Annotated in this window: 51 protein-coding genes (2 of these 51 running past the window's edge); 33 read left to right on the forward strand and 18 right to left on the reverse strand. The window is 53.8% G+C overall.

The annotated features are described in order from the left end of the window. Positions 1-1,600, forward strand: the 3' portion of a protein-coding gene (locus MHH78_RS16510; RefSeq protein ID WP_341168032.1) for an ABC transporter ATP-binding protein. Its footprint begins 140 nt before the window's first position; the window shows 1,600 of its 1,740 coding nt (coding positions 141-1,740); its start codon lies beyond the left edge, outside the window; the stop codon is at positions 1,598-1,600. A gap of 178 nt (positions 1,601-1,778) precedes the next feature. Here MHH78_RS16510 and MHH78_RS16515 read toward each other — a convergent pair whose 3' ends face one another. Then, entirely contained in the window at positions 1,779-2,651 is an 873-nt protein-coding gene (locus tag MHH78_RS16515; RefSeq protein WP_341168033.1) for an AraC family transcriptional regulator, read from the reverse strand. A 190-nt stretch (positions 2,652-2,841) separates the two neighbouring features. On the opposite strand from MHH78_RS16515, the gene MHH78_RS16520 reads away from it, so the two are divergent. Beyond that, complete coding sequence (locus MHH78_RS16520) at positions 2,842-4,920, forward strand: beta-galactosidase (RefSeq protein ID WP_076078717.1); 2,079 nt, start codon at positions 2,842-2,844, stop codon at positions 4,918-4,920. A 106-nt stretch (positions 4,921-5,026) separates the two neighbouring features. Here the strand turns inward: MHH78_RS16520 and MHH78_RS16525 are convergent, their stop codons facing one another. From MHH78_RS16525 to MHH78_RS16535, 3 genes are read right to left on the reverse strand one after another with little or no spacing between them, the layout of a single operon-like run. Further along, positions 5,027-5,662: an NUDIX hydrolase gene (locus tag MHH78_RS16525; RefSeq protein WP_341168034.1), complete on the reverse strand. Its 636-nt coding sequence runs from the start codon at positions 5,660-5,662 to the stop codon at positions 5,027-5,029. A 27-nt stretch (positions 5,663-5,689) separates the two neighbouring features. Next, a complete protein-coding gene (locus tag MHH78_RS16530) occupies positions 5,690-6,142 on the reverse strand; it encodes a hypothetical protein (protein ID WP_341168035.1) in 453 nt (150 codons plus the stop codon). Continuing rightward, entirely contained in the window at positions 6,129-6,350 is a 222-nt protein-coding gene (locus MHH78_RS16535) for a helix-turn-helix transcriptional regulator (protein ID WP_076078722.1), read from the reverse strand. Before MHH78_RS16535 ends, MHH78_RS16530 begins: the two co-directional genes overlap by 14 nt. Before the next feature lie 166 nt (positions 6,351-6,516). Between MHH78_RS16535 and MHH78_RS16540 the strand changes: the two genes are divergently transcribed. Further along, the gene (locus MHH78_RS16540) at positions 6,517-7,266 is read left to right on the forward strand and encodes an ABC transporter ATP-binding protein (protein ID WP_341168036.1); all 750 of its coding nucleotides are present in this window, start codon (positions 6,517-6,519) and stop codon (positions 7,264-7,266) included. Between the two features lie 767 nt (positions 7,267-8,033). Beyond that, the gene (locus MHH78_RS16545; protein ID WP_341168037.1) at positions 8,034-8,687 is read left to right on the forward strand and encodes a hypothetical protein; all 654 of its coding nucleotides are present in this window, start codon (positions 8,034-8,036) and stop codon (positions 8,685-8,687) included. 64 nt (positions 8,688-8,751) lie between these two features. Here the strand turns inward: MHH78_RS16545 and kduD are convergent, their stop codons facing one another. Genes kduD through kduI form a run of 3 tightly spaced genes read right to left on the reverse strand, consistent with a single transcriptional unit; the run spans position 8,752 to position 11,169 of the window. Then, positions 8,752-9,507 carry a 2-dehydro-3-deoxy-D-gluconate 5-dehydrogenase KduD gene (gene kduD, locus MHH78_RS16550; protein WP_036724808.1) on the reverse strand — a complete coding sequence of 252 codons (756 nt, stop codon included), beginning with the start codon at positions 9,505-9,507 and terminating at the stop codon, positions 8,752-8,754. 38 nt (positions 9,508-9,545) lie between these two features. After that, positions 9,546-10,301 (reverse strand): DeoR/GlpR family DNA-binding transcription regulator, encoded by a 756-nt coding sequence (locus MHH78_RS16555; RefSeq protein ID WP_341168038.1) that lies wholly within the window; start codon positions 10,299-10,301, stop codon positions 9,546-9,548. A gap of 34 nt (positions 10,302-10,335) precedes the next feature. Then, the gene (kduI, locus tag MHH78_RS16560; RefSeq protein ID WP_341168039.1) at positions 10,336-11,169 is read right to left on the reverse strand and encodes a 5-dehydro-4-deoxy-D-glucuronate isomerase; all 834 of its coding nucleotides are present in this window, start codon (positions 11,167-11,169) and stop codon (positions 10,336-10,338) included. 225 nt (positions 11,170-11,394) lie between these two features. Between kduI and MHH78_RS16565 the strand changes: the two genes are divergently transcribed. The 4 genes from MHH78_RS16565 to ybaK all read left to right on the forward strand — a co-directional run bounded on the left by MHH78_RS16565 (position 11,395) and on the right by ybaK (position 15,573). After that, the gene (locus MHH78_RS16565; protein ID WP_341168040.1) at positions 11,395-13,068 is read left to right on the forward strand and encodes a hypothetical protein; all 1,674 of its coding nucleotides are present in this window, start codon (positions 11,395-11,397) and stop codon (positions 13,066-13,068) included. A gap of 239 nt (positions 13,069-13,307) precedes the next feature. Continuing rightward, entirely contained in the window at positions 13,308-14,732 is a 1,425-nt protein-coding gene (gene aspA, locus MHH78_RS16570; RefSeq protein ID WP_076078731.1) for an aspartate ammonia-lyase, read from the forward strand. An 85-nt stretch (positions 14,733-14,817) separates the two neighbouring features. Next, positions 14,818-15,090, forward strand: a complete 273-nt coding sequence (locus MHH78_RS16575; RefSeq protein ID WP_268748447.1) for a YolD-like family protein — start codon at positions 14,818-14,820, stop codon at positions 15,088-15,090. 12 nt (positions 15,091-15,102) lie between these two features. Next, complete coding sequence (gene ybaK / locus MHH78_RS16580; protein ID WP_341168041.1) at positions 15,103-15,573, forward strand: Cys-tRNA(Pro) deacylase; 471 nt, start codon at positions 15,103-15,105, stop codon at positions 15,571-15,573. Positions 15,574-15,625: 52 nt separating this feature from the next. Here the strand turns inward: ybaK and MHH78_RS16585 are convergent, their stop codons facing one another. The 4 genes from MHH78_RS16585 to MHH78_RS16600 all read right to left on the reverse strand — a co-directional run bounded on the left by MHH78_RS16585 (position 15,626) and on the right by MHH78_RS16600 (position 18,962). After that, positions 15,626-16,441 (reverse strand): aminoglycoside phosphotransferase family protein, encoded by an 816-nt coding sequence (locus tag MHH78_RS16585; protein ID WP_341168042.1) that lies wholly within the window; start codon positions 16,439-16,441, stop codon positions 15,626-15,628. Positions 16,442-16,502: 61 nt separating this feature from the next. Then, on the reverse strand, positions 16,503-17,255 hold the full coding sequence (locus tag MHH78_RS16590; protein WP_076078736.1) for a YdcF family protein: 753 nt from the start codon (positions 17,253-17,255) through the stop codon (positions 16,503-16,505). Positions 17,256-17,649: 394 nt separating this feature from the next. Next, positions 17,650-18,000 (reverse strand): cupin, encoded by a 351-nt coding sequence (locus MHH78_RS16595; protein WP_341168043.1) that lies wholly within the window; start codon positions 17,998-18,000, stop codon positions 17,650-17,652. After that, positions 17,997-18,962 carry a helix-turn-helix domain-containing protein gene (locus MHH78_RS16600; RefSeq protein ID WP_341168044.1) on the reverse strand — a complete coding sequence of 322 codons (966 nt, stop codon included), beginning with the start codon at positions 18,960-18,962 and terminating at the stop codon, positions 17,997-17,999. Before MHH78_RS16600 ends, MHH78_RS16595 begins: the two co-directional genes overlap by 4 nt. 391 nt (positions 18,963-19,353) lie before the next feature. On the opposite strand from MHH78_RS16600, the gene MHH78_RS16605 reads away from it, so the two are divergent. Then, the gene (locus MHH78_RS16605) at positions 19,354-21,471 is read left to right on the forward strand and encodes a glycoside hydrolase family 52 protein (protein WP_341168045.1); all 2,118 of its coding nucleotides are present in this window, start codon (positions 19,354-19,356) and stop codon (positions 21,469-21,471) included. Between the two features lie 191 nt (positions 21,472-21,662). Here MHH78_RS16605 and MHH78_RS16610 read toward each other — a convergent pair whose 3' ends face one another. From MHH78_RS16610 to MHH78_RS16620, 3 genes are all read right to left on the reverse strand, one after another. Then, complete coding sequence (locus MHH78_RS16610; RefSeq protein WP_341168046.1) at positions 21,663-22,769, reverse strand: glycoside hydrolase family 88 protein; 1,107 nt, start codon at positions 22,767-22,769, stop codon at positions 21,663-21,665. Between the two features lie 119 nt (positions 22,770-22,888). Beyond that, positions 22,889-23,746: an AraC family transcriptional regulator gene (locus MHH78_RS16615; RefSeq protein WP_076078744.1), complete on the reverse strand. Its 858-nt coding sequence runs from the start codon at positions 23,744-23,746 to the stop codon at positions 22,889-22,891. Positions 23,747-23,858: 112 nt separating this feature from the next. Then, positions 23,859-24,959, reverse strand: coding sequence for a GerAB/ArcD/ProY family transporter (locus MHH78_RS16620; RefSeq protein ID WP_341168047.1), 1,101 nt, complete (start codon positions 24,957-24,959; stop codon positions 23,859-23,861). Positions 24,960-25,136: 177 nt separating this feature from the next. Between MHH78_RS16620 and MHH78_RS16625 the strand changes: the two genes are divergently transcribed. The 7 genes from MHH78_RS16625 to MHH78_RS16655 all read left to right on the forward strand — a co-directional run bounded on the left by MHH78_RS16625 (position 25,137) and on the right by MHH78_RS16655 (position 32,601). After that, positions 25,137-26,645 (forward strand): spore germination protein, encoded by a 1,509-nt coding sequence (locus tag MHH78_RS16625; protein WP_341168048.1) that lies wholly within the window; start codon positions 25,137-25,139, stop codon positions 26,643-26,645. Between the two features lies 1 nt (position 26,646). Further along, positions 26,647-27,870: a Ger(x)C family spore germination protein gene (locus tag MHH78_RS16630; protein WP_341168049.1), complete on the forward strand. Its 1,224-nt coding sequence runs from the start codon at positions 26,647-26,649 to the stop codon at positions 27,868-27,870. 6 nt (positions 27,871-27,876) lie between these two features. Then, on the forward strand, positions 27,877-28,107 hold the full coding sequence (locus tag MHH78_RS16635) for a hypothetical protein (protein ID WP_340827250.1): 231 nt from the start codon (positions 27,877-27,879) through the stop codon (positions 28,105-28,107). Positions 28,108-28,296: 189 nt separating this feature from the next. Beyond that, a complete protein-coding gene (gene zwf / locus MHH78_RS16640) occupies positions 28,297-29,835 on the forward strand; it encodes a glucose-6-phosphate dehydrogenase (protein WP_341168050.1) in 1,539 nt (512 codons plus the stop codon). 68 nt (positions 29,836-29,903) lie between these two features. Continuing rightward, positions 29,904-30,797 carry a phosphogluconate dehydrogenase (NAD(+)-dependent, decarboxylating) gene (gene gnd / locus MHH78_RS16645; RefSeq protein ID WP_341168051.1) on the forward strand — a complete coding sequence of 298 codons (894 nt, stop codon included), beginning with the start codon at positions 29,904-29,906 and terminating at the stop codon, positions 30,795-30,797. A 216-nt stretch (positions 30,798-31,013) separates the two neighbouring features. After that, a complete protein-coding gene (locus tag MHH78_RS16650; RefSeq protein WP_076078765.1) occupies positions 31,014-31,208 on the forward strand; it encodes a hypothetical protein in 195 nt (64 codons plus the stop codon). A 100-nt stretch (positions 31,209-31,308) separates the two neighbouring features. Next, positions 31,309-32,601, forward strand: coding sequence for an L-cysteine desulfidase family protein (locus tag MHH78_RS16655; RefSeq protein ID WP_341168052.1), 1,293 nt, complete (start codon positions 31,309-31,311; stop codon positions 32,599-32,601). A gap of 31 nt (positions 32,602-32,632) precedes the next feature. Here the strand turns inward: MHH78_RS16655 and MHH78_RS16660 are convergent, their stop codons facing one another. Both MHH78_RS16660 and MHH78_RS16665 read right to left on the reverse strand, forming a co-directional pair. Further along, positions 32,633-33,688: an ankyrin repeat domain-containing protein gene (locus tag MHH78_RS16660; protein WP_341168053.1), complete on the reverse strand. Its 1,056-nt coding sequence runs from the start codon at positions 33,686-33,688 to the stop codon at positions 32,633-32,635. A gap of 38 nt (positions 33,689-33,726) precedes the next feature. Then, on the reverse strand, positions 33,727-34,482 hold the full coding sequence (locus tag MHH78_RS16665; protein ID WP_076078806.1) for a DeoR/GlpR family DNA-binding transcription regulator: 756 nt from the start codon (positions 34,480-34,482) through the stop codon (positions 33,727-33,729). Between the two features lie 264 nt (positions 34,483-34,746). Here MHH78_RS16665 and MHH78_RS16670 point away from each other — a divergent pair, with 264 nt between their 5' ends. From MHH78_RS16670 to MHH78_RS16750, 17 genes are all read left to right on the forward strand, one after another. Beyond that, positions 34,747-35,898: an iron-containing alcohol dehydrogenase gene (locus tag MHH78_RS16670; protein ID WP_341168054.1), complete on the forward strand. Its 1,152-nt coding sequence runs from the start codon at positions 34,747-34,749 to the stop codon at positions 35,896-35,898. Positions 35,899-35,927: 29 nt separating this feature from the next. Next, positions 35,928-37,403: a rhamnulokinase gene (rhaB, locus tag MHH78_RS16675; protein WP_341168055.1), complete on the forward strand. Its 1,476-nt coding sequence runs from the start codon at positions 35,928-35,930 to the stop codon at positions 37,401-37,403. Between the two features lie 11 nt (positions 37,404-37,414). Continuing rightward, the gene (gene rhaA / locus MHH78_RS16680) at positions 37,415-38,671 is read left to right on the forward strand and encodes an L-rhamnose isomerase (RefSeq protein WP_341168056.1); all 1,257 of its coding nucleotides are present in this window, start codon (positions 37,415-37,417) and stop codon (positions 38,669-38,671) included. Positions 38,672-38,758: 87 nt separating this feature from the next. Next, positions 38,759-39,604, forward strand: a complete 846-nt coding sequence (gene rhaD / locus MHH78_RS16685; RefSeq protein WP_341168057.1) for a rhamnulose-1-phosphate aldolase — start codon at positions 38,759-38,761, stop codon at positions 39,602-39,604. A 121-nt stretch (positions 39,605-39,725) separates the two neighbouring features. Further along, positions 39,726-40,820 (forward strand): NADH:flavin oxidoreductase, encoded by a 1,095-nt coding sequence (locus tag MHH78_RS16690; RefSeq protein WP_341168058.1) that lies wholly within the window; start codon positions 39,726-39,728, stop codon positions 40,818-40,820. A gap of 225 nt (positions 40,821-41,045) precedes the next feature. Next, on the forward strand, positions 41,046-42,368 hold the full coding sequence (locus MHH78_RS16695; protein ID WP_341168059.1) for a BclA C-terminal domain-containing protein: 1,323 nt from the start codon (positions 41,046-41,048) through the stop codon (positions 42,366-42,368). Between the two features lie 549 nt (positions 42,369-42,917). Then, positions 42,918-44,468: a tRNA (N6-isopentenyl adenosine(37)-C2)-methylthiotransferase MiaB gene (gene miaB / locus MHH78_RS16700; RefSeq protein WP_341168060.1), complete on the forward strand. Its 1,551-nt coding sequence runs from the start codon at positions 42,918-42,920 to the stop codon at positions 44,466-44,468. Positions 44,469-44,492: 24 nt separating this feature from the next. Then, entirely contained in the window at positions 44,493-44,945 is a 453-nt protein-coding gene (locus MHH78_RS16705) for a RicAFT regulatory complex protein RicA family protein (RefSeq protein WP_076086829.1), read from the forward strand. A 142-nt stretch (positions 44,946-45,087) separates the two neighbouring features. After that, the gene (locus MHH78_RS16710) at positions 45,088-45,858 is read left to right on the forward strand and encodes an NUDIX domain-containing protein (protein WP_036699096.1); all 771 of its coding nucleotides are present in this window, start codon (positions 45,088-45,090) and stop codon (positions 45,856-45,858) included. Positions 45,859-45,906: 48 nt separating this feature from the next. Next, the gene (locus MHH78_RS16715; RefSeq protein WP_076086826.1) at positions 45,907-46,458 is read left to right on the forward strand and encodes a cysteine hydrolase family protein; all 552 of its coding nucleotides are present in this window, start codon (positions 45,907-45,909) and stop codon (positions 46,456-46,458) included. Positions 46,459-46,514: 56 nt separating this feature from the next. Then, positions 46,515-47,966: a nicotinate phosphoribosyltransferase gene (locus tag MHH78_RS16720; RefSeq protein ID WP_341168061.1), complete on the forward strand. Its 1,452-nt coding sequence runs from the start codon at positions 46,515-46,517 to the stop codon at positions 47,964-47,966. Between the two features lie 383 nt (positions 47,967-48,349). Then, positions 48,350-49,582 (forward strand): glycosyl hydrolase family 8, encoded by a 1,233-nt coding sequence (locus MHH78_RS16725; protein ID WP_235191857.1) that lies wholly within the window; start codon positions 48,350-48,352, stop codon positions 49,580-49,582. Positions 49,583-50,183: 601 nt separating this feature from the next. Then, positions 50,184-51,476, forward strand: coding sequence for a group II intron reverse transcriptase/maturase (ltrA, locus tag MHH78_RS16730; protein ID WP_340825768.1), 1,293 nt, complete (start codon positions 50,184-50,186; stop codon positions 51,474-51,476). 178 nt (positions 51,477-51,654) lie between these two features. Continuing rightward, positions 51,655-52,029, forward strand: a complete 375-nt coding sequence (locus tag MHH78_RS16735) for a hypothetical protein (RefSeq protein ID WP_341168062.1) — start codon at positions 51,655-51,657, stop codon at positions 52,027-52,029. 583 nt (positions 52,030-52,612) lie between these two features. Further along, positions 52,613-53,623 (forward strand): 2-oxoacid:acceptor oxidoreductase family protein, encoded by a 1,011-nt coding sequence (locus tag MHH78_RS16740; RefSeq protein WP_341168063.1) that lies wholly within the window; start codon positions 52,613-52,615, stop codon positions 53,621-53,623. 26 nt (positions 53,624-53,649) lie between these two features. Continuing rightward, entirely contained in the window at positions 53,650-55,956 is a 2,307-nt protein-coding gene (locus tag MHH78_RS16745; protein ID WP_341168064.1) for a thiamine pyrophosphate-dependent enzyme, read from the forward strand. Positions 55,957-56,291: 335 nt separating this feature from the next. Next, positions 56,292-56,891 (forward strand): DUF1349 domain-containing protein, encoded by a 600-nt coding sequence (locus MHH78_RS16750; RefSeq protein ID WP_076085173.1) that lies wholly within the window; start codon positions 56,292-56,294, stop codon positions 56,889-56,891. A 105-nt stretch (positions 56,892-56,996) separates the two neighbouring features. On the opposite strand, the gene MHH78_RS16755 is transcribed toward MHH78_RS16750, so the two are convergent. Together MHH78_RS16755 and MHH78_RS16760 are read right to left on the reverse strand one after the other, a co-directional pair. Beyond that, positions 56,997-57,212 (reverse strand): hypothetical protein, encoded by a 216-nt coding sequence (locus tag MHH78_RS16755; protein ID WP_081751113.1) that lies wholly within the window; start codon positions 57,210-57,212, stop codon positions 56,997-56,999. 109 nt (positions 57,213-57,321) lie between these two features. Beyond that, a protein-coding gene (locus tag MHH78_RS16760; protein WP_143803890.1) for a molybdopterin-binding protein crosses the window boundary here: on the reverse strand, positions 57,322-57,671 show its 3' portion. Its footprint extends 166 nt past the window's final position; only the last 350 of its 516 coding nucleotides appear in the window; its start codon lies off the right edge, out of view — the gene reads right to left on this strand; it ends in the stop codon at positions 57,322-57,324.

Raw genomic sequence — 57,671 nt, forward strand, 5'->3', positions numbered from 1 at the left:
CCATATGATCGGACCGGATCGGGTGGAGTTCCCGGAAATTCTGCGCCTGCTGCTGATTCTGGGCAGTGTGTATCTGGTCGGCAGCTTTTTCGGCTGGCTGCTCACTTATTATACGAATAAGCTGGCGTTCCGCACGGTCTATGACCTGCGCCGCGAGCTGTTTGACAAGCTGGACGCGCTGCCGCTGAAGTTCCATGATAACCATCCCCAGGGCGACAGCATCAGCCGGTTCGTGAACGACATGGATGCCGTCTCTGACGGGCTGCTGCAGGGCTTCTCCACGCTCCTGACCGGGCTTGTCACCATCGCCGGAGCCATCGGACTGATGCTCTATATCAGCCCTGTAATGACGCTGGTGGTGCTGCTGTCTGCTCCGGCAACCTTCTTCGTTGCCCGGTTCATTACGATGCGCTCCCAACAACTGTTCCGTGAGCAGGCCAAGATTCTCGGGGGGCTGAACGGCTATGTTGAGGAAATCGTCGGCGGGCAGAAGGTGGTGCAGGCTTATCATTACGAGGACCGCTCCTTTGCAGGCTTTGCGGAGCGGAATAATGAGCTGTACAAGACAGGGACAAAATCGCAGTTCTATGGCTCGCTCTCGAACCCGACTACGCGGCTGGTTAATAATATCACCTTCTCGCTGATTGCGATGATCGGAAGTGTGCTTGTTATCGGAGACCTGTTCTCCGTAGGGGACCTGTCCAGCTTCCTGATCTATTCCAGTCTGTTCGCGAAGCCGTTCAATGAGATAACCGGCGTGATCACACAGCTGCAGTCCGCCACAGCTTCGGCACAGCGGATCTTCTCAATACTGGATCTCCCGCAGGAGGCCCCGGACCAGCCGGATGCGTATGTGATGGAGAACAGCCGGGGAACGATCACCTTCGACAAGGTAAGCTTCGCTTATACACCGGAGCGCCCGCTGATTAAGGACTTCAGCCTGGAGGTGAAGCCGGGCACACGCGTGGCGATTGTCGGCCAGACCGGGGCGGGCAAGACCACGCTGGTCAACCTGCTGATGCGCTTCTATGAAGTAGACAGCGGAACGATCCGGATTGACGGAGTAGATATTACCTCCATCACCCGCGACAGTCTGCGGGGCAATTTCGGCATGGTGCTGCAGGAGACCTGGCTGTACGGGGCTTCCATCCGCGACAATATTGCTTATGGCAAGCCGGAGGCCTCCGAAGCGGAGGTGATTGCAGCCGCCAAGGCCGCGAATGCACATAGCTTCATCAAGCGCCTGCCTGAAGGCTATGACACCAGGATCAGCACCTCGGGAGATAATCTCTCCCAGGGTCAGAAGCAACTCCTCACCATTGCCCGCGTCATGCTGGTTGATCCGCCGATGCTCATTCTGGATGAGGCGACCAGCAGCATTGATACGCTGACAGAGGCGCGGATACAGAAGGCCTTCCTGGCGATGATCACCGGGCGGACCAGCTTCGTCATTGCCCACCGGCTGTCCACGATCCGCGAGGCGGACCTCATCCTGTTCATGAAGGATGGAGATATCGTGGAGAGCGGAACGCATGACGGGCTGCTGGAGAGCGGAGGCTACTACGCCCGCTTGTACAACAGCCAGTTTACGGCGGTGTAACTAGGAATATGGTTAGCGTGAATAGCTGCGGCAGAACTTCTTTTGGAAGTGTGCCGCAGCTATTTTTTTGAAAGATAAGCATTTATATGCTTCGCGCTATAATTATCCTTCTATTTCTCGCTGAAACGGTACCGTCCTTTGAAAAGACGGCAAAGCCGTTTCCACTTGCCCAGCGAGCTCAAGAATGATCCTTGCCCGGATGCAGCCTGCTGCGCATAACCCCGGGAGTCACTCCATGAGCCTTCCGGAAGACCCGGATGAAGTAATTGGTCTCCATGCCAAGGTTGAGGGCGATATCCTGCACGGGACGCTCCGGGTCCTCGGTCAGCATCTGCATGGCGCGCTGCAGCCGCAGGTTCTGCAGATATTTATGCGGAGTGACGCCGTATTCCTGAAGGAACAGGCGCTGGAAATGCTGGACGGAATAACCGACAGCCGCCGCCAGATTGGTGATCAGCAGCGGCTCGGTGAAATGCTCGTTGATCAGGCTGACTGCTTTGTTAAGTGCATCGTTGCGGACGTTTTCGTTCTCCAGCCGGGTCGCTGGACCTGGGGAGACATCACTTTTGCGCAGCATCAGCAGCAGCCGGTACAGCGTCACCGACAAGTCCTGCATCGACTGCTCCTCCTGACGCGCCGAGCTGTTCCCGTTCACCGTGTGCCAGATCCCGCCGAGCATCTCCCAGCATTCCTCGAACCGCTCGGGGCGGAACGGGGCCGAAGGCAGCAGGCCGAGACCCTCCAGAACGGAGGCAGACTGGCTGCCGTGGAACCCGATGAAGCCGACATGCCACGGCTCGTGGGATAACGGATAATATTCATGCCCGAGGTCAGGCGGAAATGCATAGGCCATCCCAGGCTGCAGCACTGTTTCGGTGCCGTCCTCCAGGTCACGGAAACGCCCGCTGCCGCTGCGGATCAGGAAAATCTGATACACCGGGAATCCGGCAGGACGCACATGGTGATACTGGATATGACGACCGACAGAGTACGGATAGAGAGGGAAAGCATTCAGGTCACGCGGCATTTCAATCAGAGAGAAGGGGAGCATACGAACACCTCATATTCATTTTGTGCTATGCAAACGCTATTATTATCCTACCATTGATCACAGATTATCCTTTATTATAAATAGTATAAATCGTAACAAGCAAGAGGGACAGAGCCACAAAAGAAATTGTATCAGTGAAAAGTCCCATCCTGACATCTACCATCACACCTAAACGAGAGGATGAAATCATATGAGCAGCAAAGTTCCTGCAATCAGCAGCAAGGCTCCTGTAATGCTTCATGGCGCCGACTATAGTCCCGAGCAATGGCTGAAATATCCGGGGGTGCTGGAAGAAGATATCCGCATGATGAAGCTGGCAGGCTGTAATGTCATGTCTGTCGGGATTTTCTCCTGGGTCTCCCTGGAGCGCGAAGAAGGGGTATTTAACTTTGAGTGGATGGACCAGCTGCTGGACCGTTTTGCGGCGAATGGTATTTATGCGTTCCTGGCTACTCCGAGCGGTGCGCGTCCGGCATGGATGTCCGAGAAGTATCCTGAGGTGCTGCGGGTGGAACGGAACCGGGTGCGCAACCTGCACGGCGTCCGTCATAATCACTGCTTCACTTCTCCGGTCTACCGTGAAAAAACAGCGCTGATCAACTCCAAGCTTGCTGAGCGTTATGCGCATCACCCGGCAGTGATCGGCTGGCATATCTCTAATGAATTCGGCGGCGAATGCCATTGTAATTACTGTCAGGATGCCTTCAGAGACTGGCTCAAGGCGAAGTACAATAATGATCTGGATGAGGTGAACCACGCTTGGTGGGCTACCTTCTGGAGCCATACGTATACTTCTTGGGAACAGATCGAGTCCCCTGCTCCGCATGGTGAAATGCAGGTTCATGGGCTTAACTTGGACTGGCGCCGGTTCGTAAGCGATCAGACGATTAACTTCTGCCAGCATGAGATTGACGCGGTGCGGGGCTTTAACCCTGACCTGCCGGTGACCACCAACATGCATATGATTGACGGCGTAGACTACCGTAACATGGCGAAGATTCTTGATGTGGTATCATGGGATGCTTACCCGGACTGGGGATATACCGAGGACGATGATGACGCCCGTCTGGCCGCTTGGACAGCGATGCACCATGACATGTACCGCAGCTTCAAAAAGAAGCCGTTCCTGCTCATGGAAAGCACACCTTCCCTCACGAACTGGCAGATTGTCAGCAAGCTGAAGCGTCCGGGGATGCACAAGCTGTCCTCACTCCAGGCAGTAGCGCATGGTTCAGATTCTGTACAGTACTTCCAGTGGCGTAAAAGCCGCGGCTCCAGCGAGAAATTCCACGGCGCGGTGATCGACCATAGCGGACACACGGAGACCCGTGTCTTCAGGGATGTAGCTGAGGTAGGCCGTACCCTGGCGGGACTGGAGGATGTTGTAGGTACAACAACTCCTGCTGAGACTGCCATTCTGTTCGACTGGGATAACCGCTGGGCGGTGAAGGATGCCCAAGGTATCCGCAATTCCGGCCTGAAATATGAAGAGACTGTGCTTCAGCATTACCGGGGTCTGTGGGAGCTGGGAATTCCGGTGGATGTGGTAGGCTCAGGCGATGATCTGTCCGGCTATAAGCTGGTGATTGCTCCGATGCTGTACCTGATCAGCGAAGAGAACGGGAAGCGGATTGAGAAATACGTTGAGCAAGGCGGAACCTTCCTGGCCACCTATTGGTCGGGAGTGGTCGGCGAGACCGATCTGTGTCACCTGGGCGGCTTCCCTGGACCGCTGCGCAGAACGCTGGGCATTTGGGCCGAAGAGACAGAAGGACTGCATAGCCGCGATCTGAACGGTTTAGTAATGGACCCAGGCAACAGCTTGAAGCTGAGCGGGGAATACGATGCGCATGAGATCGCCGAGCTGATTCATCTGGAAGGCGCGGAGGCGCTGGGCCATTACCGCAGCGACTTCTACGCCGGACGTCCTGCACTCACTGTGAATAAGCTGGGAGCGGGTAAGGCTTATCATCTGGCAACACGTGTGAAGGACGCGCAGTTCTATGTGGATCTGTACGCCGCAATTACCGGAAAAGAGCGGATCAGCCGCACGCTGAACAGTGAGCTTCCGACCGGAGTAACCGCCCAGCTGCGTTCCGATGGTGAGTATGAGTATGTATTCGTACAGAATTTCAGCGGCTCCGAGCAAGTAGTGACGCTGGACGGACAAGCCTATACTGATGTAGAATCCGGCGCAGCGGCTCCGGCCGAGCTGAAGCTGGCAGTGAATGGACTGGCAATTCTGAAGCGCGCAGCGGCCAAAGCATAAGTGAAGCAGCTAAATCGCGTAATATAGTTAGAAGTATCAGCACAGATAGAGTGAGTTACAAAAGAAGGCAGAACCCCATCGCGGGGTTCTGCCTTTTAAGTATGCCTTAGGTTGTGGCTGGACCGTACAACCGCTCAATCCCCTCAATCACCCGCCTGAAGTATTCACGCTCATGCGGGACAAAGTGCGTGAAGTCCACCAGCTCGTCGATGTCCGTTCGTTCACCGTTCCCGGTGACCTGGAAGCCCTGCACATGAAGCGTGTTGTCTGCTCCCGAGATGAAGCTGCGGAAATCAGCGAAGCGGGCCTCTACGATTCCAGCCACTTCTTCCAGCTGCGGGGTGAATTCACTTAGTGCATAGCGGTTCTCATAGACATATACATGCGCCCGTTCACGGTCCATGAATCCGGCGGAGTCCATCTGGTAGGGGATGACCCCCAGCGGCTGCAACTCGTCAAAAGCAATTTCAAGCCCCAGCTCCTCCTGCACCTCGCGGATACCGTCCATAACGGTCTCGTCAGCCAGCAGATGTCCGGCAGCAGTGATATCGAGCAGCCCGGCATAATCTCGCTTCTGCTGACTGCGCAGCTGGAGGCAGATCCTCAGCCCGCCTTCGTCCTTACGGACAAACCAGCAGTGGAAGGTCTCGTGCCAGAGGCCTTGGCGGTGAACCTCATCCCGGGGAGCCGTCCCCGTCCGGTTTCCTTGCTCATCAAACGTAGCTAATAATTCCTCGTTCATGCAATTTTCCTCCATTGCCCCAGTAAGTTAAATTTTCCGGGAGTAGTATGCTGATAACAGAAGGTACAACAACAGAAGGGTAACCAAAGTCACAGCAATCGTTAAGAACACGGTATGGTTAATCAAAGAGGCGACGACAGCAGAAAGTGACAATAAAAGAAGGAAAAGACGTATCGCAGCCCTACCAGTTTTTAAGGCGATCATCCGGTTTCGTTCATCTTGTGCGGCAATATGTAACGCTTCTAATAATTCAGGGTCTTTGAGAACCTCACGGAGCCGGGCAATACGGAGAGCGGCAGTAATCCACGAACCGAACAATAAACCGGCGAGAATCCCTATATCCCAGCTGTCCAGCGTGTCGAGCCTGCCCCATACGAACGCTTTGAGTATAAACGCCACAATAACGGTTATCCCCATACCTGCCGCGTAGAATGAATTGATAACGATTCGCCGCCGCAGCTCCTTTTCAAAAGACTTCATAGTCGATATCCTCCACATCTGAAAAATCAAAAATATCCTCGATCGGCAAATCGAAAAATTTTGAAATTTTATAGGCAAGCGGAAGGGAGGCGATATATTTTTCGTTCTCAATTGAAGTGATGGTGTGGCGTGTGACACGCAGTGCCTTAGCCAATTCCTCTTGGGAAATCCGCCGCTCTTTTCGCAGTTCGCGTATTCTTGTCTTCACTAATCGGCCACCTCCCCTGAAGCAATACTTCTGCACCTCAACTCTGTTATTATGTTGCACGGATACGGTCTTAGTCAAGTTCACTACACAATTTATGTACAGTTGACTACACAAAAAATGTGCAGTAAGCTATACATAAGACAATCTAAAGGATGGGGCGGGGAGCATGGAGAATATACGGTTCGAAGGGGTCAGAAAGTCCTTTGGCGATGTGGCTGCTGTAAACGGTCTGGATCTGAGTATTGCGGAGGGCGAGGTCTACGCACTGCTTGGGCATAATGGGGCGGGAAAGACCACAACGCTTCGCCTGCTGCTTGGTCTGCTGGAGCCGGACGGGGGAGAGGTCATTGTTTTTGGGCGGAATCCTATACAGGAGTGGGATAGCGTGCGCGGGCTATGCGGCGTTTTGTCCGAAGATACAGGGCTGTACGAGTCTTTGACCGTATGGGATAACCTGATGTATTACGCTGACATTTACGGGATGAGCCGTGTTGAATCGAGTAGCCGTATTGACGAGCTGCTGCGGACATTTGAACTGCATGACAAGAAACGAACGATTGTTAAGGGCTTGTCTACCGGCATGAGCAAAAAGGTTGCCCTGATCCGGGCCATGCTTCATAGACCGCGCCTTCTGATCCTGGATGAGCCTACGAATGGCCTTGATCCTGTCAGCACAACCGATCTAAGGAAGATGTTATCGCGGCTGGCGAAGGAGGAGGGGACCACTGTCATTATGACCACGCATCACCTGGAAGAGGTCCAGAAGCTATGCGATAGAATCACGATTCTGCGGCACGGGCGAAATATTTTTACCGATTCCATCTCAGCGCTCCAAGACAGCAAGCATTACATGGACAACGGGCAATTCAGTCTTGAAAAGCTGTATATGGATATAGAGCAAGGGGCAGGCCGATGAACAGATCCTATCCCGTTGTTCGAATGCAGTGCGCTGAGTTTACAAGTGACAAAGGGATGCTCTTCTTTTATGGACTATCTATCGGCATTACCGGTATAATCGTTCCACTATTCATGCCCGGGGTAGAAGTCTCCTTAACCACCGCAGCACTACTTACGGCAATCTTACTGAGGCCCATGTTATCTGACAGCATCGCGGGAGAACGGGAGCACCGCACTTTGGAGACACTCCTGTCCAGTCCCATCCATGGAAAAAGCATACTCTGGAGGAAGTTTGAATTCTGCTTCTTATTTGGTCTGGGCTACTTCACTATAACCGTCCTCTGCTCTGGGTTCACGAGCTATCTTGCCGGCGGCGGAGCAGCGTTGATTCCTTGGCAATGGATGTGCATCATGGTAGTGGCTGCATTGAATTATAGTGCAATATGCATGGGCGGGGTGTATGCTTCCTCTACATCAGGGGATTTGCGGGCTGCCAACCAGCGGGTGTCGCTAATGGCTTATCCTCTGAGCTTTCTGTTTGTCATTTGTCTATCGGTTATAGGAACCGTGGACTTGTTATCGGCGCTGATCATAAGCTGTATCTGTGCATTGATTTACCTTTGGGTTATTTCGAGGTTCGCAGCGAAGATCTGGAGGATGAAGCAGCCGGATTTCTTCCAGCCCATCACCATCCAAAAGCCGGAGAGAGCGCATCAGCGGCGTATATCATTAGCTCTGCCGAGATCTCAGTTTGGCATGGTTTTAAGATTGGAATGGAAGGTGCTAATGACCTTAAAAAGGATGCTCCTGAGCTTTGGATTTCTGTGCTTCTCGCCGGTTGCTATGGTGTGTCTGCTGCTGTATTTTACGGGAACACTTGACCTGAGTTATGCCGTCCTGCTAACTGTGCTAATGATACCGAGAGTGCCGATCAACTTAATGGCGTACTCCATAGGCGGGGAGAAAGTATATAAGACAGGTGAAGCCTTATTGTCTACACCGCTGAAGATCCGGCCGGTCTTTCTGGCCAAATGTATGATTCCAGTGCTTGTAACGGCGGTCATGCTGACCCTCTCATCCCTGCTGACGTTAGCGGGCGTAACTATTGCGGCGCTGATCAGTCCTGAGCTTGTCTCTATCCAAGGCTATACGGCTGCGCAGCTTATCCTGCTGTTCCCCGTTAGTCTGCTCTCATCCATCGCCATGATGTTCATAGCAGCTATTCTTGCTTTGCGGCTCAGAACTCCGCGTCAGGGCTTGTATGCGACAAGCCTTCTGTCGGTTCTGTTTGTGTTCCCGGTATTAGCGATCATCTACTTGGCTCCGAACATGCTGATGGGGTCCTTGATCTATCTGGCGGTTCTTGTAATTGGCAATCTAATCTGTTTCAAAAGAATTTCGGACAACATAACCCGTCCTCAGCTCATGAGCAGACTATAAGGAACATACAAAACCCCCGGCCATGCTTCATAAGAAGCAACCGGGGGTTCGTTGTATGGGTTCCTTATCTAGCCAACCAGCCGCCATCCACATTCAGAATGTGGCCGTTCAGGTAGTCGGATGCTGCGGAGGCCAGGAATACGGCAGGGCCCTTCACATCATCGGCAGTTCCCCAGCGTCCGGCTGGAATACGCTCAAGGATGGAGTCGGAGCGGCTCTGGTCCGCACGGATCGGAGCGGTGTTCTCGGTAGCCATGTAGCCCGGAGCAATCGCGTTGATGTTAAGGCCCGAGCCTGCCCATTCATTGGCGAAGGCTTTGGTCAGACCGGCTACGGCATGCTTGCTTGCGGTGTAGCCCGGCACGTTGATGCCGCCCTGATAGGAGAGCATGGAGGCGATGTTGATGATTTTACCGCTCCCCCGTTCCAAGAAGTGACGTCCGGCAATCTGCGACAACAGGAAGACTGTGTTCTGGTTGAGGTTAATGACATCGAACCAGTCTTTCTCACTGTGGTCCTTGGCCGGAGTACGGCGGATCATGCCTGCACAGTTGACGAGGATATCCACTTTGCCGGTGAAGGCAACGGCTTCGTCGAACATGCCTTGAAGCTTGGAATGGTCGCTGAGGTCTGTGGCGATACTCAGTGCTTTGACGCCAAAAGCTTCACAGGCTGCTACAGTCTCGTCACTGGAATTAAGTGATACGGAGACTACGTCTGCACCGGCTTCTGCGAAGGCGATGGCAATGCCTTGTCCAAGACCTTGCGCTGCGCCTGTTACGATTGCTGTCTTACCTGCCAAGCTGAATAAAGATGACATATGATTATTCTCTCCTTTGAGCGATTTGAATTGTGAAATTAGCCGCATTCAATGTTGACGCCGGCCTTGCGGAACAGCTCTGCGGTCTCCGGGGCAAGCCCGCTGTCTGTCAGCAGCACATCGACCTCCTGCAGGGAGGCGAAGGTGCGCAGCGCGGTCTGTCCGAACTTGTGATGATCGCAAGCGGCGAACACCTGACGGGCCGTGGAGACTAACGCCTGTTTGAAATCTATAAGATCGCCGGTATAGATGGACAGGCCGTGTTCAATATGAACGGCTGTGGCCGAGAGAAAGGCTTTTTGAATATTAAGCTTCTGTACATAGGACACGGCTTCGGGACCGGCCAGCATATTGCGGACACGGTAGCCGCCGGGTACGACCAGACGGATGTTATCTCTCTGGACCAGCTCACTGATGATGTAGACATCATTGGTAATGACCGTAAGAGGTATATTCGTAAGCCGCCGGGCAATCTCAAGCGTTGTGCTTCCGCCGTCCAGGGCAATGATGTCATCCGGAACGATATGCGCCAGCGCACGCCGGGCAATCTCCGTCTTCTCCTCGGCGTATTTATCCAGCGGATTGCGCAGGGGCAGAATGCCGAACTGATCGCTCTGTGCCAGCACGGCACCGCCGTGGACGCGCATAATCAGTCCCTGCTCCTCCAGCTTGCTTAAGTCCTCGCGGATCGTTTTGCCGGTGACCTGGAGCTTATCGCTCAATTCGTTCACCGTTACATCCTTCTGGTTCAGCATAACTTCCATAATCATCTCGTGCCGCCGTATCGGGTTCATCCGCCTGCCTCATCTTTCCGTAGTTGATTTGCTACTATTGTAATACTTTCATCCCTACGGGGTCCATATCATCATACCGCTTGTTGTCTCCGGCCATGCTCCAGATGAAGGTATAGTTATGCGTACCGACACCGCTGTGAATGGACCAGCTTGGCGAGATGACAGCCTGTTCATTGTGCATTACGATGTGGCGGGTCTCGGTCGGCTCGCCCATCAGGTGGAAGACGATGGAATCGTCCGGCAGATCGAAATAGAAGTAGGCTTCCATCCGGCGCGGATGCGTGTGGGATGGCATGGTGTTCCACATGCTGCCCGGCTTCAGCTGAGTCATCCCCATTACAAGCTGTGCGCTCTGCACGCCGTTCGTGTGGATGAAGCGGTGAATCGTCCGTTCGTTGGAATTCTCCAGACCGCCCATGGCTCCAGATTCGGATTCAGCCAGCGTAGTCTTCGTAGTCGGGTAAGACTGGTGTGCCGGAGCGGAATTCAGATAGAATTTTGCCGGCTTAGCGCTGTCCGCACTCTTGAAAATAACATCCTTCGAGCCTTGGCCCACATACAGGCATTCCTTGAAATCAACCTCATATTCAGTACCGTCTACAACAACCGAACCCGGGCCGCCGACATTGATGATTCCCAGCTCGCGGCGTTCCAGGAAGTAAGTTACGCCAAGCTCCTTGAGGTCCGTAGTCAGAGCCACCTCGCCGTTTACCGGATTCGCTCCGCCAACGATCATGCGGTCTTCATGGGTCAGGACAAGCTTCAGCTCGTCTGGTGCAAAGATAACCGGGATATGGAACTCCTTGCGCAGGCGCTCAGTGTCAAACTGCTTCACTTCATTCGGATGTGATGCAAAACGTCTTTCCATCGAATATTCAGTCTCCTTAGAAAACATATTTTCGTTCGTATAGGTACAACTTAATCCATTTACGTTCATTTATCAAGCATAATCTTTTTTAGTACGTTTATTTTAGTTTATTTGTTCAGCGATAAGATTGCCATCTGAACTGAAAGCGTGCACAATAGAGCTGGAGTACATGGGATTTATTCAGGATTAAAAATATGAAATTCATACCTACGGAGGGTGAACGAGATGGCAGATATGCCTCAGCAACAGACGACTTCTAAAATACGTCAGCGGCAGATTATATCCGCGATCGCGGTGGAGGCGGAGCGCCGCCCGCTGCTGTACAGCGGACTCTGGTTCCATGATGATGTGCGGAACAATTTCTATTATGCGTCTTATCTGTTTGCCGCTGCGGTGGATGATACACTGGAGCTTCCGTTCAGCCGGGAGGATGCCAAGCGCAAGGCCGAGTCTGTCCTATTAGAAACAGTGAAGCTCCAGAACCGGATGCCGGGGACCCCCCTGTATGGACATTGGCCGCTGGGGCTGCATCCCACTCCGGAAGAGGCGGCACCGCATGAGCTTCCGGTGGAGATTATGGGCAGCCTGATGGTCTGGTTCAACCGGCAATTTTCCGGCCGCTTCAGTGCGGGCCTGCGTGTGGCGTTCCATACGGCACTCGGCCATATCTACCGCAGCGCCTTTTTCCGTAAGCAGGTAGCGACCTTCGGCCATCACGAAGCGAAATATACGGCCGCGAAGCTGATCTTCGGCAGGCTGTTCGAGGACGATCTGCTGAGGGAAGACGGGCGGCACAGCCTGGAGCTGACGCTGGCGCATATCCGCGCAAAGGGAATGCCGGAGTATGGCAGCCTGCCGTGGTTCTGGCACTGGGTGCAGGCGTTCACCTGCGCCTGGGAGCTGGAAAAGGACAGCGGTGTGAAAGACCGGCTAGGCGAGATGCTGGACTTCCTGTGGAAGGAGCGGAGCCAGTGGTACCTTCAAGGGGCCTGGGCGGGCGCGCATTCCCGGGGCTGGCCGCATGATGTTCCGGCAGACGGCAATCTGCTGCATGATTATGTCCAGTTCGGCGATTTCGCGCTGCCGGAGGAGATGCCGCGCACCGAATATGCAGGGTTCCTCTATTATGAAGCGCCGGAAGAGACGCGTTCCGCTGCCCTGAACCGCCATTTACCAGTAGAGGTCTGCAAGAAGACCGAGAAGGTGGTTGCCGGTTCCCCGGAGCGCCAGCCGGCGCTGCATTCTTACGCTTATATCTGTAAGGATTACGCGGCAGGCGGGATGTGGGAGCGAGTGGAGGAATTCGACAATGAGCAGCTGCGCTGGGCCTTCTCGCTCCCGGTTCCGGCAGCGGCGGGCGTGAACCGGCTTTATTTTTTCCATCCGGGTCAAGGCTATCAGCCGGGAGATCCCCGGCACCAGAGTCCTTATATGGAGGTGCTGTATCATCAGAACACGATCCTGTCGCTGTTCCCGGTGCCCGAAGGAGAGGATAAGGCCATCGTCGGGGTGCTTCCGTTAGGCGAATGGATCAGGCAGCCCAAGGCGCTGCTTGGCTATGCGGGCAATGTATATTTTGCCGTCTATCTATCACAGGAATATGAACTGCTGGAGCGGCCATCCTATCTGGAGGTAACGTCCAAGAACATGCCCGGAGCCGTCGTGGTTGAAGCGCTAAGCACAGATCAGGCGGCGGAGCTGGGGATACACAGTCTTGAGGAATTTGCCGCAGCCGCTATACAGCGGGCACCGGAATTTACGGAGGGAGAGATCCTCTCGGCAGCGTATACGGCCTGGATCGGGAATGAGCGCCTGCAGCTCAGCATAGACAATAAGCATACAGGAATACAGTCGCAGATTAACGGCAAACCGGTATCATTTGAACATTATATGGTCTAAACGGGACACTTCGCTCCCTGGGGACATTAGGATTTTTTCGGATTGGAACTATCTTAAATTTTAAGCTACAATGACATAGAGCCCGGGGGTCAGCAATGGCTGCCGGGTTCTTTGCGCTACCCGCATAGGCCTTAAGCATGGCGCAGCAATGAAGGTAATATCTTTGGCGCTGCAAGGAAAGAATAAGTTGACTAATTTGCAGCAGAGGATCTACTACTGAAGACATGGGGGAGAGCAGGATGACAGAGACGGAATATCGGCTGGAGAAGGATTTTTTGGGCAGCAAGCAGGTGGAGCATCAGGCCTATTACGGGATACAGACCCTCCGGGCGGTGGAGAATTTCCCGATTACAGGCTACCGTGTGCATCATGAATTAATCAAGGCGATGGGGATTGTCAAAAAATCCGCTGCGCTCGCCAACATGGAAATCGGCCGCCTCTATAAGGGCCTGGGTGCGGTGATTGTCCAAGCAGCAGACGAGGTGATTGCGGGGAACTGGGATGAGCAGTTCATCGTTGATCCGATTCAAGGCGGCGCGGGCACCTCGCTGAATATGAATGCCAATGAAGTGATTGCGAACCGTGCGCTGGAGCTGCTGGGCAAGGCCAAGGGGGATTACCTGCAGCTCAGTCCGAACACTCATGTGAATATGGCGCAATCGACGAACGATGCTTTTCCGACGGCGATTCATATTGCCACGCTATCGCTGTTGGAGCAGCTGCTGATCACGATGCGGACGATGCACGGTGTGTTTTTGCAGAAGGCTGTTGAATTCGATTCCGTTATTAAAATGGGGCGGACCCACCTGCAGGATGCGGTGCCAATCCGTCTGGGACAGGAATTCGAGGCGTACAGCCGGGTGCTGGAGCGTGATATTCAGCGGATCGAGCATACGCGCGGCCATCTCTATGAGGTGAATATGGGAGCTACCGCCGTGGGTACCGGACTGAACGCCGATCCCCGGTACATCAAACGGGTCGTTGAGCTGCTGGCTGAGATCAGCGGTCTGCCGCTGGTCAGCGCCGAGCATCTGGTGGATGCTACGCAGAATACGGATGCCTATACCGAAGTCTCGGCCTCGCTGAAGGTCTGCATGATGAATATGTCCAAAATCGCCAACGATCTGCGCCTGATGGCCTCGGGCCCGCGCTCCGGCTTCAATGAAATTACGCTGCCGGCCCGCCAGCCGGGATCGTCCATCATGCCCGGTAAGGTGAATCCGGTGATGGCCGAGGTGATTAACCAGGTGGCTTTTCAGGTGATTGGCAATGATCACACGATCTGCCTCGCCGCTCAGGCCGGTCAACTGGAGCTGAACGTTATGGAGCCGGTGATGGTGTTCAATCTGATTCAGTCGATCAGCATCATGAACAATTCCTTCCGGGTGTTCACCGACTATTGTCTGGCAGGGATTGAAGCCAACAAGGAGAAGCTTGCGCGTGAGGTGGAGAGAAGCGTCGGTATCATTACCGCCGTGAACCCGCATCTGGGGTATGAGGTCGTCTCGCGGATTGCCAGGGAAGCTATTCTGACCGGAGAATCGGTGCGGGCCTTGTGTCTGAAGTACAATGTGCTTAGCGAGGAAGAGCTGAACCTGATTCTGGACCCGTATGAAATGACCCATCCCGGCATCGCGGGGGCAGCGCTTTTGAATCATGAATAATAATCGTGATTTGTGTAAAATCAGGCTTCCTCTCATGGTATAATAGACACGAGCATTTACACCGGGCATGATCCTATATTCTGTAATGGCTTACTGGAGGCAAAGTGTGGCGAAGGCAAAAGTGGCAAAACGTCCCACCCGCGACGAATTCGTGCTTGAGGAGCTGGGCAACCAGCTGGTAGAGGCGAAGCAGGAGGATTCCGAGATTCTGCTGACGGTCTGGGGGAAGGAAGAAGAGGTGCGCGGGGTGATTGTAGAGATGGATTCGCGTACCGGCAGGGTGCATGTCAGAAATAACGAAGAGATTATCAAGGTGCCGTTCATGGACATTATGCAAATCAATTATCCCCGGGATTAGGGGGAGCGGCAGATGAACAAAACGAATGCCATGCGCATACTGGATGCAAGGAAGATAAGCTACACCATTCATAGCTACGACAATGAGGACGGGCTGATTCACGGAACAGCGGTTGCTGAGAAGATTGGCCTGCCTCCTGAGGTAGTATTCAAGACACTGGTCGCACACAGCGGACCGCAGCCGTATGTCTATGTGATCCCGGTTGCTGAGGAGCTGGATCTGAAGAGAGCCGCCAGAGCCGCCGGAGTGAAGAAGATTGAGCTGCTGCCGCTGAAGGACCTGCTGAAGCACACGGGATATGTCCGCGGGGGCTGTTCCCCTGTCGGGATGAAGAAGCTGTACCCTACGTTCATTCACAGCAGTGCGGCGGAGCTTGAGACAATCGCGGTCAGCGCAGGCCGGATCGGCGTTCAGATGGAGCTTGAGCCGAAGCTGCTGGCTGAAGAGGTGTCTGCAGTTTTTGCAGAGTTGATTAAAGAGTAAGTGTAACGAATAAAGCCGGAACTCCTATGTGTGTAGGGTTCCGGCTTTTGCTTCAAGCAGTAGTCCATTCGCTGTAATGGTCCGCTATGAATTGCAGCTCGCGCTCGTAGTGGGCCAGGTGGCCTTCTTCCACCATTTGGACAAAAGCCGGGTTGCCCGCCTCAGCCTCCTTCTTCAGCGTATCGCACATAGCCGTGAGCCGCCGGGTCAACCAGTCGTGCAGATCTTCCGGGACAGGGAGTCCATAGGCTTCAAAAAACAGCTGAATCCGCCGCTGCCGGTCTGCTGCATGGAGGTCTGCCTGGTAAGGTACCGTGGAGCCTGTCAGATAGTCGGGTGCAAAACCGGCGAGCGGAACTGAAGTATAGAGGGTATAGGCAATATCCCATAGGCGCGGGCCCGGACCGGCCATGTCGAAATCAATCAGCGCCACAGGCGAACCATGCTGAAACACCACGTTGTACAGCGCCGCGTCATTATGGCAGATCACTTCATGTGCCGCAGAATCGGCATAGGGGAGCTGCCACTCCGTATGTATACTAATCGGTACGAAGCCCTCTGTTGCATCATGATAGCTGCGCAACAGGCGTGCCAGGCCCGTAAGGGTCTCTTCAGACCACATGAACGGCTCCAGCTCAGGATAAGCGTTGCCCGGAACCTCGCCGGGAAGAAAGGATAGAATCTCGCGCCCTGCTTCATCTACGCCTAGGAATCTGGGTGCTCCTGCGAAATTCTGCTGCTCCAAATGCTGTAGCAGTGCATGAATACTTGTGCTCCAGCTCCCTGTAGGACGGCGGACGGTGTCTGCCTTTCGGATGATCTCATTTATATTTCCGCCGGTTAATTTCTCTTCATCGTACGGGTTCATTGGTTAAAGGTACCTCGCTTTCTTTGATGAGCGTGCGGCCGCGTGCAGCCAGCTGCAGGGGTCAAGGCAGCAGCTTCGCAGCGATTAACCCCAGATACTCCTTCAGCGCCAGCCCGGTTGTGGAGACGGCTCCGGCGGATGGAGTGAATTTGCTTACATAGAGTGACATAGGACGGCTGGCCTGGAAATCTACCGGAAAAGCCTGCGGCGTAAGTCCGGCATGCCCGAACTGGACCATGCTGCGTGGCATATGGAAGCCCGAGGTCACCAGAACGGGACGGCTGAAGCCATGCTCCTGCATGAGCTTTGCGGTGTTGACCGCATTCTGCTCTGTATTGAGCGAGCGGTTCTCCGGCAGGATATCCTCTGCGGGGATGCCGAGGCCGATGAGCTGCCGCCGGGCGATATCCGCTTCATTGCCGCTGTCGGCGAATACCTGTCCCCCGGAGAAAATAATCGGCAGGCCGGTCTCGCGGTACAGCCGCGCAGCTGCCAGCAGCCGGTTCGCTGCCGGACCGGACATATTGCCCTGCCCGTCCAGATCCGGGGTGCCGGAGGTGGCCCCGCCGCCGAGGATTACGATCACATCCCCCTCAGCGGAAGCAGGCTGAGGGTACTTCCGCTCCAAGCTCCCGATCAGAGTGTCAGCTACAGCAGAGGTCATCGACAGATACAGCAGGAGCGTGACCGCCAGCAGCACGATTGCGGGACGGCGGTTATTTTTCCACAGCCAGACCACCATGCCCAGCAGCAGCAGGACGAATAGCCCGGGCGGCAGGACAAAGCTGTATACGAATTTAATGAGATAGATCATACGGTCACCAACTTTTATAATTAGGATAATAGATATTTCACCAAAAATCCGTCTGCATAGCAGCTTGATTCTAGTTGTATGGTACCATCGGGTCCAGCTGGAGTTCCCGGCTTCACGCGGCTGATTTGGCGATCCTGCACTGCGCTGTTTTGTGCTTCGCGCTTTACATGCCCTCCATGCGCGCTTTTGGTGAGCTTACAACTGAAGTGGACTGAGATTCCTTTATTTTGCCAAAATTAAGGTTGATAATGCCGAAACGGACTGATTCCGCTATCTTGTACTTTTGAGCCTCTAAGGACACATGTTAGGACGCATAAAGGATTCTCTGTCCGCTTAGCCCGGAATTTCACCTAATTTGCTCATATAGCGGAATCTCAGTCCTCTTAATGTTCAGTTAGAGAGTCATGTAGGCGGCGGGATTCAGCGAATCACCTTCAATCATAATCGCAGTCAATCCTGAATCCGTACGGGTCTCATGCCATTCCCCTTGCTCCCAAAAGACGGCTTGACCTGCACTCACAGCTGTAAATTCAGCTTCCTCTCCGCGCACAAACCCTTCACCGTTCAGAATTAGCAGCAGCTGCGGACAGGTCGCCTGATGAAAACCGATTACTCCCTGGTGTCCAAGATATACGCAGTCGATATGCGTCTTCTCCTCAGTCTGGATAATCCGGGATAGGATGAAATGGGAATTGAAGGCGGTTATGGGTTTGCCTGACTCTGGTTTGAAATGGTAAATCTTCATTGTATACCTCCTTGTGAGCGCGGAAGAGGCGCACCATCGTCCGTCTTGCCCGGCTCCTCCGTAAGCTGGCGGTAGCCCATGGGGGGCAGGCCGGTCCAGCGCTTGAACTGCTTGCTGAAATGAGAGACATCGCGGTAGCCCAGCCGGTAGGCGATGCTCTCTACAGACAGACTGTTATCGAGCAGCAGCAGCTTGGCATGGCGGATAATGAGATCGGAGAGATACTGTCTTGGCGGCAGACCATAGATCTGCCGGAAGGCGCGGTTGCAGTGGTTGGGGCTGTAGCCGAGCCTGGCCGCGATCTCCTCGATGCTGCCAGCTCTGCTGCCGGTTGCCGCTGCCGTGAAGACGGATTCCTGCAGTAGCCCTTCAATGGCATTCGCCAGGGCAACGGTCTTCTCCGTCACTCCCGGCAGGGTGCTCCGGGCAGGGGAAGGCAGGGCAGCCAGCACCCAGCCGGTAAGGGCGGTGAAGAACTGGAGCGAGGCGTTCAGCATCACGAGCCGGCCCCGCTGTGCATCACTGGCCTCCGGGAGAATGGTCGAGCGGATGATGTCATCCAGGGAGGAACGGATTGCCTTCAGCTCCGGGGTGTCTCCGCTTAGACTGACGGTATCCATCGTCATCAAGGAGCGGCGCAGAACCAGATCGTCAATGTCGAAGTGCAGGCAATAATAAGACATCTCATCCCCTGCGGCTGCGCCCAGACTGGAATGCAGCACACCGGGGCGGATGAACAGAATGTCGCCGCTCTCCTGGATGTAGGATTGTCCGCCTATGGCCATGTGCTGCGAGCCCTGCAGAACGATGTTGATCTCGAACATCGGGTGAGTGTGTGCCGGATAGTGCCATTCCTTATTCACCTTGCGCCAGTGGGCGGCAAAGAGATGAAAGGCAGCTTGAACATCCGGGGACATGCGTCCATCCATGGAATGCTGTGTGCCGGGATCTAATACGTTCATGTTCAACCTCTTCTTTGTTAAAAGATGGATCTATTATAGCATAGGCCGCTGCGTCCGATTGATTTGTCCAAATAATTGGCGGCTTTGCGCCTGTTGCCTGAGGGGAGGGTAGCGCTAACATAGAGCTATATAGATTGAACTTTAAAACTTAAGTTAAGGGAAAAGTGGCGGAGGGGAATTTTGGAACTGTAGGAGCGGTAGCGACCGCTTTGTCTACGGATTTCCACCGCGAACAGCGGTACAAAAAATCCAGAAATCTGCAGACAACAGCGGCCGGAAGTCCAAAACTTCTCTGGAGTCACGGTCAGTCCCAAAACATAGAAACCATTAGTTCAATTGATATAGGAGCCCGGCACTGCCGGGACATAGCTGGAGGGAGTGTATATACTGTATGCCAACGAACAAATTCTTCAATGCCCATCATTCACCGATAGGATCATTCTCAAGCTTCACCCTCGGATTTCAAGGAGCGTCCGGCGGCTTTGACCTCGAACTCGGCAGGCCGCCGAGACAGAACATATATATCGGCCTAGCTCGCAAGGATGGCCGCGGTTACGATACGTTGCCCTTCCACGAGCAGGGCAGCGACGATGAAAGCAAGCGCTACGACATCGAGAACCCGGACCCGAGCCCGGATAAGCCGCAGCTTCTGTTTCACTTCGGGGAAGACGAGATTACTCGCGATTTCCGGCTGACCACCGACAGCTGGCAGGCAGGCGATTTGACCTTCCGCATTCTGTCACCAGTCCGGCCGGTGCCGGACCCGGAGACGGCCTCGGACGCAGAGCTGAAGGAAGTACTGCTGCCAGCCGTGCTGGTAGAGCTTGAAGTCGATAACACAGCGGGCAGCTCTGCGCGTCGTGCTTTCTTCGGCTTCCAGGGGAATGACCCGTATAGCGCCCTGAGAAGATTCGATGGAGGCAAGGAGGATCTGACGGGTGTCGGCCAGGGCCGGTTCCTGGCGATTGCCGCGAAGCAGGGAAGTGTTAAGGCGGCAATGCATTTTACAATGGAGGATATTCTTGCAGCGGAGCTGGAGGAGAACTGGACGTTCGGGCTGGGTCAGGTTGGCGCGCTTATTATGGATGTGCCTGCCGGCGAACGCAAGGTGTACCAGTTCGCGGTCTGCTTCCACCGCTCCGGTTATGTGACTTCAGGAATGGATGCGAGCTATTACTATAACCGTTATTACAGCAATGTAGAAGCTGTTGCTGAATATGCGTTATCCCAGTTCGACACGCTGAAGAAGCAGGCCGAAGAGGCGAACGGGATGCTGGAGGGAACAGCCTTAAGTGACGACCAGACCTTCATGCTTGCTCACGCCATCCGCAGCTATTACGGCTCCACCGAACTCTTGGAGTACAAAGGCCAGCCGTTCTGGGTCGTCAACGAAGGCGAATACCGGATGATGAACACCTTCGATCTTACGGTAGACCAGCTGTTCTACGAGCTGAAGATGAACCCGTGGACCGTACGCAATGAGCTGGATATGTTCGTGGACCGGTTCAGTTATGTGGACACTGTCCGTTTCCCGGGAGATAGCACCGAGTATCCGGGCGGACTTAGCTTCACGCATGATATGGGAGTAGCCAACGCAGTGTCGCGTCCGGGGTACTCCTCCTATGAGCTGTACGGCATTGACGGCTGCTTCTCGCATATGACCCACGAGCAATTGGTCAACTGGATTCTTACTGCGGCGACCTATGTGGAGCACACGGGCGACCGCAGCTGGATGGAGCGCAACCTTACCGTTCTGGAGAGCTGCCTGCAGAGCATGCTGAACCGGGATTATCCGGACCCGGCGAAGCGCAATGGTGTGATGGCACTCGACAGCTCACGGACCATGGGCGGTGCAGAGATCACGACCTATGACAGTCTGGATGTCTCCCTGGGCCAGGCGCGCAACAATATTTATCTGGCGGGAAAATGCTGGGCTGCTTATCTGGCTATGGAGCGGATTTTCCGCGACAACGGCAATACGGAGCTGTCCCAGACGGCCGGCAGGCAAGCTGAGCTCTGTGCGGCTACCATCGTGGCGAGTGTGACTGAAGGCGGCTACATTCCGGCTGTAATCGGCGAAGGCAATGATTCGAAGATTATCCCGGCGATCGAGGGTCTGGTATTCCCTTACTTCACCGGCTGCAAGGAAGCCTTGGAACGCGGAGGACGGTTCGGGGAATATCTCGAGGCACTGGACACTCATCTGAAGGCTGTGCTTGTGGAGGGCGTCTGCCTGTTCGGGGACGGCGGCTGGAAAATCTCCTCCACCAGCAACAACAGCTGGCTGAGCAAAATCTATCTCTCCCAGTTCATCGCCAGAGAAATTCTCGGCTTGAAATGGGATGAGAAGGGACGCGCGGCAGATCAGGCCCATACGGCCTGGCTTACGCATCCGCAGCTCTCGATCTGGAGCTGGAGTGACCAGATTATTTCCGGCGAGATCACCGGCAGCAAATATTACCCGCGCGGGGTAACGGCCATTCTGTGGCTGGAGGAGCAACGGGCGTAGGTAGTTGAAGCCGGATGTCCGGCGGTGTTAACTCAAACAGCGAATCTCCCATGGCGGGGATTCGCTGTTTTTTATTGTATGTGAATAAAACAACTGTGCCCACGCGCCTGCGCAGTGCTGAATGTGATCGGTTTTCCGATTACATTCGGCTCGCGCGTCCATGCAAGCTGTCTGTGCTGCTGCCAGCCAGACTAGAACAACCGGTGCTTCCAGCCGTTGAGCTTCGCTACGGCTTCAACATAGTAGTAGTCGCCGTAGATCAGCGACACATCTGTGAGCGAATCGCCGCTGGCGGCTCCATGCAGCAGAATGGCTTCATGGTCCGGCTGGTCCCAGGTGGCATAATTCTCTGTAAGTGAACGCAGTATGCGCTCTGCGGCATCCGCATACACGCGTTTCTCGCCCGGCGGTACAAGCTCTGCCAGTTCCAGCAGGCCAGAGGCGGCGATTGCTGCGGCCGAGCTGTCTCTGAACATGCGCTTGTCATCTGCAAGCCGGAAGTCCCAGTGCGGCACGTGATCCTCCGGGAGAGCCGCGATGAAATAATGGGCGATACGCTTGGCGGTATTCAAGAAGCGCACGTCGCCGGTGTGGCGGCAGGTGTTCGTGAAGCCGTACAACCCCCAGGCTGAACCCCGGCTCCAGCAGGATTCAGGGGAATATCCCTGTCCGCCGAAGTTCTCAATATAAGCGCCGGACTCTGCATCGAAGGACAGAATATGCCTGGTGGACCCGTCCTCGCACACACCATAGGTCATTGCTGTCTCCGCATGTCGGGTAGCAATATGGCTGTAGCGCGGATCGCCGGTGATCCGGCTGGCCCAGAAGAGCAGCGAGATGTTCATCATGCAGTCGATGATCACCCAGCCGTGCTTGTCCCCGTTCCAGGCGCGGATGAACCGGCCCACCGGATTATAACGTGCAGCCAGGTAGTTAGCCGCTTCAAGTCCCCGGCGCAAGCCCTCCGCATCACCTGTAAGCGTATGCTTGATCACCGCAGTAGCCAGGAATTGAAAGCCGACATCGTGATGCAGCTCTTCGGTCGGCTTCGCGAACCACTGTCCAATCGTTTCGTCCCAGGGCCAGGCTGTATCCTTATAAGCTTCCTTGCCGGTCATATCATACATGACCCAGAGTATTCCCGGCCAGAAGCCGGAGGTCCACCAGTCAGTCCCGGGACTATCGAATCTGCCGTCTGCTCCCGCAGCATGAGGACTCCGCGTCCCGAGCTGCTTGATCATGCCGTTTACTTTCGGTTCCAGACGGTTCATTACTTCCTGCCAATAAGCTGTAGTCATCGCTGATGCCTCCACTTGAATTAGATTATGGCCTCAGTATAACGCCTCTGGCGAACCGGAAGTTGTCATTTGATATCACGAAATGTTGTTATATTGTCCTATTCCTCGCAAGTAGGCTCTCAGGTTCCCTTGCGGTATTGCAGCGGAGAAAGGCCGAGTACCCGCTTGAACAGCTGGTTGAAGTAGGAAGGATTCGGGAATCCGACAGCGCTGCCGATCCGCTCCACCGTCAGGTCCGTCGTCTCGAGCAGCCGGCAGGCCTGCTTGAGACGACGGGCGGTAAGGTAGTCGACCAGGCGGCCGCCTGTTTCCTGATGAAAAATCCGCGAGACATAGGATTTCGAGAGGTGAGTCTCCTCCGCAAGCTGCTCCAGATTCACCTCTTCCTGATAATGCGCTTCAATCCAGTTCATGATCTGCTCCGAATAGCGGAGCTTCCGCCGTTCTCCGGTATGAATCAGTGACTGCTCCCCTGTTCCGAGACAGCTTAACAACTGCAGAAGCAGCATCGTGATATCCTCGGCATCTTCCCCGGATGATTTGCTCCGGCACTGATTGTAATTCCCATAGATCCATTCCACAGTCTCCAGGCGGTCACCAAGATCGAAGCCGCAATAGGTATTGCTGCCTTGCCATAACGCATTGAACACCGCTTTACGTTTGGCGAAGCCCTGCAGCAGATGCTCTGCTGTCAGGGGGTCAAGATAGAAGATCGTCCGTATGAACGGGCATTCGGGTGAGACGTCCGAAGAAATCCGGTGCAGCTGATACGGCTGGAAAAAGAAAAGCATGCCCGGCCGGATATCATACATCTGCTGATTCACAACAATGCTGCCCTGCCCGCCGTGTACGAACATGATCTCACAGCACTGATGCCAGTGGTAATATCCCTTGTAATGATCGTCGGTATAGATGCGGTAGTCCCAGATCAGCGACTGCCGGTTCGCAAACAGAACAGGCTCGAATAGCTGTTTCATCCTTGGTTTACGCTCCTGTCATGACAAAATAAAGACATTTTATGGTTTCTATTATAACGTTGACCCCACCAGGGCGCTACAATAAAACAGGAGCTTCACTCTATGGATTAGCTTATGAGGCAGCGGCGCGCTGCCTCACTTTGTATACTACGAGGATCACAAGTGGTAGTGCGAGCGAATAGGTTAAATTCCAGTCCACCCAGTAGGGGGGGATTTCTTTGACGTAGAAGATGATATCCTTGGAGATGAGCTGTGAAAGTCCGTAGATCAGGAACGCGACAGGAAAGATTAGAGGGCGGTGGCTTTTCAGCTTGAATATTTGCGCGGTTCCGAGTACAAAGGCATAGAAGTAGAGTGCTGTCTTGAAATAGGTTGTGATAATCCAGGCCGTAGCCATAAGTGCTTCAAGCCGCTGCAAAAAGTTGGCGATATTGATTTTTTGGGCCAGGGTATAGGCGGCATAGAAATTATGCTCGGAGAAATAGACACCGAGAACAGTCAGCGAGAGGAACAGAATCAGGTTCAGGCCTACGGAGCCTATGCAGAGCGCGATGAAGATATCACGGTTAATTTTACTGTTCTTACGGGTGTAAGGATAGATCATGAAGAACACGCAGATCTCCCCGAACGGGTAAAACACACCGATCATGATCGAATGCAGCATATCCGGTAAAGGTGTAGTCAGCATGGGATAGACACGATCCAGCCGGACCTGCGGAAATAAGAGCACCATTAGGGCCACCAGAAATAAGGCAAACAGCGGAAAGAACACCTGCGCTGCCCTGCCGACCGTCTCAAGCCCCAGGCGCAGACCGTACACCAGCAGAACAATGCTCATGAACCGGATCACTCCGCCGGGAGTTCCCTCGTAGATCTGGGTACACATGAAATCCTCAATTTCCCGGACATACGTAGAGGCCGCGATGATGAAGAAGAACAGATAGTACCCGCCTACCGCGCTGCCCAGCCATTTCCCCAGCACCTGCTGGCTGATCTCAATAATATTTTGGTTCGGGCTGATATTCGCTACTATGACAAACAGGAAGACTAGAGCAATTCCCGGCGGTATACTGATCAGGGCGGCGATCCAGGCATCCTGATGGGCTTCGGAAGTCATGGCGGCAGGATAGACCAGGGCCATATCCCCGATAAAAGTAAAAAGACCCAGGATTACCAACTGCGCTGTGCTGATCCGCTCTTTTTCAATACTCATCCCTATCCCTCCTTGACATGTGGCCTCCAGGGCCTATGAACCCGGCACCCTCTTAGTATGGCATCCCCTTCCAGAATTATGTGAATCAAGTACGGGTCTGAATTTGAGGAATAATTATCAAGCAATGCTACCAAACTAACCTGAATAGAATGTCCACGGGAAGGAGAAGTGGCCCGGATGAAAAGTACGGTGGAGGGGAAGTTATCCAGCAGGCTGGAGGTCAATAATGAACAGGTGTACAAGCTGCTGGGCGAGAGCACTGACCTGGTGCGAAAACAGCTGAAGCTGGGAGAGCATACGGAGCTGGCTATTTTTTATATTGATGGTCTGATAGATAATCAGCTGCTGCATAATTCGATTCTGTATTCGCTTCAGGAGGGACGGACCTCGGCTCTGCTGGAAGAACAGGACCCTGATAAGAAAATAGAAATCTTGACTAACCGTGTGCTAATGGCTGGCGATCTTACCGTGGTTCAGGATTACGCCCAGTTCGTACACGACCTGTTATCCGGCAACGTGATGCTGATGGTGGAGGGGACGGCGTCAGCACTGAGGATCGGGCTGCCCGGCTGGGAAGACCGCGGGGTAAGTGAGCCCAGCTCGCAGTCTGTGGTCCGCGGACCTATGGAGGGGTTCAGCGAGAATCTGCGGACCAACACCGCGTTAATCCGGCGCAAAATCAAAGACAGTCAGCTGTGGCTGGAAACGATGCAGATCGGCCGTGTCACCCAGACCAGTGTCTCGATTATGTATCTCAGCCATATTGCGAATAAAGAGCTGGTGCAGGAGGTAAAGCGGCGCCTGAACAGCATTGATACGGACAGTATTCTGGAGAGCGGCTATATCGAGGAATTTATTCAGGACAAGGTGGCGACACCCTTTCCGACAATCTATAACAGTGACCGGCCGGATACCATCGCGGCGGGGATTCTGGAAGGGAAGGTGGCTATCCTGGTTGACGGAACCCCTTTTGTGCTGCTGGCCCCGACCGTATTTGTCTCCTTCTTTCAGTCGGCGGAGGATTATTATCAGCGTGCGGATATCTCTACCCTGCTGCGGTTCATCCGGTTTCTGGCTTTTTTTCTCACCTTGTTTGCCCCTGCGTTCTATGTGGCTATCACAACCTATCATCAGGAGATGATCCCGACCAATCTGGTGATCAGTCTGGCGGCCCAGCGGGAGACGGTGCCGTTTCCGACTTTTGTCGAAGCGCTGATGATGGAATTAACCTATGAGATTCTGCGTGAAGCAGGGGTACGGATTCCTAAGAATGTAGGTCAGGCTGTATCCATTGTCGGAACACTGGTCATCGGGCAAGCGGCGGTTGCGGCAGGGTTCATCTCCTCGGCGATGGTTATCATTGTATCGATTACAGCGATCTCAAGCTTTGTGATTCCCGAGGCCGGGATGTCCATTGCCGCACGCATTATCCGGTTTTTCCTGATTGCGCTGGCCGGGTTCATGGGACTGTACGGAATATTGTGCGGAGTATTCCTAGTGGTGCTGCATCTCGTCAGCCTGCGCTCCTTCGGCGTTCCTTATATGAGTCCGCTGGGTCCCTTCAGGCCGGCAGACCTTAAGGATTCTTTCTTCAGGTTCCCCTGGCCGTTCCTGAGAACAAGACCGCAAGAGAATAGAACACAGAATCTGCACCGCCAGAACAGATTCAGACGCGGGGGTTCCTGATATGGCTGGCAGAATAAAGAGAGCTGTCGCAGCTTGCCTTCCCCTGCTGCTGCTATCACTATTGCTTAGCGGGTGCTGGGAGAGGAAGGAGCTGAATGAACTGGCTTTTGTGCTGGCGATGGGCCTCGATAAAGCGGAGAATGGCTACAACATAACGATGCAGGTGGTCATACCCTCTTCGATCTCTTCACAGAATGCGGGAGGAACAGGGGGAAGCGGGGTTCCCGTGGTTGTGTATAATTTTACAGTGCCAACGGTATATGAATCCCTCCGTAAGTTCAATCTGATCAGCTCCCGCTCTCCGTATCTGGGCCATATCCGGGTGCTGGTGATCGGAGAAGAGCTGGCGCGGGAAGGGGTGGGCAAGACGCTGGATGTGATCAAAAGAAGCCGGGAGCCGCGCATGGACTTCTATGTGATGGTTGCACGGAAGACGACCGCCGAGAATGTCCTGAAGGTGCTGACCCCGCTGGACCGGCTGCCGGCGACTAAATTATTCAGTTCCCTGGATAAGTCCTACAAAATTTCATCCAAGACCGTCGCGGTCACATTGGATCAATTCATCGAGGACCTGCTCCTCCAAGGGGAGAGTCCGGTGTTAACCGGAGTGGAGGTGGAGGGTGATCCCGAGGCTGGCAGTAAGAAAAGCAATGTGGAACAGACAGACCCCGGAACGAAGCTCCAGTATGAGAGTGTTGCTGTATTCAAAAAGGATAAGCTGGTTGGCTGGATAGAAGATGATCTAACGGTTGGCTTCAATTATGTCACTGATAATGTCACCAAAAATACGGGACACTTCAAAGACGAAGCCGGAGGTCTGATCATTATAGAGGCGCTTACTTCTACTACCAAACGGAAGGTGAAAATCATAGACGGCGAGCCGCATATCTATTTGAGCGCGGAAACACTATGCAATGTGCAGGAGGTTGAAGGCGCGGATACGCTGGATACGGAGGCCAAAATCAAATCACTGGAAGAGGAGACGGAGGACCGGGTTGTAAAGCGGATGAAGGATGCTGTAGAGGGAATCACCAAGCAGTTCAATGTGGATATATTCGGCTTCGGGCAATCCATTTACCGTAAGAGCCCCAAGGCATGGGAGAGGCTGAAGGAACGGAAGGGAGAAGACTATCTCAAGACCCTTCCTGTCCATTACGAGGCCAGTGTGACGATCAACCGGATCGGTACGATTGATAATTCATTTTATGAAGATATTAAGGAGTGAGCCTGTATGCTGCTGGTGCTGATGTTTGCTCTGATTGCCGCAGGCTGTGCAGCCATGGATCTGTCCTCCCTGAAGGGCAGGCAGAAGCGGCGTGATCGTGTGGTGTGGGCTCTGCTCTGGATCGGCGGAATGGCTGCCACGATATGCACGCTGCTCAAAATTCAGGTTCCCAGCCCGCTGCTGCTGATTATATTCATCTACAAGCCGATCAATGATCTGGTATCTTCATGGTTCTGATCATGAGTTCGGAAATCCCGGCAGGCCTTCTCGTTGAAGGTCTGTTATTTGTCATGCACCGGTTGTTTTTCGTAAATGTCGAATTGAGATTGACGAATTGAATTTATAGTCGTATGATGTGTGTTATAAAAGTTCCTGAGTAATATTAAGTAACTATATAATAAAATGATAATAACGGGAGGAATGAAAGTGGAATCATCTACATTTGTACTTTTTGGCGCAACCGGGGACTTGGCGAAGCGGAAAATCTTCCCCGCTCTATACAACCTGTTTACTGATGGCAAGCTTTCCGGTCCTCTCTCAGTCATTGGGCTGGGCAGACGGGAGCTCACTAACGAGACGTTCCAGCGTCAGGTGCTGGATTCCCTGCGCACCTTCTCGCGCCGTCCGCTAGAGGATACAGCGGCGCTGCAGAATTTCCTGCAGGCTTTTGAATATAGTGTGCTGGATGTCGGACGTCCTGAGGATTATGTGAAGCTGCTTGGGCATGTACAGCGCCGGGAGGAAGAGCTGGGGCTTCCGCAGAACCGGATGTTCTATCTGTCGGTCGGTCCCGAATTCTTCGGGGAGATTGCCGGTAATATCAATGCCAGCGGACTCGGGAATACCAAGGGCTGGAAACGTCTGATCATCGAGAAGCCGTTCGGACGGGATCTGCAGTCGGCGCGTGTGCTGAATGAGAGCTTGAGTGCAGCTTTTGCAGAGGAGGAAATCTTCCGGATTGATCACTTCCTCGGCAAGCCGATGGTGCAGAACCTGGAGGTGCTGAAATACTCTAATCCTGTGCTGCGGGCCTTGTGGCAGAACCGGTATATCGCGAATGTCCAGATTACCGCCAGTGAGACGGTGGGTGTGGAAGAGCGGGCGGGTTATTATGATAAGGCTGGGGCGCTGCGTGACATGTTCCAGAACCATATGCTCCAATTGCTGATGATGATGGCGATGCAGCTTCCGAAGGGCAGTACACCAGAAGACGTCCGCAGCAAAAAACGGCATGTCATCCGTTCCGTCCGTCCGCTGCTGCCCGAAGAGGTATCACAACATGTAGTGCGCGGCCAGTATGCAGCGGGGGAGATGCGCGTACAGCAAGTGCCTGCGTATACCGCTGAACCGGGGATCGCAGCCACTTCACAGAATGAGACGTATATTGCAGCACGCCTATGGATTGAAGATCCGCTGTGGAACGATGTGCCGTTCTACATTCGTACAGGTAAGCGCATGAAGGAGAAATCCACGCGGATTGTTATAGAATTTAAAGAGCCGTTTAATGATGTGCATAACAAGAACCGTAACAAGCTGCCGCTTGACCCTAATCTGCTGGTCATTGATATTGGCCCGCATGAGGGCATCTCTCTGACTCTGAATACCAAGAATCCGCTTCAGCACGGGGAGCTTGAGCCGGTTAGCATTAAGCATGAGCCGGGAAATCCCGATGTGCCGGAGGCTTATGAGAATCTGATCTATGATGCTATGCTCGGCGATGCTACGTTCTTTGCCCACTGGGAGGAAGTAGAGTTGTCCTGGCAGTGGGTTCAGCCTATAATCGAAGCAACAGCAGAAGGCAGCCTGCCGCTGCACCTGTATCCTGCCGGATCTAACGGCCCGGCGGCGGCAGATCAGCTCCTTGGCGAGTTCCACTGGTGGCTGGATGAGCCGGAGAATGCAGAGCCTGCACGCGTTCACCGGACAGCCGGGATAGAGCCGGAAGTCATCCGACCAGGAGCGTAAGCGGCGGCGGTAACAGCAAGCGGACAGAGTTAGCTTATATATGACTACACAATTCGGAGGGATTCGTAATGAAAGTCGGTTTAATCGGACTTGGCAAAATGGGCTTCAATCTGGGCCAGAACCTGCTGGAGCATGCCCATGAAGTAGTAGCGTATGATGTGAATCCTGCTGCGGTACAGGAACTGGCCGAACGCGGTGCGTCCGGGGCAGCAAGCCTGGAGGAGCTTACGGGCCAGCTTGAATCCCCGCGCGTTCTCTGGATCATGGTTCCCCATACTTTTGTAGATTCAGTGATTGCTGAACTGACGCCGCTATTATCCAAGGGAGATATCATTATTGAAGCCGGGAACTCTCATTATAAAGAGTCGATCCGCCGTCATGAGGAGCTGGGTGCCCACGGAATTCACTTCCTGGATGCAGGAACCTCCGGCGGAATGGAAGGCGCGCGCAATGGGGCCTGCTATATGGTTGGAGGCGATGAGGAAGCGTGGGCAGTGGTTGAACCACTGTTCCGTGATACTGCGGTAGAGAACGGATATCTGTACGCCGGCAAATCCGGAAGCGGACATTTCCTCAAGATGGTGCATAACGGCATTGAATACGGGATGATGGCTGCGATCGGTGAGGGCTTCGAGGTGCTGGAGAAAAGCGGATATGACTTCGACTTCGAGCAGGTGGCCCGCGTCTGGAACAACGGCTCAGTCGTACGCTCCTGGCTCATGGAGTTGATCGAGCGCGCCTTCTCCAAGGATGCCAAGCTGGAAGACATCAAGGGCGTCATGCATTCCTCCGGGGAGGGACGCTGGACGCTGGAGACCGCCTTCGACCTCCAGGCAGCGACTCCGGTTATCGCCATGGCTCTGCTCATGCGCTACCGGTCGCTGGAGACCGACACCTTCACCGGCAAAGTCGTCGCCGCTTTGCGTAACGAATTCGGCGGCCATGCGGTGGAGTCGAAGTAAGCAGCGGCAATTAGGCTGAAGCGGTGATATCAGGGGGCTGTCCCAAAGCCATGAAATGGCTGTTTGGGCAGCCTCTTCTGTTTCGGCTTTGGGCGGAGCAGTGCTTTTCCCACCAATGGAGAAGTACCGCTCTTTGTTGTGCCTGCACAGAGAATCAGACAACCCGCCCGAAGCATATAAGTACAGAAACATGAAATTGGACGGGGGAGATGGCAGGTGTCCCGCAATCAGGAATTCAGAGTCTATCTGGTCACGAAGAGAGATATTTTACGGTTTATCGTGGTTGAAATCATTATCGGCAGTATGACGTATAAGCTGGCTTTGAACCTTTGTCATAATGCGATTCTGGCAGGTGCCGGAGGCTGGGCTTGTACGGAAGGGCTGAAGCGGCTGGTGAAGCTGGGCGGGTGATGGGTAATAACGGGGATTCCCCGGATTGTCTATCTGATGTACTATATATAGAAACAGGTATAGACATAGATAGACAGACAGAGGGAATGGTGATGCACAGATGGTTAACCTACTGGAAGTATTACACAAAGAAATTATGCCGGCAGAAGGCTGCACCGAACCGATTGCGGTAGCTTATGCCGTCTCGTTGGCGGCTGAGCTGGTTGAGGAAGAGATTACAGGAATCGAGCTGTTCCTCAGCGGCAATATCATCAAGAATGCGATGGGTGTGGGGATTCCTGGTACAGGCCAGACGGGCTTGCCGATAGCGGCTGCCCTGGGTGCGGTGGTGCGCCGCTCGGAGCGGAAGCTGGAGATTCTGTCCGGGCTGACCCCGGCGGAGCTGGCAAGTGCAGAGGGACTCCTGGAGCGTAAGCTCCTGGAGGTTGAGCTGAAGGATACGCCGGAGAAGCTATATATAGAAGCGAGAGTACACAGCAAGAACCATACCGCCACAGCGATCCTGGTAAAAGAGCACACGAATGTGCAGTATCTGGCGAAGGATGGCCAGCGGCTTGAGCCGAAAATGGACAAGGCCGACTGCGGAGACCCGCTTAGTCTGGACCCCGAGGTATACTCGGTCTCACTCGAAGATATCTATGCCTTCGTTCAGAATACACCATTCGGGGATCTTCGCTTCCTGCTGGAGGGAGCGGTTATGAATAAGGCGATCTCAGAGGAAGGGCTGCGCGGGGAGTATGGTCTCCAGGTGGGCCGGAAAATGAGCCAGCAATCCGCCCTCAATCTGTTCGGCGCGGATGTGGCGAACCGGATCATTGCCGCAACGGCAGCCGCATCCGATGCACGGATGGACGGCAGTGCCATGCCGGTAATGACGACGGCGGGCAGCGGCAATCAGGGGATTGCCTGTACCATGCCGGTCATTGCCCTGGCCGAGCTACTCGGCAAGGATGAGGAGACCCTGGCAAGAGCGATGGCGCTCAGCAATCTGATTACCATCCATGTGAAGCATTACATTGGCCGTCTGTCCCCGCTCTGCGGCTCAGGCATTGCCGGTGGAGTGGGGGCGGGCAGCGGCATTGTCTATCTGATGGGCGGGACGCTGGCGCAGATCAAGCACTCCATCCAGAATACGATTGCTTCTACTTCAGGCATGATCTGTGATGGTGCCAAGCCAACCTGTGCACTCAAAATCTCCACGGCTACCAACGCGGCCATTCAGTCTGCCACTCTCGCCATGAACGATATCTCCGCGGGTCTCAATGACGGTGTCATCTTCGAGAAGGTGGAGGATACGATCAAGAATATGGAGACCCTGGTCCAGGAGGGGCTTGCCGCCACAGACCAGGCCATTCTGAATATTATGCTCTCCAAGGGAGCCACTTCTTCATAGGGAGCAGGACAAGCACTGGATGTCTCACCGTCTAGCGTTTGTAATCCGGTTGCGGCAAAGAAACGGGCTGTGGATTGGTTAGTACCCAATTCACGGCCAATTCGCATAATCTGGCCGGCTCATCATTGCCGTTGCCATGGCGCAGGTAACCGGCTAATTCCGCCGCTTCCTTGAGGTGCGCAGGGTCCAGAGGTGTGCCCGAGGCGAAGTGCCGGAGCAGCGCATTCAGCATTTTACGGAAATCGGCATCCCAGTTGCCTCCGCCGTTATTCATGATTTCATGTGAGATCCGGCCGGTGATGCGAATGACCTCTCCCTGCACGGTGAGCGCATGTCCTGACGCCGGGATTAGTAATTCCCATAGCTCTTGGTGCTGATCCTGCCATCTTGTACTGTTTACCTCGATCTTGGAAACGCCGTCATGCATCACCCGCGCTGCTACAGGCTCCACATCGAACAGCTTGTACAGGGATTCGAGTGCATCTGCGGTTTCACTCAAGCGCTCTTTATTGAAATTGGATCTGGCGAATTCAAATGCTTTGCCGATCTTACTCACGGATTCCTTCATCTCCGGTGTGATCTCCGCTCCGGCATCAAGCAGGATCTGCGAGATTTCCAGCATGCTATCGATATCGCTATTCCGGCATTGTAATAAGGCTTTGGACAGCGGGGTGTTCCCCGACTTATTTACCGCATGGACATTTGCGCCATGGGCCACCAGATCCCGTACCGCCTGAGTCCGGTAATAGTTGACCGCAGCGTGCAGCGGGGTCTGGTTCTGATAATCCAGGGCTTCCAGCTCTGCACCAAGCTCCAGGAATAATGGAATATTGCCGGACCAGGTTCCAGCCTGGGAATACAGCGGGGTACGCTGGTATTTGTCCCTCGCATTAATATCGGCACCCTGCTCCACCAGCCAGCGGACCAGCTCATCCGGAATCTGCCGCATGCTGAGCGCGGGTTCTTTGTAATATCCCAAGGTTGCATCCCAATCACATTTTTCAAAAACAGCCTTAAGTAGATCGACATCCCCTGATTTAACCAGCTCGCCGAAGTCGGAGGGTAAGGTTTTTCTCTTTTTGCCCATTTGAACATTTCTCCTCCCTAAAATGATTTCCCATGATATTAGTACAGCACTTCCACATTCTTCTCGGACAACAGCTTCAGCCACGCCTCCGAAGGCTTGCGGTCGGTAATCAGCACATCGATCCGGTTTAGCTCTGCGAGCCTCGCGAAGGCTGTCTGGTCGAACTTGGTATGGTCCGCGAGCAGCACAACCTTGTGTGCCTGGCGCAGCATATATTTCTTCAGCTCACATTCCGGTTCATTGGAATCGGTGACCCCGCGGTCCATATCGAGGGCCTTGCAGCTGATTACGGCGGTGTCCACATTGTAGCGCTGAATGGTCTCATGGGCTACGGGGCCGACAAGCGACAGGGAACGGTGGCGGAGTGAGCCGCCTGTAGAAATAATGCTGTGGCTCGAACTTGCGAACTCATGGAGAATGTTGATCGAATTGGTGATGATCGTCAGATTACTTTTATTACCCAGCAGCTTCAGGAATTCAAACGAAGTCGAGCTGGGGTCGACCATCAGCGTATCCCCGTCATTAATCAGATCCAGCGCCTGGATCGCTATTGCGCGTTTGATATCCGTATTGAGCGCTCCCCGGGTCAGAAAAGGCAGGTCCTCATTGGTATGCCTGTTCAACATGGCTCCGCCGTAGGTCCGGCTTACAATGCCATCCTTCTCCAGCTTCTCCAGATCTCTGCGGATCGTCTCCTCTGTCACCTCGAACATCCGGCTCAGATCGGACACCAGCACACGCTTGTCCTGATGGACAAGGTCGATTATTTTTTTGCGTCTTTCGGCAGCGAGCATACGTATCACCTTTCCAGAGTTGATAGTTTTAATATAGCCTGTTATTTCTGTGTTGTACAACACAATTCACCTGATTTGCTCTGAAACCCACAATAATGATTGCTTATTTCCCGTAAAACAAACAATAAACAAATAAAAACAACTTATTTAGTGTTTAAAGTGTTGACAACACAGATTAACGGCGATACGATGAGAAGGTCAACAGGGAGATGTGCGCTTACAGTGTTCATTAACTATTTACGTGCCCGGGAGGCTGGTTAAGCAATGAGTACTCATGTCTATTATGTGCCGTCGATTAACATGATGGGGAAGGGCTGTCTGAAGGACATCGCCCCGTACATTCAAGAGCTGAAGCTGAACAAGGCGCTTGTGGTCACAGACAAGTTCCTGATGAAGAGCGGAATCGCCGGAAGGCTGCTGGCTGTGCTGGAGGAGGCGGGGATTCAGCATGTGGTATATGATGAAGTGAAGCCGAACCCTACCTGCAAAAATGTTCATGACGGCGTAGACTTCCTGAAGCAGCACGAATGTGACTACCTGATCTCCATCGGCGGCGGCTCGCCGCAGGATACGGCCAAGGCCATCGGCATTGTTGCCACCAACGGGGGGCATATTGCCGATTATGAAGGCGTTCACAAATCCAAGAATAAATCTCTGCCGATTGTCGCGGTGAACACGACGGCCGGGACTTCAAGTGAAGTGACGATCAACTACGTGATTACAGATGAAGAGCGCAAGATCAAGATGGTCATGGTAGACAAGAACAGCATCGCCACCCTCTCGGTGAATGATCCGGAGCTGATGGTCGATAAGCCTGCTGCGCTGACGGCAGCTACGGGCATGGATGCACTGACGCATGCGATTGAAGCGCTGGTCACTCCAGGCGCATATCCGGTAACCGATGCTACCGCACTGGCTGCGGTGGAGCTGATTTTCGGCAATCTGGCGCGGACGGTAACGAACGGACAGGATATTGAAGCGCGTGAGCAGATGGTCTATGCGATCTTCCTCGGCGGCCTTGCCTTCAATAATGCAGGTTTAGGCTATGTGCATGCCATGGCCCATCAGCTTGGCGGGGTGTATGATCTGCCGCACGGCGTGTGCAATGCAATGCTGCTGCCTTACGTGGAAGAAGAGAATGCCAAGCATGTGCCGGAGAAGTTCAGAGCAATTGCCAGAGCGGCCGGTATGCAAACTGAAGGACGCAGCGACAAGGAATGTGCGGATTACGTCATTGAGGCGATCAAGGCCTTGTCCAAGGAGGTTGGCATTCCTGCCAAGCTGTCCGAGCTGGGTGTAGCGGAAGTAGATCTCGATCTGCTGGCTGAGAACGCCATGAAGGATGCCTGCGCGCCCGGTAATCCTTTTATTCCTACCAAAGATGAAGTAATCGCGTTATTCCGCAAAATTCTGTAAATCACCTCCCATAGAATAGGAGATTCCCTATGACCTATCATATCGCCGTCGATATCGGCGCCTCCAGCGGACGGCTGGTGCTCGGACAGCTCGTGGACGGGAGCCTCCAACTGGATGAGATTCACCGTTTCAGCAATGGCTTCACGGAGCAGGAAGGCTCCTGCTTCTGGGATATGGATTATTTATTGAATGAAATTATTAACGGTCTGCAGCAGGCGAAGCTAAGAGGCATTCACGAGTGCACCCTCGGCATTGATACCTGGGCGGTAGATTATGTGCTGCTGGATGCCGAAGGCAAGCAGATAAGCCGGGTCTATGCCTACCGTGACCACCGGACCGACGGGGTGATGGAAGAAGTCGGGCGGCTCCTTCCGCCCGAGAAGGTCTACGCCAAAACGGGCATTCAGCAGCTTCCCTTCAATACGCTGTATCAGCTATATGCGCATGACCGGGAAGAACTGAAGGCGGCCGATCAGATTCTGCTGGTGCCGGATTATCTCTACTACCGGCTCGGCGGACGTAAGATGAACGAGGTTACCAACGCATCCACGACGCAGCTATTGAATCTTGCGGCCCGTGATTTCGATGCCGAGCTGCTGGAATTCCTGGGTCTGCGGCGTGAACAGCTCGCTCCGTTAACCGAGCCTGGGGAAGATCTCGGCTTCATAACGCAGGAGCTGCGCGCGGAGTATGATCTGCCGGAATGCCGCCTGATCTGTGTGGCTACGCATGACACAGCATCTGCGGTACTCGGTGTGCCTGCTCAGAAGGACCGTGCGTCAGCCTATCTTAGCAGCGGAACCTGGTCTCTGCTGGGGGTAGAGCTGGATCACCCGATCAATAACAGCAAAGCGATGGCCGCTAATTATACCAACGAGTGGGGCGCTTACGGGACTTACCGGTTCCTGAAGAATATTATGGGCCTCTGGCTGATTCAGGAAGTACGCAGACTGGACGGCGGAAGATTTAGCTTCGCGGAACTCGCAGAGCAGGCCGGTGAATGCCCAGGCTTCCGCAGCCTGATTCCCTGCAATCATCCGCGGTTTTTGAACCCGGACGATATGATTCAGGAGATCCGCCAGGCCTGTCTGGAGAGCGGCCAGCCTGTGCCGCAGACTATGGGCGAGCTGGCCCGCTGTATCTTTGACAGTCTGGCGTTATCCTACCGCAGTCATCTGGCTGAGCTGGAAGAACTCACCGGGGAGCTAACCCAAGTGCTGCAGATTGTCGGCGGCGGCGCTAACAATGGGCTGCTGTGCCAGCTGACGGCAGATGTTACCTGCAGGGAGGTGCTGGCCGGACCGACCGAATCCACAGCCCTGGGTAATCTGGCTGTGCAGATGATTGAGGCGGGGCGCATGGCAGATATCCATGAAGCCCGGCAGATCATCTCACAGTCCTTCGCGATTCAGTCTTATCTTCCGCAGCCGGTTCCTCAGCTGGCGGAGCTGCTGCTCCGCTGGGAGCAGCTTCATCCGGGAGCGGATGTTCACAATACGTATTAGGAGGCAACAGCATGGATCAGAGCATCATTAACAGCTACAACGAAGCCAAGAAATTATATGCAGCCCATGGAATTCAAACGGATGAGGTACTGGAGAAGCTGGCGCAGATCAAAGTATCGCTGCACTGCTGGCAGGGCGATGATGTACGGGGCTTTTTGTTCAAGGATAAAGAGCTGAGCGGCGGCATTGCCGTGACCGGCAGCTACCCCGGACGGGCCGGTACACCGGATGAGCTGCGTCAGGATCTGGAGAAGGCCCTCTCACTGATTCCCGGCAAGCATAAGGTCAATCTGCATGCGATCTATGCCGATACGAAGGAGCAGGTGGATCTGGATGAGCTGGCGCCGCGCCATTTCAAGAATTGGGTGGAATGGGCCAAGGAGCAGGGCTTAGGCCTTGATTTCAATCCGACCTGCTTCTCGCATCCGAAGGCGGCAGACGGGTTCACCCTGAGCCATGCGGACGAAGAGATCCGCAGCTTCTGGATTAAGCATTGCAAGGCTTCCCGCAGCATTGCTGAGCACTTCGGCCGCGAGCTGGGCCAGCCGTGTGTGACGAATTTCTGGGTGCCTGACGGCTACAAGGATACTCCGGTAGACCGGCTGGCACCGCGCATGCGACTGAAGGAATCGCTGGACGAAATCTTCAGCGAGGAGATGGATCCGCAGTATACTATCGATGCCGTGGAGAGCAAGCTGTTCGGCATCGGCTCGGAGAGCTACGTGGTCGGATCACATGAGTTCTACATGGGCTACGCCCTTACACGCGGCAAGGCAATCTGCCTGGATGCCGGGCATTTCCATCCGACGGAAGTGATCTCGAACAAGCTCAGCTCCATCCTGATGTTCAGCGAGCAGCTGCTGCTGCATGTCAGCAGACCGGTCCGCTGGGATAGCGATCATGTGGTCACGATGGACGATGAGCTGCTGGAGATTGCCCGCGAGCTGGTTCGCGGCGATCTGCTGCCGCGCACGCATATCGGGCTGGACTTCTTCGACGGCAGTATCAATCACCTGGCGGCTTGGGTAATCGGCACGCGCAATACGATCAAGGCGCTGCTGCGCGCTATGCTGGAGCCGGTAGAGGAGCTTCGGGCCATTGAACGGGCCGGAGATTACACCTCACGGCTGGCTCTGGTGGAAGAATTCAAGTCCTACCCGTTCGGTGCTGTCTGGGATTACTACTGCGCTTCGCAGGGGACCCCGGTCCGTGAGCAATGGCTGGCTGAAGTGAAGCGCTATGAACAGGATGTATTGGCTTTAAGATAAGATCAGGCTACTGAAATCACAATGACTGCTGAAATAATAAATAACAAGTACCCGCACGCTTAGGGTGCCTATAGAAGGAGAGAGCATATGAGTACTTCCGTAATTGAATCCAAAGGGTATATATCCGGCGTCACCGCGCCTTTTATCGAGGAAATGTCCGAAATTACCCATCACATGTGGTCGCTGGGCTGGGATGAGCTGAACGGGGGCAACGTCAGTTACCTCCTGGATGAAGAAGAGGTAGCCAAGTATATCAATATCCGCGAGCCGCTGCGCACGATCAGCCTTACCTTCCCTGTAGCCGAGCTGGCGGGCAAATTCTTCATCGTTACCGGATCAGGCAAGTATTTCCGTAATGTGATCAAGGACCCGGAGGCCAATCTGGGTGTGCTGCGTGTCAGCAGCAGCGGCGAGAGTGTGGAGGTGTTATGGGGATTGCGTAATGGCGCTGTTCCGACCAGTGAGCTGGCTTCCCACTTCATGAGCCATATCGAACGGCTGAAGGTAGATCCGGCGCACCGGATTGTGCTGCATACCCATGCAACAAATGTAATTGCCATGACCTTCACCCATGATCTGGATGAGCTGAAATTCACCAAGACGCTGTGGGAGATGTGCACAGAATGTCTGGTGGTCTTCCCGGATGGCGTCAGCGTCATTCCCTGGATGGTGCCGGGGAGCAGCGAGATCGGCCGGGCTACCGCGGATAAAATGAAGGAGTACCGCGTAGTCATCTGGCCGCAGCATGGGATCTTTGTGACCGGGGCGACGATGGATGCCACCTTCGGACTGGTTGAAACGATTGAAAAGGCCGCGATTGTCTATAACCTGATCGGCGGAAGAGAGATTCGGCAGAAGATCACTGATCAGCAGCTGGCAGATCTGGCTGCAGCCTTCCGAGTGACTCCAAAAGCTGGAGTGCTGGACTTATAAGACTTATCAAATCTCTTGAACTGGCAGTCATTTGCATTTGCCGCCGGGAACCGTCATACTATGCTTACTTAAAGTAATCATCAAGTAAGTAATCATCGTATGAAATGGAGGCTAGTGAATTATGAATGCTGCTGCATTGTTTGAACCTTTTGAATACGGAGGCTTGTCCCTCAGTAACCGTGTGGTGATGGCGCCGATGACCCGGGTGCAATCTCCTGAGGGCGTACCTGGCCCTAAAGTGGCGGCGTATTACCGCCGCCGCGCGGAAGGCGGGGTGGGTCTGATCATTACCGAAGGCACAGCCATCGATCATCCGGCGGCAGTCAGCCATCAGGATATCCCGAACTTCCATGGCGAAGCCTCCCTTGCGGGATGGGCGCAGGTGGTGCGTGAGGTGCATGCTGCCGGAGGCAAGATTATGCCTCAGCTCTGGCATGTCGGCATGGCCCGCAAGATCGGTGAGGGGCCTAATGCTTCGGCGCTGCCGATCGGCCCGTCCGGGCTGAATCTGGCCGGAGAGCAAGTCACAGAGCCGATGACTAAGAGCGAGATTCAGGCCATCGTCAGTGCCTTCGCCAAGGCAGCGAAGGCAGCCAAAGCTATCGGGTTCGACGGCATTGAGCTGCACGGCGCCCACGGCTATCTGATCGACCAGTTCTTCTGGGAGAAGACCAACCGCCGCACCGATGAATACGGCGGCGATCTGGAAGCCCGCACCACCTTCGCGGTGGAAGTGATCGATGCCTGCCGCCGTGCGGTAGGACCGGATTTCCCGATCGTACTCCGCTTCTCGCAGTGGAAGAGCGGGGCCTATGACGCTAAACTGGCGGAGATGCCGGAGGATCTGGCCCGTTTCCTGACCCCGCTCAGCAATGCCGGGGTAGATATCTTCCATTGCTCCACCCGGCGGTTCTGGGAGCCTGAATTTGCAGGCTCTGAGCTGAATCTGGCGGGCTGGACGAAGAAGATTACGGGCAAACCGGCGATTACAGTGGGCTCTGTCGGCCTGGACAGCGCATTCACCAGTGCGGTTATGGAGAAGAATGAGGATAACAACCTTGAGCGGCTGCTGCTCCGGCTGGATAAGGGAGAGTTCGATCTGGTGGCGGTAGGCAGAGCCTTGATCAGCGATCCGGCTTGGCCTGCCAAGGTACAGGCAGGCAAAATTAACGAGATTATTCCGTTCACCTCGGAGTCTACCAAGACATTGTATTAATCAATAGAGCTTGATCTGTAACACCCTGTGCCAAGCCATTAGGTTAGACTTCAAGTCTATCAGCTCATGGCTGCCCGCATGGGGTGTTTTTTTGCGGGTGAATCTTTGAAGATCTACTGATTGTTACTGTTTCTTATAATAATGCCAATATGCCAACACTCTTCTGTTTTCTCTCGAATACTACTATTAATATAGCTGGATTTAGCTTGAGAGGGGAGCTGGAAAATGGCAATTTTATCTACAGGACCGATTGAAAATAATATTGCAAGCAATACGGGGACCCGCCCGACTCAAAGGGTAACACTCAAAATAGACGGCCGTAATATAACCGGATTCTTCGATATTCTTATTTTGGGTTATACCCTGAACGGCATACGCACCTTATATGTGCAGGAGGAGATCAGTGTGGCCCCCTCCCAAGTGGTTACCAAAATTTACTATGCGGACCTGGATGCTTTTGAATTCGTGTTCAACACGACAGGAACGGCAGTCTCCGAAGCGCAGGTGTCCCTATGGGGGCAAAATGCCAGCGGGCAGTTGGTGACAGCACACCGGCTGGTCTCGCAGGAGTTGCTGGGAGAAGGGGCAACAGGAGTCACCGGAGCTACCGGGGTAACGGGAGCCACGGGTGCTACCGGGGGAACGGGAGCCACGGGTGCGACGGGAGTAACGGGAGCCACGGGGGTAACGGGGGTAACGGGAGCCACGGGAGTAACGGGTGTAACGGGTGCCACAGGTGGAACGGGTGCCACAGGTGTGACGGGTGTAACGGGTGTAACGGGTGTAACGGGTGTGACGGGCGTGACGGGTGCGACGGGGGTAACTGGAGCCACGGGAGTAACGGGGGCGACGGGAGTAACGGGTGCGACGGGTGCGACGGGTGCGACGGGTGCGACGGGTGCGACGGGTGTAACGGGAGCCACGGGAGTAACGGGTGCAACGGGTGCCACAGGTGGAACGGGTGCCACAGGTATGACGGGTGTAACGGGTGTGACGGGCGTGACGGGAGTAACGGGTGCCACGGGTGTGACGGGGGTAACTGGAGCCACGGGAGTAACGGGGGCGACGGGTGCGACGGGTGTAACTGGAGCCACGGGAGTAACGGGCGCAACAGGAGTCACCGGAGCGACAGGCGCACTGGCCTCATCTTATGCCTATATTTTCAATACGGGGGCCCAGACCGTGGCTACGGAAGCAGATGTTACTTTTGACAGCAATGAGAGTCTTGTCGGCTTCTCGCATACCCCTAATACAGCTCAGATTAATGTTGAGAATGCAGGAGATTATGCGGTAATCTTCATTGTCACCGCAGTGGAACCGAATCAGTTCACTTTGTATCTGAACGGTGCACCTGTAGGTGGCAGCGTCTATGGTTCAGGAGCGGGAACACAGCCTAACCCCGGGATGGTGATTATCTCTGTAGTCCCCGGCGATGTAATCACTTTAAGGAACCATTCCAGTGCCGCTGCAATCAATTTACAGACCTTAGCCGGAGGAACGCAGATCAACTCCAACGCATCAATTTTGATCTATAGGCTTGGGGGTTAAGACGTCTGGCGGCAAGCTGGTTGTAATAAATAAGTCCGGGACCTTACATTTTAGGCCGGGCTTTTTTGTCGTATAGGAAATTATATTATCCGTCTGGTGTGGATAAGGGGGGATAGCGTGGGGAGAAGTACTCTTTGAATGATCTGGAGGCCGCATAAGTATATGAGAGGCTCAGAATGTATGAGAAAAACAACATACATTTGCTGGCGCGCAGGCTGGTGGCCCGAATGTATGCGGACAACAACATACATTTTCTGGCGCGCAGGTAATCTCATCCACCCGAAGGGTGATTTTGTTGCGCTGGAGATACTCCTGAGTTGCGTGCCTCATACTGAAGCTCTAAGCAATGAAGTTATTTTAAATCTGATGCTATACAAGAAGCAATAGTCGGACTACTGACTTGCCCTCTCTTCCTGCTGACTGCAAGAAGGTCTATCTGTGCGGATATCCTGCTTCTGAGAATGGATTATCTTGGGAGCGGTATGATATAATTTTACACTAGAAAAGCTCTAAAAATACGGGGACATCAGCAGAGGATGTGACTTTAGCATGGCGAAGGGGAGCAAGGATTACGGGCAGTATTTCGATTTCACAGATGCCAAGATCATCAGCGAGACTGAAGGCAAGACCACTTACCGGATCAAAGGCAGAAATGTGCAAATCAACAGCCAGCCCGATTACAAGGAAGGCAAGCGTCGGGGCAAGGAAGAGATTGAAGTGCTGTATCATTTCGACATCCCGCCGGAGATGGCAGATTTCGGTGCAGGCAAGAGCTATCATATTACCACCTACGGCTGTCAGATGAATGAGCATGACACGGAGACGATGAAGGGTATGCTGGAGCAGCTCGGCTACCGGGCGGCTGAAGACCGCAGCGAAGCTGATATTATACTACTTAATACATGTGCGATCCGCGAGAATGCGGAGGATAAGGTATTCGGAGAGCTTGGCCATCTCAAAACACTGAAGCTGGAGAAGCCCGGCCTGCTCCTGGGGATCTGCGGCTGTATGTCCCAGGAGGAGGGCGTGGTCAACCGGATCATGAGCCGGTACGGCTTCGTGGATCTGATCTTTGGCACACATAACATCCACCGTCTGCCGGAGCTGATTAAGGAAGCGGTGTTCAGCCGCGAGCTGGTCATTGAGGTCTGGTCCAAGGAAGGCGATATCATTGAGAATCTGCCGAAGAAGCGGGAGGGGCTGCGCGCCTGGGTGAATATTATGTACGGCTGCGACAAGTTCTGTACCTACTGTATTGTGCCGTTCACCCGGGGTAAGGAGCGGAGCAGACGTCCGGAGGATGTCATTGCCGAGGTGCGGGAGCTGGCCCGCCAGGGCTTCAAGGAAGTAACGCTGCTGGGGCAGAACGTGAACGCCTACGGCAAGGATTTTACGGACATTGATTATACCTTCGGCGACCTGATGGACGACATGCGGGGGATTGATATTCCGCGTATCCGGTTCATGACCTCGCATCCGCGTGATTTTGACGATAAACTGATTCATGTGCTGGGCAAAGGCGGCAATCTGGTGGAGCATATCCATTTGCCGGTGCAGTCGGGAAGTACAGCCGTGCTGAAGCGGATGAGCCGCAAATATACCCGTGAAGCCTATCTGGAGCTGGTCCGTAAGATTAAGGCAGGCGTGCCGGATGCGGTGCTGACTACCGATATTATCGTCGGCTTCCCTGGTGAGACGGAGGAGCAGTTCGAGGAGACACTGTCCCTGGTGCGCGAAGTAGGGTATGATATGGCGTATACCTTCATTTATTCTCCGCGCGAAGGGACTCCGGCAGCCGGGATGGACGATAATGTTCCGTCAGAGGTTAAGAGCGCGCGTCTCCAGCGTCTGAATGATCTGATCAAGGAGCAGAGCCGTCTGGGGAATGAGCGGATGCTGGGCCGGCGGGTGGAGGTATTGGTGGAAGGTACGAGCAAGAATAATGCCCGGATGCTGGCCGGACGTACCCGTTACAGTAAGCTGGTGCATTTTGAAGGCCCGTCCTCCCTGATCGGCACGCTGGTGCAGGTGAGCATTACCGGCGCGAAGACTTGGTACATTAGAGGGGACTATCAGGCGGAAGCCGCATCGGTCCTCTAATTATAGAGAAATGAGGCGAGAAGAATGAGCCAGGAAGAAGCACGACTGAATGAATATGGCATGCAGACCCATAATACCCGCGATTTGATTGTACGGGAGGATATTATGGGCAAGGCGAAGGACTTGGCTGCACTCATCTCCACCAGTGAGGAGGTCCGTCATTTCCAGCAGGCCGAGCAGAAGATTCTGAATCACGAGCGTGTGCAGGGACTCATTGCTACGATTAAGAAGAAGCAGAAGGAGATCGTGGCGTTCGAGAGCTTCAAGAACCAGGCGATGGTCGCGAAGATTGAACGTGAGATTGAAGAGCTGCAGGATGAAATCGACAGCATCCCGGTTGTGAACGAGTTCCAGCAGAGCCAGAGCGATATCAATTATCTGCTGCAGATGGTGATTTCAGTGATCAGGGATACCGTTTCTGATAAAATCAATGTGGAAGCAGGCACCGAGGCACCGCCCTCCACATGCGGAGATTAATGCAGAATCCCCCGGGGGCGGATGTGAATCCGTCCCTTTTTACATAGTCAGCGGGCCGGCTCCGGTTGATTTTGGGCGGACAGGTTTGGTACATTAAAAGATACGAACAACAAACAATAGCTGCGGCAAAGGATGATCTATAGTGACTGAGAACGCGGAACAAACCTATAACGCCAAGAAGTACCGCACTCCGGATGGCGTTCCGGCGGATATTGTCATGTTTACACTGACCAAGCGCGAGCGGAAGACCGTCACGAAGACGCTGCCGCTGCGCGAGCTGAAGGTGATGCTGGTCCGGCGCAAAAAATGGCCGTGTGCGGGCATGTGGGCCCTGCCTGGCGGCTTTTGCCAGGAGGATGAATCGATCTATGATGCTGCTACGCGCGAGCTGAAGGAAGAGACCGGCGTGGACGGCGGGCATTTGGAATATCTCGGCGTCTACAGCCAGCCGGGCCGTGATCCGCGCGGCTGGATTATCAGCCATGCCTTCTTTGCACTGGTGGAAGAGTGGATGCTGGAGCAGCGGCAGGCCTCGGATGATGCAGGCGAGGTTGGCCTGTTCACACTGCAGGAAGCGCTGGAGGAGCTGGAGCTGGCTTTTGACCACCATGATATTATTACCGATGCCTACCTGCGGATTCAGCAGCAGATGCTGCAGACGACGATTGCCCGGCAGTTTCTGCCGCGCCATTTCACGCTGAGCGAGCTGTACCAGGTGATTCAGACGGTGGTGCCGGAATTCAAAGAACCGAATTTTATCCGCAAAATTACGTCAACACGCAGCCGTCAGGGTATATTAAAAGAAGTGAGCGATGAAGCGGGGAATCCGCTCAGCTCCAATCAATACTCCCAGCGCCCGGCACAGCTCTATATGTTCACGGACCATGAGCCGTTATTATCGATTTATACTTAAGCTGCCGGGAAGTGCAGGCCCATTAACCTTTTAGGAGGCTATCCTACCATGAGAGCACTGATTGTAATTGATTTCACGAATGATTTCGTTGACGGGAACCTGCCTGTCGGCCAGCCCGGCATTGATATTGCGCCCAGAGTCAGTGAACTTACGGAACAATTCGTGCGTAGCGGGGACTATGTGGTGATGGCTGTAGATCTGCATGAAGCGGATGACCCGTACCACCCGGAGACCAAGCTGTTTCCGCCGCATAATCTGCGGGGAAGCGAGGGGCGTGAGCTGTACGGCAGCCTGAAGGCTGTCTACGAGGCGAACCGGGAAGCCATCTACTGGATGGACAAAACGCGTTACAGCGCCTTCTGCGGCACGGATCTTGCGCTGAAGCTGCGTGAACGGGGCATTACCGAGGTGCACCTGATCGGGGTATGTTCGGATATCTGTGTGCTGCATACGGCAGTGGATGCCTACAACCACGGCTTCGGGATTACGGTGCATGAGGATGCCGTCGCCAGCTTCAATCCTGACGGTCATGTATGGGCGCTTGGACACTTCCGCGGCAGTCTTGGCGCGAAGGTTGTCACGGGCGCTATAGAGAAGTAGCACATCAGCAGAGACAGAACCCAAATACAACAGTGGAATGACTAGGAGATGAGGACTTGAGGAGAGAACTTGCTCTACATACAGACAAATACCAGATCAATATGATGTATGCCCATTGGATGAATGGTACACACAAGCGCCGGGCGGTGTTCGAAGCCTATTTCCGCAAGCTGCCGTTCGGCAACGGCTTCGCTGTATTTGCCGGGCTGGAGCGGATCGCCCAGTATATTGCCGAGCTGCGGTTCACGGAAGAGGATATCCGCTACCTGTCGGAGCAGGAGGAGAACTATGCGCCGGCCTTCCTGGAGGAGCTGCTGCAGTTCCATTTCCAAGGCAGTCTTCATTCCATGAAGGAAGGGGCCCTGGTGTTCCAGGATGAACCGCTGATCCGGGTCGAGGGTACGATTATGGAGGCGCAGCTTGTCGAGACTGCGATCCTGAACTTCATGAACTATCAGACGCTGATTGCTACCAAGGCGTCACGGATCAAGCAGGTGGCCCCGAATGATACGCTGCTGGAGTTCGGAACGCGCCGCGCGCAGGAAGCGGATGCCGCAGTCTGGGGCGCTCGCGCCGCTTATGTCGGCGGCTTCCATGCGACTTCTAACATGCTGGCCGGCAAAAAGTTCGGCATCCCTACGAAGGGCACCCATGCCCATTCCTGGGTGCAGAGCTTCCCGAGCGAGCAGGAGGCGTTCGACGCTTACGCGCGAGTAATGCCGGACGGCGTGACGCTGCTGGTGGATACCTTCGATACCCTGCGCAGCGGTGTGCCGAATGCGATCAACACGGCGAAGAAGCTGGAAGCGCAGGGCAAACGGATGAACGGCATCCGGCTGGACAGCGGTGACCTTGCTTATCTGTCCCGCAAGGCACGCGAGATGCTGGATGAAGCCGGGCTGCAGTATGTGAAGATTGTGGCCTCCAATGATCTGGATGAGAACACCATCATGAACCTGAAGTCGCAGGGGGCGGCGATCGACACCTGGGGGGTCGGAACCCAACTGATTACCGCTTCAGATCAGCCTTCACTGGGCGGTGTCTATAAGCTGGTAGAGATCGAAGCGCCAAGCGGCGAGATGATCCCCACGATTAAGATCTCTTCGAATCCCGAGAAGGTATCCACTCCCGGCAAAAAGGAAGTCTACCGCATTATCGGCCAGAACGGCAAGGCGCTGGCTGATTATATCAGCTCCGCCGATGAGCCAGCACCCCGCAGTGGAGTGCGGCTGAAGCTGTTCAACCCGCTGCATCCTTATATGAAGAAGCATGTGGAGCGTTACGACTCGGTGCGGATGCTGGAGCCGATTGTAGTGAACGGGTTCCAGGTCTATACCCTGCCGGAGCTGGCGGAGATCCGCCGTTACCATGAGGAGCAGCTCGACCTCTTCTGGCCGGAGTACTTGCGCAAGCTGAACCCGGAAGTGTTCCGCGTGAATCTCAGCGAACAGCTATGGAACCGCAAGCAGCAGCTGATTGCAGAGCATATGATTACCGATGTGGAGTAACCGGACCGTAGTGCAGGAATAGAGATGTTGACTTAGCCCCTTCAACCGGATGAATTGTCTTCCGGCTGAAGGGGCTGTTGCTGCATCAATGGAGGAAGGCCGCTGGGCAGGCTCCTATTTGCTATCATAACGGGCACTTCTTACGTAGGACCATATGCTTATTGACATAGATTCTCTGGAATAATATATTAAATATGTTCCGATTTACAATTTTGGTAGAAGAAGATTATTTTTTTTTGGGACAAAAGTTTAAGCGCTTTAACTTTTGTCCAGCAGGCAGCATCCTCAATATCCAGTAAGGAGGTGAGCTTTTCCTACAGCTGTCCGTTTGTGAATACAATGGGTTCTCTTAAGTATCCACCCCAACCACAAGGAGTGAATGGATGATGAACAAGCAAGGGAAACGCAAGCTGCACTGGAAAAGTCTGATGCTTCTATGTCTGGCCATATTTATCCTGCCTGCCGGGTCTGCCTTCGCCGCTGTGAACAAACCGTTCCCGCAGCACACCACCTATACAAGCGGAACCATTAAACCGAACAATGTCACTCAGACCGTCATGGATAACGCCGTCAAGACCAAATGGGATGCCTGGAAAGGCGCATATCTTAAGCCTGCCGGAACAGGCAAATATTATGTGAAATATAATTCAGCCGGGGAGACGGTCTCTGAAGCACATGGCTATGGTATGCTGTTCACCGTGCTGATGGCCGGCTACGACAGCAACGCACAGACCTACTACAACGGACTCTACAATTATTACACAGCACATCCAAGCGCCATCAACCCCTATCTGATGTCCTGGAAGCAGAACAGCAGCTTCCAGAATATCGAAGGGGAAGACTCCGCAACCGACGGAGATATGGATATTGCCTTCTCGCTGCTGCTGGCCCACAAGCAATGGGGAAGCAGCGGAACCGTCAACTATCTGCAGGCTGCGACGAATATGATTAATGCCATCATGGATAATGAGATTAATCAGACCCAGTGGACGATCCGTCTCGGGGACTGGGCGAACAGCGGCTCATACAATACGGCTACCCGCCCTTCAGACTTCATGCTCAATCACCTGAAGGCCTTCCAGGCTGCTACAGGGGATGCCCGCTGGCAGAATGTAACGAACAAGACCTACACCTTAATCAACAGCCTCTACACCGGCTACAGCTCAACCACCGGCCTGCTGCCGGACTTCGTGGTCTACTCCAGCAATACCTATAAGCCGGCTGCGGCTAATTTCCTGGAGGATGCCAACGACGGCAACTATAACTATAATTCCTGCCGCACCCCGTGGCGGATCACCACCGATTATCTGCTGACAGGCGATAACCGGGCCTTATCTCAGCTGAATCAGCTGAACAGCTGGATCAAGACCAAAGCAAGCAATACGCCGGGTAACATCAAGGACGGCTATAAGCTGAACGGAACCACTTTCGGCAGCTATAACAGCGGCGCATTCTATGCCCCCTTCGGCGTAAGCGCAATGACCTCCTCCGCCAACCAGAGCTGGCTGAACTCCTTGTGGAGCCATACGGCGAACAGCGCGGCAGAGGATTACTATGAAGACAGCATCAAGCTGTTCTCGATGATTGTCATGTCAGGCAACTGGTGGGCTTACTAAACAGTCCCTGGCAGCTTCCCGGTGTAAACTGGTGAAGCTGCTTTTTTAATTGATTGCGTGCCCAGAGGCACGCATTATCTAGTTGGTGAAAGTCCAACCAAAGGAGGGACCAAGCCACCTTTGTAGCTAGGATGCTTGCGCATGGCGAAATCTGTGAGTAAAAGCGCATCGACAAAAGTACCGGTCAGAGACTGGGCGAGCAACAATCCAGGCCGCAACATGAAGTGAATCTTGCCGCGTCGTCAAAAAGGCCCTGCGAAGGGGATGAGAGGATGCCGAGTCTCGAATCAATAGACGAAGGCCAAGGAAACTGTACAGAACTTGGAACAGCAGTGAAGAATCCTCCGGCGTATAGGGAACGGCATGGATTGAAAGATAATGCAGTGAACTGGGGAGACCCTCCCCCACACGGGAGAAAAAAAAAGAATTTTTTTTTTTAAGGAACCCGTAAAGAGACGCTCTATAAGTCCAGAAGACGAAGTGAACCGTCTGTGGGAAGGGAGTCCGAGGGGCTTATAGTACCGAAGAACCTAAGGACAACATAACCTTAGGGAGGGAAGGAGCCCTGCTTTGTTTACGCTTTTGGAGGAGGTACGAGTGAGTGAATGCCAAACGGCTAACGACACCCAAGGAAAAAGTTCAAGAACTCCAAGAAAAGCTAGGTCATGCGGCCAAGGAGAACAACAAGCGTAAATTCCACGCCTTGTACGACAAAGTCTACCGGTGGGATGTGCTATGCGAAGCCTGGAAACGGGTGAAAGCGAATAAGGGAGCTGCGGGAGTAGATGCCGTAACGCTCGCAGATATTGAAGAACAAGGAGAAACAAGATTCCTCAAGGAATGCGAGCGAGAACTGAAAGAAGGCAGCTACCATCCGCAGCCCGTACGTCGGCACTATATCCCAAAGAAAGACGGGAAGCCAAGACCGCTAGGCATCCCTACCGTGCGTGACCGAGTCCTACAGATGGCAACGAAACTGGTGATTGAACCCATCTTTGAAGCCGATTTTAAAGAAGTCTCCTTCGGATTTCGTCCGAAACGAAGTGCGAAAGGAGCGTTGGAGCGAATCCGTAAAGCCTGCAACCGCAAAGGAAATTGGATAGTCGACATCGATATCCAAGGCTACTTCGACAATATCAATCAGGAGAAGCTCATGAAGTTAATACAAATGCGTATCAATGACAGGCGGATCTTGAAGCTGATACGGAAGTGGCTACATGCGGGAGTGATGGAAGAAGGAAACGTACGGCGCTCCGATTTAGGGACACCCCAAGGTGGCGTGATTTCGCCACTGCTGGCGAATATCTATTTGAACTACTTTGACCGATTATGGGAGAAACACGGAAGTGGGCTGGGAGAACTGACGAGGTATGCAGACGACTTCGTTGTGGTCTGTAAAACCAAAAAGGATGCGGAACATGCGTATGAACTCATCCGCAACATTATGGAACGTCTGGAACTCACGCTACATCCGACCAAAACCCGCATTGTAGGTCTGTGGACAGGAGACGAAGGCTTCGACTTCTTAGGAATGCACCACCGAAAAACGAAAGCAGAAACCTCTCAAGGGAAGGTGTACTATACCACACAGCAGTGGCTAACGAAGAAGGCAGAGGAACGTATCCGGGGCGTGGTCAAAGACCGATTAGCACCACCCGGCATGCGCTGGAAATCGTTTGAGGAACACGTGGAATGGCTCAATCCCAAGATACAGGGATGGAGAAATTATTATTACACGAAGTATAGCCAAAAGAGGTTAGCGAAGCTGGATTGGTATATTCTGCAGCGATTCACCCGGTGGTATGCAAAGAAGAGAAATCGGAGGAGATGGATGAGTTCATTCCCGGAGGTCAAGTATATGGCCAATAAGTGCGGACTAAAAACGCTATTGTAATCTGCATGCCCATGAATGACAAACATCGGAAAGCCGTATGAGGGAAAACCTCACGTACGGTTTGATGAGGAGGGGCTGGGTTACTCCAGCCCTTTACTCTAGAGGAAATTATGATTTACGTCCGATATGGATAAGTTCTGCATAAAGTTGAGGGGAATTGTCTTGGAGCCTCGGCAGGATGACTATATTCTGGATCAGTAATAGGAATGACTTCGCTGATTTCACCGAACAGCCGGATATGGTCGAAAAACCGATCACATTCGGAGCGGCAGAGGTGTGTGGGTCGGATATGGTCGAAAAACCGACCACATTCGGTGCGGCGGAGGCGTGTGGACCGGATATGGTCGAAAAACCGACTACATTCGGTGCGGCAGAGGTGTGTGGCCAGGATATGGTCGAAAAACCGACTACAATGGGGATGCCGCAGGCATTTTGTTCTGGGATTATGGAGAAGATTATCACTCTAGCAGTTCTGGTTATAAATGGGTTTTTCCTTGAAACGTTTATATTATGTCTACATCTGTCAGACTTTGTCCCATACGAAGTACTCTAATATGAGCTGAATATTTAATAGGGCTGTCCCAATGGGATAGCCCTCTGTTTTTAAGTGGGAACGAAGCGAGGACTTGGTTGGATGCTCCAAGGACGGACCGTTGTTCAAATGTACATAAATCAACTGTATCGAAGAAAGTTATGTCTGCATAACTTGCGGACTAAAATCTGCCCACTGTTTTAATGGACCTAATTCATTTACTTTGCCCTACAGTAAACACAGTCCTAAAAGGGATGAAGATCATTGACGATGCTGCCGGTACTGTGCATCGCCCAAAATTTCTGTGATATTTTTAACATCTTAATTTTTAATTTTATTGCTAAATTAAGGATGACATCTCATCCACAGTTTGCTTGGGAAAGTGCGGGTTTACACAGAAACTTCACATTTTGTCGTTTTCATGGAAGCTTACCTTCTATTGAAATAACACCGCACTGTCGCGTATAAAGAAACCTGCATAAATCTATAAAGAACTGTGATTTCCTGAGCGTGGAAATGAAAGATATGTCACTTCGCGGCTTGCAAAATCAAGTTACAATCGTTGAAAAAGTCAAAAGGATGTACTAAGAAAGGGGTTATGTCGGTGGTACAATTGCCAATAGTAAATGAACTGGGATTCTTTGAGATTCGTCTGGAATCCATTGGAGGCCTGGGCGCGAACCTGGCAGGTAAAATGCTGGCGGAAGCAGGAGTGGTCGGCGCAGGGCTGAACGGCGTCAGCTTCTCATCGTACGGTTCGGAGAAGAAGGGGTCTGCGGTTAAGGCTCACATCCGCTTCTGTGATATGGATACCCATATCCGCGATACTTCACCAGTCGAGCGTCCGCATGTTGTCGGCGTATTTCACGAAGCACTTACCAAGACCGTTAATGTAACCAGCGGAATTCATGAACACAGCACTGTTCTTGTGAACTCGGCCAAGACGCCGGAAGAACTCAGAGAGCTGCTGAAAATGAAGGCCGGCACGATTGCGGTGATCGATGCTACCAGCATCGCACTCAAGGAGAAGAACCGCGTCAATATGGCTATGCTGGGGGCACTATTCCGGCTCTGCCCGTTCCTCGACACGGATATTATGAAGGGCGTCATTGAGAAGTCGCTCGGCAAAAAATATCCGCAGGCCGTCCAGTCGGCCATCACGACCTTTGAGCGCGGCTACAATGAAGTGAAATTCATGCAGTTCGAGCTGGCTGCCGGCGACAGCATGCCGGAATATGTTCGTTCCGATATCTCGGCTCTCGGTTACGAGACTCAGCCGATGGGCGGTACGATCACGAACCCGGGCAGCAGCTTCCTGAAGAATCTCAGCATCTCCCGTTCCGGTATGCTTCCGGCATTTGAGATTGAGTCCTGTATCAACTGTGCACAGTGTGACACGGTATGTCCTGACCAATGCTTCGTGTGGGAAGAGCGCCTGGACCGCAAGGGCCGTTCGCAGATGTTCCTGCTCGGTATTGACTACCAGTACTGTAAAGGCTGCCTGAAATGCATCGGTGCCTGCCCGACCTCGGCATTATCCAGCATGAGGGAGAAGGAAGGCTATGCGGACAGCCATGCCGTGAAGCATCAGTTCGATCTGGTAACTCCAGTCTAAAACCCGGAAGAAAGGTGGAATACATTGTGGCTATTGATTATGAAAAAGAACTAGGCTCCGCCAAGGTGGAGCAGAAATTCCTATACGAGTCCGGTAATGAAATGGCGGCCTATGCCGCGCATCAGATTAACTATCATGTCATGGGTTATTTCCCGATCTCCCCATCGACTGAGGTGGCTCAGTTCCTCGATACGATGAAAGCCAGCGGCCAGCACGATATTATGCTGGTACCGTCCGACGGCGAGCACAGCTCCGCCGGGATCTGCTACGGTGCTTCGACGGCAGGCGGCCGTGTGTTCAACGCAACCAGCGCTCAAGGGTACATGTTCATGCTTGAGCAATTGCCTGTACAAGCAGGTACGCGGATGCCGATGGTCATGAATCTGGTCTGCCGTTCGATCTCAGGACCGCTGAATATTCACGGAGACCATTCCGATCTGTATTTCGCCCTGAACACCGGCTGGCCGATCCTGATGTGCCGTGATCCGCAGTCGGTCTATGATATGAACCTGATGGCGCTGAAGCTGGCGGAACACGCCAAAGTCCGGCTGCCGGTGATGGTAGCCTCTGACGGTTACTTCACTTCGCACCAGAAGCGCCGGGTACAGGCTTTTGCCCACCGTGAGGATGTTCACAAGTTCGTTGGCGAACAACCGCCTGCCGGCTTCACCGATACCCTGGACCGTAATAATCCGGTCACTGTGGGACCTTACATGAATGAACCGGATTACATCAACAACCGCTATCAGCAATCCGTTGCGATGTACAATGCGGGTGAAGTCTTTGAAGAAATCGCCCAGGAATTCGCAGAGCTGACCGGACGCCATTATGAGATGATCGAGCAGTACCGGATGGAGGATGCCGATGTTGCTGTCTTCCTGATGAACTCGGCTTCGGAGATCATTAAGGACGTAGTGGATCAGCTCCGTGAGCAGGGAATCAAGGCAGGGGCGATCTCCCCGAACATGATCCGTCCGTTCCCGCAGAAGCAGATTGCTGAAGCGCTGAAGCATGTCAAAGCCATTACTGTAGGTGACCGTGCCGATTCGGTCGGCGGACACGGCGGTAACATGGTGAACGAGATTAAGGCAGCACTGTTCACTTATGGCAACACAACGACTAAGGTGATCAGCCGGATCTACGGTCTGGGCGGTAAAGACTTCTATGCCGAGGATGGGCACCACTTCTTCCAACTGGCAATGGATGCTGTTGTTGCAGACCGTGTGGAAGTACCTTTTGATTACTATGGCCACAATCCGGGAGCGCCGGAGAATGCGCCGAAGCGCCTGTTGAAGCCGATGGATTTCGATAAGCTGAAGTCCGGCCTGATCACGGTAACCCGGAACGAAGAGTCCGGCAAGCTGAGTGTCAGAGTTCCGCCGGTCCGTTCGCTGATGAAGAAGCCGAGACGTCTATCTCCAGGGCACGGCGCATGTCCGGGCTGCGGAATTTTCTCCGGGCTGGAGCTGTTCTTCAAAGGGATCGAAGGCGATATCGTAGCGCTCTACCACACCGGCTGCGCGATGGTAACGACTACCGGATATCCGTATTCCTCCCATAAATCGACGTTCATCCACAACCTGTTCCAGAATGGGGCAGCTACACTGTCCGGCGTGGTTGAGATGTTCTGGGAACGCAAACGCCGTGGTGAGCTCGACGGGCTGGGACTGAAGGAAGACTTCACGTTCGTTATGGTTACCGGCGACGGCGGGATGGACATCGGGATGGGACCTGCGATCGGTGCAGCGCTGCGCGGCCACAAGATGATCATCGTGGAATATGATAACGAAGGATATATGAATACAGGGGCGCAGCAGTCCTATTCGACACCGCTCGGACACCGGACTTCCACCTCAAGCATCGGCAAAACCCAGCAGGGCAAGGTGACCCAGCACAAGGATACAGCGCAGATTATGGCGGCTACCAATATTCCTTATGTCTTCACCGGCTGTGAAGCTTATCCGCAGGATATGCTGAAGAAGGCGGCGAAGGCCCAGTGGTATGCGCAAAATGAAGGTCTGGTCTACGGCAAGATTCTCATTGCCTGTCCGCTGAACTGGATGAGCGACGACAAGGACGGCACAGATATCGTGTCCCTGGCTGTCGAATCCTGCTTCTTCCCGCTCTATGAAGTAGAGCAGGGAATTACCAATATCACCTATAACCCGGAAGACAAGGACAAACGGATAGAAGTATCCGCCTGGCTGAAGACGATGGGCAAGACCCGCCATCTGCTGAAGCCGGAGAATGAACCAGCCCTGCGCAGCTTCGAGGGTGAAGTACAGCGCCGCTGGAGCCGCCTCAAGGCGAAGCATGAGCATCCAGACTTGTAAGGTGTAAGGTCTATTGGAGTCTTAGCATTCATAAAAGCAAGCAATAGCTAAAGTTAGTACCCGCCCGGCAGAGTCACTCTGCCGGGCTATTTGCGCTGCATACAGCCCGAAAAAACTATTTAATGAAATACTTTTATAAAGTAATATAGTAACGAGGCAAAAGACAGAAGAAAGTTGTTTCTAGGTCAAGCCACTACCGCTAACGGCGGGGGAATTCAGCTATATTAGAAGCTGATTCTCCCGCCGGCAATGATTGGGTATATAATAGTGATGATAGTAAGCTCTGAAGTGATCAACCGAATGATGAGCAGACGACAAGGAGAGGTGAACCTGTAATGAGATTCATAGAGTGGCAGGATGGAGCATGGAGCAATGAACCGGTGTCAAGCAGGACCGCGGACGGTCAACTGGTGGCCCATGCAGCGGAAGGCAGCGATTACTGGGAAAAGACGATGTACGGCTTCCAGCATGACAACGGTCATGCGCTGCTTGCCCCTTGGGATAAGGCAGAGGCGATAGAGATCAGCTTTGCGCTGGACGGGTTCACGGAGCTGTACGACCAGGCAGGTATTATGCTATGGCACAGCGGTGAGCAATGGATCAAAGCCGGTATTGAGCTGAATGACGGTGTTCCCCATATAGGTGCAGTCGTGACGGATGGTTACTCTGACTGGTCATTGTCCCCTGTGCCCGAGTGGAAGGGCGAAGTGATTACCCTGCGGGCTTCACGGATGAAGGATGCGGTAATCCTCAGAGCGCGAACAGAGAATCATCCCTGGCGGACTATCCGCGTTGCCCGGTTCCCTTATGAGACTGGCAGCCAGGCGGGACCCTTCCTGTGTGCTCCAACGCGGGCCGGGTTTCAGGTCACCTTCACACGCTGGGCGGCTACAGCACCCGATGCAGACGTTCATACAGACCCGCCAATCGTATAGACTTCCCGGAAAAGACAAAACCGCCGCTGCGCGTAACTTTCACGCGCAGACGGCGGTTTTGCCTTTTACAATATACTATCTTATAGACGGGAGAGGCAGACTAGACTATCTTTTTCTGCTGCGCACCATTGCGGTAGGCCCGCACATTTCATCCCGGACGGAATAAGTGTAGATATGGTGAGGGACCGGAACACAGTGGTGGCGTCTGACGACCTCGACATGGTGGACCACCTGGACCACCTGGGGATGATAGTAATCTTCATATACAACCTGTGTGGGATCTGTAACCGTTTCAGCAGGACATTTCGGACAATTTCTCATTACACTCAGCTCCTTCGCAGTGGACTTATGCCAGTATACGCGTTATGCAGGAGCCTGCTTGTTCATTCGTCTAGATTCCGGCAAAATAGGTGTCCGGCCATGCTGCGTCTCACGAACGCTTGTAGATCTCGCGCATGACATGACGCAGCTCGGGCAGGATTAGCCGTTCCATAGCCAGTTTGATTGCACCGGTGGAGCCGGGCATGGAGAAGACAGCGGTACTGCCGATTGTCCCGGCAATGGCCCGGCTGAGCATGGCGGCAGAGCCGATATCTTCGGTGAAGCTCAGCAGCCGGAAAATCTCCCCGAAGCCCGGCAGCGACTTGTCCAGCAGAGACGCTACGGCCTCATAGGTGGTGTCACGGGGGGAAATGCCGGTCCCTCCGGTCAGAAGCACAGCTTCGATACCGGAATGAACGGAGCTTTTGTAGACCAGCTCCCGGATATCTTCATAATCAT

The organism is Paenibacillus sp. FSL H3-0333 (assembly GCF_038002805.1).
Classification (GTDB): domain Bacteria; phylum Bacillota; class Bacilli; order Paenibacillales; family Paenibacillaceae; genus Paenibacillus_AQ; species Paenibacillus_AQ silagei.

Excerpts from the sequence above, each read along its gene's own strand:
- miaB (WP_341168060.1), top strand. The coding sequence starts at position 42,918 with ATGGCGAAGGGGAGCAAGGATTACGGGCAGTATTTCGATTTCACAGAT.
- MHH78_RS16585 (WP_341168042.1), bottom strand. The coding sequence starts at position 16,441 with ATGAACCCGTACGATGAAGAGAAATTAACCGGCGGAAATATAAATGAG.
- MHH78_RS16540 (WP_341168036.1), top strand. The coding sequence starts at position 6,517 with ATGGAGAATATACGGTTCGAAGGGGTCAGAAAGTCCTTTGGCGATGTG.
- MHH78_RS16555 (WP_341168038.1), bottom strand. The coding sequence starts at position 10,301 with ATGAACCCGATACGGCGGCACGAGATGATTATGGAAGTTATGCTGAAC.
- kduD (WP_036724808.1), bottom strand. The coding sequence starts at position 9,507 with ATGTCATCTTTATTCAGCTTGGCAGGTAAGACAGCAATCGTAACAGGC.
- MHH78_RS16565 (WP_341168040.1), top strand. The coding sequence starts at position 11,395 with ATGGCAGATATGCCTCAGCAACAGACGACTTCTAAAATACGTCAGCGG.
- MHH78_RS16655 (WP_341168052.1), top strand. The coding sequence starts at position 31,309 with ATGGTTAACCTACTGGAAGTATTACACAAAGAAATTATGCCGGCAGAA.
- MHH78_RS16615 (WP_076078744.1), bottom strand. The coding sequence starts at position 23,746 with ATGAAACAGCTATTCGAGCCTGTTCTGTTTGCGAACCGGCAGTCGCTG.
- rhaA (WP_341168056.1), top strand. The coding sequence starts at position 37,415 with ATGGATCAGAGCATCATTAACAGCTACAACGAAGCCAAGAAATTATAT.
- MHH78_RS16530 (WP_341168035.1), bottom strand. The coding sequence starts at position 6,142 with ATGAAGTCTTTTGAAAAGGAGCTGCGGCGGCGAATCGTTATCAATTCA.
- MHH78_RS16755 (WP_081751113.1), bottom strand. The coding sequence starts at position 57,212 with ATGAGAAATTGTCCGAAATGTCCTGCTGAAACGGTTACAGATCCCACA.
- MHH78_RS16725 (WP_235191857.1), top strand. The coding sequence starts at position 48,350 with ATGATGAACAAGCAAGGGAAACGCAAGCTGCACTGGAAAAGTCTGATG.
- gnd (WP_341168051.1), top strand. The coding sequence starts at position 29,904 with ATGAAAGTCGGTTTAATCGGACTTGGCAAAATGGGCTTCAATCTGGGC.
- MHH78_RS16545 (WP_341168037.1), top strand. The coding sequence starts at position 8,034 with ATGACCTTAAAAAGGATGCTCCTGAGCTTTGGATTTCTGTGCTTCTCG.
- MHH78_RS16595 (WP_341168043.1), bottom strand. The coding sequence starts at position 18,000 with ATGAAGATTTACCATTTCAAACCAGAGTCAGGCAAACCCATAACCGCC.
- aspA (WP_076078731.1), top strand. The coding sequence starts at position 13,308 with ATGACAGAGACGGAATATCGGCTGGAGAAGGATTTTTTGGGCAGCAAG.
- MHH78_RS16665 (WP_076078806.1), bottom strand. The coding sequence starts at position 34,482 with ATGCTCGCTGCCGAAAGACGCAAAAAAATAATCGACCTTGTCCATCAG.
- MHH78_RS16625 (WP_341168048.1), top strand. The coding sequence starts at position 25,137 with ATGAAAAGTACGGTGGAGGGGAAGTTATCCAGCAGGCTGGAGGTCAAT.
- MHH78_RS16690 (WP_341168058.1), top strand. The coding sequence starts at position 39,726 with ATGAATGCTGCTGCATTGTTTGAACCTTTTGAATACGGAGGCTTGTCC.
- MHH78_RS16520 (WP_076078717.1), top strand. The coding sequence starts at position 2,842 with ATGAGCAGCAAAGTTCCTGCAATCAGCAGCAAGGCTCCTGTAATGCTT.
- rhaB (WP_341168055.1), top strand. The coding sequence starts at position 35,928 with ATGACCTATCATATCGCCGTCGATATCGGCGCCTCCAGCGGACGGCTG.
- MHH78_RS16735 (WP_341168062.1), top strand. The coding sequence starts at position 51,655 with ATGACTATATTCTGGATCAGTAATAGGAATGACTTCGCTGATTTCACC.
- MHH78_RS16635 (WP_340827250.1), top strand. The coding sequence starts at position 27,877 with ATGCTGCTGGTGCTGATGTTTGCTCTGATTGCCGCAGGCTGTGCAGCC.
- MHH78_RS16590 (WP_076078736.1), bottom strand. The coding sequence starts at position 17,255 with ATGATCTATCTCATTAAATTCGTATACAGCTTTGTCCTGCCGCCCGGG.
- MHH78_RS16715 (WP_076086826.1), top strand. The coding sequence starts at position 45,907 with ATGAGAGCACTGATTGTAATTGATTTCACGAATGATTTCGTTGACGGG.
- MHH78_RS16600 (WP_341168044.1), bottom strand. The coding sequence starts at position 18,962 with ATGAACGTATTAGATCCCGGCACACAGCATTCCATGGATGGACGCATG.
- MHH78_RS16605 (WP_341168045.1), top strand. The coding sequence starts at position 19,354 with ATGCCAACGAACAAATTCTTCAATGCCCATCATTCACCGATAGGATCA.
- MHH78_RS16695 (WP_341168059.1), top strand. The coding sequence starts at position 41,046 with ATGGCAATTTTATCTACAGGACCGATTGAAAATAATATTGCAAGCAAT.
- MHH78_RS16575 (WP_268748447.1), top strand. The coding sequence starts at position 14,818 with ATGGCTTACTGGAGGCAAAGTGTGGCGAAGGCAAAAGTGGCAAAACGT.
- MHH78_RS16525 (WP_341168034.1), bottom strand. The coding sequence starts at position 5,662 with ATGAACGAGGAATTATTAGCTACGTTTGATGAGCAAGGAAACCGGACG.
- ybaK (WP_341168041.1), top strand. The coding sequence starts at position 15,103 with ATGAACAAAACGAATGCCATGCGCATACTGGATGCAAGGAAGATAAGC.
- MHH78_RS16515 (WP_341168033.1), bottom strand. The coding sequence starts at position 2,651 with ATGCTCCCCTTCTCTCTGATTGAAATGCCGCGTGACCTGAATGCTTTC.
- kduI (WP_341168039.1), bottom strand. The coding sequence starts at position 11,169 with ATGGAAAGACGTTTTGCATCACATCCGAATGAAGTGAAGCAGTTTGAC.
- MHH78_RS16705 (WP_076086829.1), top strand. The coding sequence starts at position 44,493 with ATGAGCCAGGAAGAAGCACGACTGAATGAATATGGCATGCAGACCCAT.
- MHH78_RS16620 (WP_341168047.1), bottom strand. The coding sequence starts at position 24,959 with ATGAGTATTGAAAAAGAGCGGATCAGCACAGCGCAGTTGGTAATCCTG.
- MHH78_RS16660 (WP_341168053.1), bottom strand. The coding sequence starts at position 33,688 with ATGGGCAAAAAGAGAAAAACCTTACCCTCCGACTTCGGCGAGCTGGTT.
- rhaD (WP_341168057.1), top strand. The coding sequence starts at position 38,759 with ATGAGTACTTCCGTAATTGAATCCAAAGGGTATATATCCGGCGTCACC.
- MHH78_RS16670 (WP_341168054.1), top strand. The coding sequence starts at position 34,747 with ATGAGTACTCATGTCTATTATGTGCCGTCGATTAACATGATGGGGAAG.
- MHH78_RS16610 (WP_341168046.1), bottom strand. The coding sequence starts at position 22,769 with ATGACTACAGCTTATTGGCAGGAAGTAATGAACCGTCTGGAACCGAAA.
- MHH78_RS16630 (WP_341168049.1), top strand. The coding sequence starts at position 26,647 with ATGGCTGGCAGAATAAAGAGAGCTGTCGCAGCTTGCCTTCCCCTGCTG.
- MHH78_RS16750 (WP_076085173.1), top strand. The coding sequence starts at position 56,292 with ATGAGATTCATAGAGTGGCAGGATGGAGCATGGAGCAATGAACCGGTG.